Origin of the sequence: Agromyces kandeliae (genome assembly GCF_009674665.1) — a bacterium.
Lineage (GTDB): Bacteria > Actinomycetota > Actinomycetes > Actinomycetales > Microbacteriaceae > Agromyces > Agromyces kandeliae.
Genome location: NZ_WKJD01000015.1, coordinates 1 through 55,599, shown reverse-complemented (window position 1 = coordinate 55,599; position 55,599 = coordinate 1). Strand labels below are relative to the sequence as shown.

At 72.7% G+C, this 55,599-nt stretch carries 54 protein-coding genes and 2 pseudogenes (1 of these 56 only partly in view); 28 read left to right on the top strand and 28 right to left on the bottom strand.

Annotated elements, in window-relative coordinates; all coding sequences use genetic code 11:
- From GJR97_RS10130 to GJR97_RS10110, 5 genes are all read left to right on the top strand, one after another.
- A protein-coding gene (locus GJR97_RS10130) for a Gfo/Idh/MocA family protein (protein WP_324613377.1) crosses the window boundary here: on the top strand, positions 1–1,010 show its 3' portion. The gene continues 145 nt to the left of window position 1, outside the view; the window shows 1,010 of its 1,155 coding nt (coding positions 146–1,155); its start codon lies beyond the left edge, outside the window; its stop codon occupies positions 1,008–1,010.
- A gap of 65 nt (positions 1,011–1,075) precedes the next feature.
- The gene (locus GJR97_RS10125) at positions 1,076–2,074 is read left to right on the top strand and encodes a LacI family DNA-binding transcriptional regulator (protein ID WP_154346377.1); all 999 of its coding nucleotides are present in this window, start codon (positions 1,076–1,078) and stop codon (positions 2,072–2,074) included.
- Positions 2,075–2,099: 25 nt separating this feature from the next.
- Positions 2,100–2,852, top strand: coding sequence for a DeoR/GlpR family DNA-binding transcription regulator (locus tag GJR97_RS10120; protein ID WP_154346376.1), 753 nt, complete (start codon positions 2,100–2,102; stop codon positions 2,850–2,852).
- A gap of 51 nt (positions 2,853–2,903) precedes the next feature.
- Positions 2,904–4,943 carry a bifunctional aldolase/short-chain dehydrogenase gene (locus tag GJR97_RS10115; protein ID WP_154346375.1) on the top strand — a complete coding sequence of 680 codons (2,040 nt, stop codon included), beginning with the start codon at positions 2,904–2,906 and terminating at the stop codon, positions 4,941–4,943.
- A complete protein-coding gene (locus GJR97_RS10110; RefSeq protein WP_154346374.1) occupies positions 4,940–6,376 on the top strand; it encodes a rhamnulokinase in 1,437 nt (478 codons plus the stop codon). Before GJR97_RS10115 ends, GJR97_RS10110 begins: the two co-directional genes overlap by 4 nt.
- Before the next feature lie 15 nt (positions 6,377–6,391).
- On the opposite strand, the gene GJR97_RS10105 is transcribed toward GJR97_RS10110, so the two are convergent.
- Positions 6,392–6,964: a hypothetical protein gene (locus GJR97_RS10105; RefSeq protein WP_154346373.1), complete on the bottom strand. Its 573-nt coding sequence runs from the start codon at positions 6,962–6,964 to the stop codon at positions 6,392–6,394.
- A 131-nt stretch (positions 6,965–7,095) separates the two neighbouring features.
- On the opposite strand from GJR97_RS10105, the gene GJR97_RS10100 reads away from it, so the two are divergent.
- The 3 genes from GJR97_RS10100 to GJR97_RS10090 all read left to right on the top strand — a co-directional run bounded on the left by GJR97_RS10100 (position 7,096) and on the right by GJR97_RS10090 (position 10,234).
- The gene (locus GJR97_RS10100; RefSeq protein WP_154346372.1) at positions 7,096–8,049 is read left to right on the top strand and encodes a 2-hydroxyacid dehydrogenase; all 954 of its coding nucleotides are present in this window, start codon (positions 7,096–7,098) and stop codon (positions 8,047–8,049) included.
- 45 nt (positions 8,050–8,094) lie between these two features.
- Positions 8,095–9,066 (top strand): serine hydrolase domain-containing protein, encoded by a 972-nt coding sequence (locus GJR97_RS10095; protein ID WP_154346371.1) that lies wholly within the window; start codon positions 8,095–8,097, stop codon positions 9,064–9,066.
- 76 nt (positions 9,067–9,142) lie between these two features.
- Positions 9,143–10,234 carry an NYN domain-containing protein gene (locus GJR97_RS10090; RefSeq protein ID WP_154346370.1) on the top strand — a complete coding sequence of 364 codons (1,092 nt, stop codon included), beginning with the start codon at positions 9,143–9,145 and terminating at the stop codon, positions 10,232–10,234.
- Positions 10,235–10,282: 48 nt separating this feature from the next.
- Here GJR97_RS10090 and GJR97_RS10085 read toward each other — a convergent pair whose 3' ends face one another.
- Positions 10,283–10,759: a DUF1707 SHOCT-like domain-containing protein gene (locus GJR97_RS10085; protein WP_195760664.1), complete on the bottom strand. Its 477-nt coding sequence runs from the start codon at positions 10,757–10,759 to the stop codon at positions 10,283–10,285.
- A 142-nt stretch (positions 10,760–10,901) separates the two neighbouring features.
- Between GJR97_RS10085 and GJR97_RS10080 the strand changes: the two genes are divergently transcribed.
- The 4 genes from GJR97_RS10080 to GJR97_RS10065 all read left to right on the top strand — a co-directional run bounded on the left by GJR97_RS10080 (position 10,902) and on the right by GJR97_RS10065 (position 14,835).
- A complete protein-coding gene (locus tag GJR97_RS10080; protein WP_154346368.1) occupies positions 10,902–11,633 on the top strand; it encodes a FadR/GntR family transcriptional regulator in 732 nt (243 codons plus the stop codon).
- Between the two features lie 15 nt (positions 11,634–11,648).
- Positions 11,649–12,935: an alpha-hydroxy acid oxidase gene (locus GJR97_RS10075; protein ID WP_154346367.1), complete on the top strand. Its 1,287-nt coding sequence runs from the start codon at positions 11,649–11,651 to the stop codon at positions 12,933–12,935.
- A 3-nt stretch (positions 12,936–12,938) separates the two neighbouring features.
- On the top strand, positions 12,939–13,973 hold the full coding sequence (locus GJR97_RS10070; protein ID WP_154346366.1) for a lactonase family protein: 1,035 nt from the start codon (positions 12,939–12,941) through the stop codon (positions 13,971–13,973).
- A gap of 76 nt (positions 13,974–14,049) precedes the next feature.
- Entirely contained in the window at positions 14,050–14,835 is a 786-nt protein-coding gene (locus GJR97_RS10065; protein WP_154346365.1) for an SDR family NAD(P)-dependent oxidoreductase, read from the top strand.
- Positions 14,836–14,853: 18 nt separating this feature from the next.
- Here the strand turns inward: GJR97_RS10065 and GJR97_RS10060 are convergent, their stop codons facing one another.
- Positions 14,854–16,272: a hypothetical protein gene (locus tag GJR97_RS10060; protein WP_229276213.1), complete on the bottom strand. Its 1,419-nt coding sequence runs from the start codon at positions 16,270–16,272 to the stop codon at positions 14,854–14,856.
- A gap of 170 nt (positions 16,273–16,442) precedes the next feature.
- Between GJR97_RS10060 and GJR97_RS10055 the strand changes: the two genes are divergently transcribed.
- Positions 16,443–17,633 carry a molybdopterin-dependent oxidoreductase gene (locus GJR97_RS10055; RefSeq protein WP_229276212.1) on the top strand — a complete coding sequence of 397 codons (1,191 nt, stop codon included), beginning with the start codon at positions 16,443–16,445 and terminating at the stop codon, positions 17,631–17,633.
- The gene (locus GJR97_RS10050) at positions 17,630–18,073 is read left to right on the top strand and encodes a hypothetical protein (protein WP_154346364.1); all 444 of its coding nucleotides are present in this window, start codon (positions 17,630–17,632) and stop codon (positions 18,071–18,073) included. The genes GJR97_RS10055 and GJR97_RS10050 overlap by 4 nt, the downstream gene beginning before the upstream one ends.
- On the opposite strand, the gene GJR97_RS17875 is transcribed toward GJR97_RS10050, so the two are convergent.
- The 6 genes from GJR97_RS17875 to GJR97_RS10020 form a co-directional block, all read right to left on the bottom strand.
- Entirely contained in the window at positions 17,959–18,804 is an 846-nt protein-coding gene (locus tag GJR97_RS17875; protein WP_195760663.1) for a class I SAM-dependent methyltransferase, read from the bottom strand. The genes GJR97_RS10050 and GJR97_RS17875 overlap by 115 nt on opposite strands.
- Positions 18,801–19,436, bottom strand: coding sequence for a TIGR04282 family arsenosugar biosynthesis glycosyltransferase (locus GJR97_RS10040; RefSeq protein ID WP_195760668.1), 636 nt, complete (start codon positions 19,434–19,436; stop codon positions 18,801–18,803). The genes GJR97_RS17875 and GJR97_RS10040 overlap by 4 nt, the downstream gene beginning before the upstream one ends.
- The gene (locus tag GJR97_RS10035; protein ID WP_154346362.1) at positions 19,433–20,116 is read right to left on the bottom strand and encodes a glycosyltransferase family 2 protein; all 684 of its coding nucleotides are present in this window, start codon (positions 20,114–20,116) and stop codon (positions 19,433–19,435) included. The genes GJR97_RS10040 and GJR97_RS10035 overlap by 4 nt, the downstream gene beginning before the upstream one ends.
- The gene (locus GJR97_RS10030; protein WP_154346361.1) at positions 20,113–21,162 is read right to left on the bottom strand and encodes an NAD-dependent epimerase/dehydratase family protein; all 1,050 of its coding nucleotides are present in this window, start codon (positions 21,160–21,162) and stop codon (positions 20,113–20,115) included. Before GJR97_RS10030 ends, GJR97_RS10035 begins: the two co-directional genes overlap by 4 nt.
- A complete protein-coding gene (locus GJR97_RS10025; RefSeq protein WP_154346360.1) occupies positions 21,159–21,950 on the bottom strand; it encodes an MTAP family purine nucleoside phosphorylase in 792 nt (263 codons plus the stop codon). Before GJR97_RS10025 ends, GJR97_RS10030 begins: the two co-directional genes overlap by 4 nt.
- Positions 21,951–22,045: 95 nt before the next feature.
- Entirely contained in the window at positions 22,046–22,522 is a 477-nt protein-coding gene (locus GJR97_RS10020) for a hypothetical protein (RefSeq protein ID WP_154346359.1), read from the bottom strand.
- A 125-nt stretch (positions 22,523–22,647) separates the two neighbouring features.
- On the opposite strand from GJR97_RS10020, the gene GJR97_RS10015 reads away from it, so the two are divergent.
- The 3 genes from GJR97_RS10015 (at position 22,648) to GJR97_RS10005 (ending at position 26,152) form a co-directional block, all read left to right on the top strand.
- Positions 22,648–23,247, top strand: a complete 600-nt coding sequence (locus GJR97_RS10015; RefSeq protein ID WP_154346358.1) for a TetR/AcrR family transcriptional regulator — start codon at positions 22,648–22,650, stop codon at positions 23,245–23,247.
- A gap of 14 nt (positions 23,248–23,261) precedes the next feature.
- Complete coding sequence (locus GJR97_RS10010; protein ID WP_324613375.1) at positions 23,262–24,818, top strand: carboxylesterase family protein; 1,557 nt, start codon at positions 23,262–23,264, stop codon at positions 24,816–24,818.
- A gap of 74 nt (positions 24,819–24,892) precedes the next feature.
- The gene (locus tag GJR97_RS10005; RefSeq protein WP_154346357.1) at positions 24,893–26,152 is read left to right on the top strand and encodes an ROK family transcriptional regulator; all 1,260 of its coding nucleotides are present in this window, start codon (positions 24,893–24,895) and stop codon (positions 26,150–26,152) included.
- Here GJR97_RS10005 and GJR97_RS10000 read toward each other — a convergent pair.
- Positions 26,104–26,889, bottom strand: a complete 786-nt coding sequence (locus GJR97_RS10000; protein ID WP_324613374.1) for a polyprenol monophosphomannose synthase — start codon at positions 26,887–26,889, stop codon at positions 26,104–26,106. The genes GJR97_RS10005 and GJR97_RS10000 overlap by 49 nt on opposite strands.
- Before the next feature lie 69 nt (positions 26,890–26,958).
- Positions 26,959–28,503, bottom strand: coding sequence for a peptide MFS transporter (locus GJR97_RS09995; protein ID WP_154346355.1), 1,545 nt, complete (start codon positions 28,501–28,503; stop codon positions 26,959–26,961).
- Between the two features lie 127 nt (positions 28,504–28,630).
- Here GJR97_RS09995 and GJR97_RS09990 point away from each other — a divergent pair, with 127 nt between their 5' ends.
- Positions 28,631–29,461 carry an alpha/beta fold hydrolase gene (locus tag GJR97_RS09990; RefSeq protein ID WP_154346354.1) on the top strand — a complete coding sequence of 277 codons (831 nt, stop codon included), beginning with the start codon at positions 28,631–28,633 and terminating at the stop codon, positions 29,459–29,461.
- Positions 29,462–29,503: 42 nt separating this feature from the next.
- On the opposite strand, the gene GJR97_RS09985 is transcribed toward GJR97_RS09990, so the two are convergent.
- Entirely contained in the window at positions 29,504–29,983 is a 480-nt protein-coding gene (locus tag GJR97_RS09985) for a Rho termination factor N-terminal domain-containing protein (protein WP_154346353.1), read from the bottom strand.
- 52 nt (positions 29,984–30,035) lie between these two features.
- Positions 30,036–30,899, bottom strand: a complete 864-nt coding sequence (gene ddaH, locus GJR97_RS09980; RefSeq protein WP_154346352.1) for a dimethylargininase — start codon at positions 30,897–30,899, stop codon at positions 30,036–30,038.
- Between the two features lie 732 nt (positions 30,900–31,631).
- Between ddaH and GJR97_RS09975 the strand changes: the two genes are divergently transcribed.
- On the top strand, positions 31,632–31,880 hold the full coding sequence (locus GJR97_RS09975; RefSeq protein WP_154346351.1) for a hypothetical protein: 249 nt from the start codon (positions 31,632–31,634) through the stop codon (positions 31,878–31,880).
- Positions 31,881–31,909: 29 nt separating this feature from the next.
- On the opposite strand, the gene GJR97_RS09970 is transcribed toward GJR97_RS09975, so the two are convergent.
- A complete protein-coding gene (locus GJR97_RS09970) occupies positions 31,910–32,737 on the bottom strand; it encodes an LLM class F420-dependent oxidoreductase (protein WP_154346350.1) in 828 nt (275 codons plus the stop codon).
- A 167-nt stretch (positions 32,738–32,904) separates the two neighbouring features.
- On the opposite strand from GJR97_RS09970, the gene GJR97_RS09965 reads away from it, so the two are divergent.
- Both GJR97_RS09965 and GJR97_RS09960 read left to right on the top strand, forming a co-directional pair.
- Positions 32,905–33,342, top strand: a complete 438-nt coding sequence (locus GJR97_RS09965) for an Lrp/AsnC family transcriptional regulator (protein ID WP_129235538.1) — start codon at positions 32,905–32,907, stop codon at positions 33,340–33,342.
- A gap of 33 nt (positions 33,343–33,375) precedes the next feature.
- A complete protein-coding gene (locus GJR97_RS09960) occupies positions 33,376–33,738 on the top strand; it encodes a GntR family transcriptional regulator (protein WP_154346349.1) in 363 nt (120 codons plus the stop codon).
- Between the two features lie 46 nt (positions 33,739–33,784).
- On the opposite strand, the gene rimK is transcribed toward GJR97_RS09960, so the two are convergent.
- A complete protein-coding gene (rimK, locus tag GJR97_RS09955) occupies positions 33,785–34,993 on the bottom strand; it encodes a 30S ribosomal protein S6--L-glutamate ligase (protein ID WP_154346348.1) in 1,209 nt (402 codons plus the stop codon).
- A 26-nt stretch (positions 34,994–35,019) separates the two neighbouring features.
- Between rimK and GJR97_RS09950 the strand changes: the two genes are divergently transcribed.
- A complete protein-coding gene (locus tag GJR97_RS09950) occupies positions 35,020–35,502 on the top strand; it encodes an ATP-dependent zinc protease family protein (RefSeq protein ID WP_324613372.1) in 483 nt (160 codons plus the stop codon).
- 231 nt (positions 35,503–35,733) lie between these two features.
- Here the strand turns inward: GJR97_RS09950 and GJR97_RS09945 are convergent, their stop codons facing one another.
- The 5 genes from GJR97_RS09945 to GJR97_RS09925 all read right to left on the bottom strand — a co-directional run bounded on the left by GJR97_RS09945 (position 35,734) and on the right by GJR97_RS09925 (position 44,573).
- The gene (locus tag GJR97_RS09945; RefSeq protein WP_154346346.1) at positions 35,734–36,678 is read right to left on the bottom strand and encodes a 1-phosphofructokinase family hexose kinase; all 945 of its coding nucleotides are present in this window, start codon (positions 36,676–36,678) and stop codon (positions 35,734–35,736) included.
- A gap of 55 nt (positions 36,679–36,733) precedes the next feature.
- Positions 36,734–37,963 carry a metal-dependent hydrolase family protein gene (locus GJR97_RS09940; RefSeq protein ID WP_324613371.1) on the bottom strand — a complete coding sequence of 410 codons (1,230 nt, stop codon included), beginning with the start codon at positions 37,961–37,963 and terminating at the stop codon, positions 36,734–36,736.
- Between the two features lie 14 nt (positions 37,964–37,977).
- Positions 37,978–39,216 (bottom strand): arginine deiminase, encoded by a 1,239-nt coding sequence (locus tag GJR97_RS09935; protein WP_154346344.1) that lies wholly within the window; start codon positions 39,214–39,216, stop codon positions 37,978–37,980.
- Between the two features lie 35 nt (positions 39,217–39,251).
- The gene (locus GJR97_RS09930) at positions 39,252–40,712 is read right to left on the bottom strand and encodes a basic amino acid/polyamine antiporter (RefSeq protein WP_154346343.1); all 1,461 of its coding nucleotides are present in this window, start codon (positions 40,710–40,712) and stop codon (positions 39,252–39,254) included.
- A 228-nt stretch (positions 40,713–40,940) separates the two neighbouring features.
- Entirely contained in the window at positions 40,941–44,573 is a 3,633-nt protein-coding gene (locus GJR97_RS09925) for a bifunctional proline dehydrogenase/L-glutamate gamma-semialdehyde dehydrogenase (protein WP_324613370.1), read from the bottom strand.
- A gap of 203 nt (positions 44,574–44,776) precedes the next feature.
- Here GJR97_RS09925 and GJR97_RS09920 point away from each other — a divergent pair, with 203 nt between their 5' ends.
- On the top strand, positions 44,777–45,769 hold the full coding sequence (locus GJR97_RS09920; RefSeq protein WP_154346342.1) for a LysR family transcriptional regulator: 993 nt from the start codon (positions 44,777–44,779) through the stop codon (positions 45,767–45,769).
- 117 nt (positions 45,770–45,886) lie between these two features.
- Positions 45,887–46,279, top strand: coding sequence for an META domain-containing protein (locus GJR97_RS09915; protein WP_195760662.1), 393 nt, complete (start codon positions 45,887–45,889; stop codon positions 46,277–46,279).
- A 63-nt stretch (positions 46,280–46,342) separates the two neighbouring features.
- On the opposite strand, the gene GJR97_RS09910 is transcribed toward GJR97_RS09915, so the two are convergent.
- From GJR97_RS09910 to GJR97_RS18895, 3 genes and pseudogenes are all read right to left on the bottom strand, one after another.
- The gene (locus tag GJR97_RS09910; protein WP_154346340.1) at positions 46,343–46,798 is read right to left on the bottom strand and encodes a VOC family protein; all 456 of its coding nucleotides are present in this window, start codon (positions 46,796–46,798) and stop codon (positions 46,343–46,345) included.
- 55 nt (positions 46,799–46,853) lie between these two features.
- Positions 46,854–47,345, bottom strand: a complete 492-nt coding sequence (locus GJR97_RS18250) for a helix-turn-helix transcriptional regulator (RefSeq protein ID WP_229276211.1) — start codon at positions 47,343–47,345, stop codon at positions 46,854–46,856.
- 373 nt (positions 47,346–47,718) lie between these two features.
- Positions 47,719–47,844, bottom strand: a pseudogene (locus GJR97_RS18895) (HTH domain-containing protein); the annotation flags it as partial.
- Positions 47,845–47,953: 109 nt separating this feature from the next.
- Here GJR97_RS18895 and GJR97_RS09900 point away from each other — a divergent pair.
- Positions 47,954–49,687, top strand: a complete 1,734-nt coding sequence (locus GJR97_RS09900) for a phytoene desaturase family protein (protein WP_154346339.1) — start codon at positions 47,954–47,956, stop codon at positions 49,685–49,687.
- Here GJR97_RS09900 and GJR97_RS09895 read toward each other — a convergent pair whose 3' ends face one another.
- Positions 49,688–50,059: a hypothetical protein gene (locus tag GJR97_RS09895; RefSeq protein WP_154346338.1), complete on the bottom strand. Its 372-nt coding sequence runs from the start codon at positions 50,057–50,059 to the stop codon at positions 49,688–49,690.
- Between the two features lie 70 nt (positions 50,060–50,129).
- Here GJR97_RS09895 and GJR97_RS09890 point away from each other — a divergent pair, with 70 nt between their 5' ends.
- Positions 50,130–50,660, top strand: coding sequence for an SRPBCC domain-containing protein (locus tag GJR97_RS09890; protein ID WP_195760661.1), 531 nt, complete (start codon positions 50,130–50,132; stop codon positions 50,658–50,660).
- 57 nt (positions 50,661–50,717) lie between these two features.
- Positions 50,718–51,833: an AI-2E family transporter gene (locus GJR97_RS09885; protein ID WP_324613369.1), complete on the top strand. Its 1,116-nt coding sequence runs from the start codon at positions 50,718–50,720 to the stop codon at positions 51,831–51,833.
- A gap of 34 nt (positions 51,834–51,867) precedes the next feature.
- Here GJR97_RS09885 and GJR97_RS09880 read toward each other — a convergent pair whose 3' ends face one another.
- From GJR97_RS09880 to GJR97_RS09870, 3 genes are all read right to left on the bottom strand, one after another.
- Entirely contained in the window at positions 51,868–52,443 is a 576-nt protein-coding gene (locus GJR97_RS09880; protein WP_154346336.1) for an acyl-CoA thioesterase, read from the bottom strand.
- Between the two features lie 78 nt (positions 52,444–52,521).
- Entirely contained in the window at positions 52,522–53,088 is a 567-nt protein-coding gene (locus GJR97_RS09875) for an acyl-CoA thioesterase (protein WP_154346335.1), read from the bottom strand.
- A gap of 110 nt (positions 53,089–53,198) precedes the next feature.
- Positions 53,199–54,368 (bottom strand): bifunctional 2-methylcitrate synthase/citrate synthase, encoded by a 1,170-nt coding sequence (locus GJR97_RS09870; RefSeq protein WP_154346334.1) that lies wholly within the window; start codon positions 54,366–54,368, stop codon positions 53,199–53,201.
- Between the two features lie 199 nt (positions 54,369–54,567).
- Here GJR97_RS09870 and GJR97_RS09865 point away from each other — a divergent pair, with 199 nt between their 5' ends.
- Positions 54,568–55,185, top strand: a complete 618-nt coding sequence (locus tag GJR97_RS09865; protein ID WP_154346333.1) for a hypothetical protein — start codon at positions 54,568–54,570, stop codon at positions 55,183–55,185.
- A 65-nt stretch (positions 55,186–55,250) separates the two neighbouring features.
- On the opposite strand, the pseudogene GJR97_RS09860 reads toward GJR97_RS09865, so the two are convergent.
- Positions 55,251–55,599: pseudogene (locus tag GJR97_RS09860) on the bottom strand (MmgE/PrpD family protein); the annotation flags it as partial.

Here is a 55,599-nt window from a genome sequence, read left to right as displayed (position 1 = left end):
CGCTCGAGTGGTTCGCGAACATCGACACGGTGCGCCTCACGACGACCGATCACCGGGAACTGCTCGCCGACCCCGACATCGACGTGGTCTACATCGCCGTTCGGCACGACCTCCACGAGGAGCTGTACGTGGACACGATCCGTGCGGGCAAGGCGCTCCTCGCGGAGAAGCCCTTCGGCATCGACCGTGCGGCCGCGGACGCCATCCTCACCGCCATCGAGGAGACCCCGGGGTCGTTCGTGAGGGTCTCCAGCGAGATGCCGTTCTTCCCCGGCGCGCAGTGGGCGATCGACTACGTCCGCTCCGGGGCACTGGGGCGACTCATCGAGGCGAAGTGCACGTTCCTCCACGCGAGCGACCTCGACACCGCGAAGCCCGTGAACTGGAAGCGGCAGAAGCAGTTCTGCGGCGATGCCGGGGTGATGAACGACCTCGGCATGCACACGTGGCACGTGCCGCTCCGCCTGGGCTGGCGTCCGGAGCGCGTCTTCGGCGTACTCCAGGACATCGTGACCGAACGACCGGGCCCCGACGGCGTGCTCCAGCCCTGCGACACCTGGGACAACGCGGTCATCCACAGCCGCGCCGAGCACGAGGGAGTTCCGTTCGCCCTGACGACCGCGACCAAGCGGATCGCGCCCGGCGAGAAGAACACGTGGGAGTTCGAGGCGATCGGGATGTCCGGTGGCGTCCGCTTCAGCACCAAGAACCCCAAGGAGGTCCAGGTGTTCGCCGTCGTCGACGTACCGGGCGTCGGACGCGAGCAGAGCTGGCAGCGCATCGACTCCGGTAGCCAGTCCGTGTGGCCCACCGTGACCGGGCCCAACTTCGAAGGGGGCTTCTCGGACGCGATCCTCCAGATGTGGGCCGCGTTCCTCGCCGAGCACGCGGGCGTGCTGGGCGATCGGTTCGGCACCGTCCGCCCCGACGAGGCGGCGCTCACGCATCGGATCTTCGCCGCGGCAATCGCTTCGCACGAGAACGGAGCCCTCGTCGCGCCGGAGGCGTGACGAGCGCGGTCGGCGGAGTCGGGTCCACTCCGTACGATTGAGGCGAACCCGGTCGAAAGGATGCCATGCGCAGCAGCGGCCGCCCGACCATGGTCGATGTCGCAGCAGCTGCGGGCGTGAGCCTGAAGACGGTGTCGCGGGTGATCAACGATCACCCCAACGTCGACCGGGCGATGACGGATCGCGTGAACGACGCCGTGGCGAGGCTCGGCTACCACCGCAACGCAGTGGCGGCGAGCCTCCGCTCCGGCTCGCGCGACACGATCGGGTTCGTCTCGGCCGACCTCGCCAACACCGTCTACATGCAGATCGCCGCCGCGATGTCGTCGGTGGCCGTGGGGCGCGGACATCAGGTCGTCATCGCCTCCAGCGAAGAGGATCCGGCCGCGGAACGGCGGCTGGCGCTCGACTTCTGCCAGCGCAGGGTCGGCGGCCTGGTCCTCGTGCCGACCTCGTCCGACCATTCGTACCTGGCTCCTGAGGTCGCCCACGGCACCCCTGTCGTGTTCCTCGATCGGCCCGGTCACGGGATCCCGGCCGATTCGGTGCTGATCGACAACCGCGGCGGGGCGCGCGCTGCGGTCGGCGAGCTGCTCGGCGAAGGGCACCGGAGGATCGCGATGCTCCTCGATTCGGCGGACATCTTCACGATGGCGGAGCGGCGGGACGGGGCGCTCGAGGCATTCGCACTGGCCGGACGTCGCCCCGATCCCGACCTGGCCGTCATGGGGCTGCACACGCCGACCGCCGCACGCGAAGCGATGGACCGTCTCCTCGACTCGTCCGACCCGCCGACGGCGGTGTTCTGCGGCAACAACCGCGCGACGATCGGCGCCCTGCAGGCGATCCTGCCGCGCGACGCGGAGGTGGCGGTGACCGGCTTCGACGACTTCGAGATGTCGGAGCTCCTGCCGCGCCGCGTTCGGATCGTCGCCTACGACGTGACCGAACTGGGCGCCCTGGCCGCCACGATCCTGCTCGACCGCATCGCCGAAGGAGCACCCGCCGACGGCGGGACCCGATACGTGCCGACGCGGCTCGTCGACCGCGGCGGACGCGCCTGACCGCACGACTGGCTAGCCTGTTCGCATGCCACCGCTCCTCAGCACCGAACGGCGAGCGCGGCTGCTCGAGATCCTCGCGTCCGAAGGCAGCATCCGACTGGACGGCGCCGCGGAGGTGCTCGGCGTCTCCGCGATGACCGTGCGTCGCGACCTCGACGACCTGGAGCGCGAGGGCCTCGTGCGGCGCGTCCGAGGGGGCGCGGTGGCCGCGATCGTGCCCCAGGGGTTCGGCGCGCGAATGGCCGCGCGGGGTCCGGCGAAGGCGGAGATCGCGCGCAAGGCCCTCGACCTGATCCCCCACGGCGGTGCGATCGCCGTCGATGCCTCGTCGACCGCGGGCGCCCTCGTGCGGCAGCTCGACACCAGTCACGAACTCCTGCTCGTGACCAATTCCTACGACAACCTGCGTGCGGCGCAGGGCCGGCCCGGAGTCGATGCGGTGCTCATCGGCGGTCGCCTCGAACTGCGCACCGACAGCTTCGTCGGCGCCATCGCGTGCCAGACGGCGGCGTCCCTGCACTTCGACCGCTTCTTCACGAGTGCTGCGGCGCTCGACCCGGAATTCGGCACGAGCGAATCCACCCTCGAGGAGACCCAGGTCAAGCGAGTCCTCGCCGAACACGCGGACGAGACGATCGTGCTGGCCGACGCTGCGAAGCTCGGGCGCCATGCGACGGCGCGGGCGCTCCCCTGGGAGGAGGTGTCCCTCCTCGTGACCGAACTCGACCCGACCGACGAGCGACTCGCCCCGTTCCGGGACGTGGTCGACATTCGCTGAGCGACCTGTTACATTTTGTGTAAATTTGCAGAATCGTTCAATGGAGACCTCATGCCTGCTCCCACCACAGCTGCCGACCTCATCGCGCGGTCGAACCGCCTCGGCGCCGACCCCAAGAACACGAACTACGCCGGCGGCAACACGTCCGCCAAGGGCACCGAGACCGACCCGGTCACGGGCGAGCCCGTCGAGCTGCTCTGGGTGAAGGGCTCGGGCGGCGACCTCGGCACGCTGAAGGAGGCCGGGCTCGCGGTGCTGCGCCTCGACCGGATGCGTGCGCTCGTGGACACCTACCCGGGCGTCGACCGCGAGGACGAGATGGTCGCCGCGTTCGACTACTGCCTGCACGGCAAGGGCGGCGCCGCGCCGTCGATCGACACCGCCATGCACGGCCTCGTCGACGCCGCGCACGTCGACCACCTGCACCCCGACTCGGGCATCGCGATCGCGACCGCGGCCGACGGCGAGGCGCTCACGGCGAAGATCTTCGGCGACAAGGTCGTCTGGGTGCCGTGGCGTCGCCCCGGCTTCCAGCTGGGCCTCGACATCGCCGAGATCAAGGCGCAGAACCCGCAGGCGGTCGGCTGCATCCTCGGCGGCCACGGCATCACCGCGTGGGGCGACACGTCGGAGGAGTCCGAGCGGAACTCGCTGTGGATCATCGACACCGCCGCGGCCTACATCTCCGAGCACGGTGCGGAAGCGCCGTTCGGCGGCGTGCGGGCCGGATTCGAGGCGCTGCCCGAGGCCGAGCGGCACGCCCGCGCTGCGGCGCTCGCGCCCACCATCCGCGGCCTCGCCTCGACGGACAAGCCGATGGTCGGCCACTACACCGACTCCGACGTCGTGCTCGACTTCCTCGCGTCCGAGCGGGCGCCCGAGCTCGCCGCCCTCGGCACGAGCTGCCCCGACCACTTCCTGCGCACCAAGGTCAAGCCGATGATCCTCGACCTGCCTGCCACGGCGAGCGTCGAGGAGCAGCTCGCCCGCCTGCAGGAGCTGCACGCCGAGTACCGCGACGACTACCAGGCGTACTACGACGCGCACGCGACCGAGGACTCGCCCGCCATCCGCGGCGCCGACCCGCTCATCGTGCTCGTTCCCGGCGTCGGCATGTTCAGCTACGGCGCGAACAAGCAGACCGCTCGCGTTGCCGGCGAGTTCTACGTCAACGCGATCAACGTCATGCGCGGCGCCGAGGCGCTCTCGACCTACACGCCGATCTCCGACGCCGAGAAGTTCCGCATCGAGTACTGGGCGCTGGAGGAGGCGAAGCTCCAGCGGATGCCGAAGCCCAAGACCCACCAGGGCCGCATCGCCTTCGTGACCGGCGCCGCCTCGGGCATCGGCAAGGCCATCGCGACCCGCCTCGCGGCAGAGGGCGCGTGCGTCGTCGTCGCCGACCTCGACCTCGAGAAGGCGCAGGCCGCCGCGGCCGAGCTCGGCGGCACCGACGTCGCGATCGGCGTCGCCGCGAACGTCGCCGACGCCGAGGGCGTGCAGGCCGCGATCGATGCGACCGTGCTCGCGTTCGGCGGCATCGACCTCGTCGTCAACAACGCCGGTCTCTCGCTCTCCAAGCCGCTGCTCGAGACGACCGAGAAGGACTGGGACCTCCAGCACGACGTCATGGCGAAGGGGTCGTTCCTCGTCGCCAAGGCCGCCGCCGCGGCCTTGGTCGCCCAGCGGATGGGCGGCGACGTCATCTACATCTCCTCGAAGAACTCGGTGTTCGCCGGCCCGAACAACATCGCGTACTCGGCGACCAAGGCCGACCAGGCCCACCAGGTGCGCCTGCTCGCGGTCGAGCTCGGCGAGCACGGCGTGCGCGTCAACGGCATCAACCCCGACGGCGTCGTGCGCGGCTCCGGCATCTTCTCGTCGGGCTGGGGCGCGAACCGCGCCGCGACCTACGGCGTGGAGGAGAAGGACCTCGGGAAGTTCTACGCGCAGCGCACGATCCTCAAGCGCGAGGTCGTCCCCGAGAACGTCGCGGACGCCGTCTACGTCCTGACCGGCCCGGAGCTCAGCCGCACGACGGGCCTGCACATCCCGGTCGACTCCGGCGTGGCCGCGGCCTTCCTCCGATGACCTGGCGCGCGGGCGCGGTCGCCGCGGTCGACCTCGGCGCGACGAGCGGCAGGGTCATCGTCGGGCACGTCGACCAGGCCGCCGGGCGGCTCGAACTCGACCACGTCGCCCGGTTCCCGAACGGCCCGGTGCGCATGGCGTCGGGCCTGCACTGGGACCTGACGGGGCTCTATCGCGACCTGGCACGGGGACTCGCCGACGCCTTCCGTCGCGAGCCGGGCGTCGCGTCCATCGGCGTCGACTCCTGGGCCGTCGACTACGGCCTGCTCCGCGGCGAGCGCCTCCTCGGCGAGCCGTTCCACTACCGCGACGCCCGGAACGAGGCGGCGGTCGAGTCCGTCCACGCGACCGTGCCGTTCGCCGAGCTCTACCGGCGGAACGGCCTGCAGTTCCTGCCGTTCAACACCGTCTACCAGCTCGCCGCCGAGCGGGCGGGCGGATGGCTCGACCTCGCCGATTCGCTCCTGCTCGTGCCCGACCTCATCGGGTTCCAGCTCACGGGCACCCGCGTCGCCGAGCGCACGAACGCCTCCACGACCGGGCTGGTCGAGGTCGCGACGGGCGAGTGGGACGACGAGCTCATCGCGCGACTCGGGCTCCCGGCATCCGTCTTCGCACCCCTCGTCGACCCGGGGACCTCGCTCGGCGCGCTCCGCACCGACGTCGCGACGGACCTGGGCGCGCCCGCGGGGATCGACGTCGTCGCCGTGGGCTCGCACGACACCGCGTCGGCGGTCGTCGCGGTACCGATGCGGGCCGAGTCGGCGGCCTACATCTCGTGCGGCACGTGGGGGCTCGTCGGCGTCGAACTCGAGCAGCCCGTGACGACGGATGCCGCGCGCGAGGCGAACTTCACGAACGAGGGCGGCGTCGACGGGCGCGTCCGGTTCCTGCACAACGTGATGGGACTCTGGCTGCTGTCGGAGTCGGTGCGATGGTGGGAGCGCGACGGCGAACGGGTCGAGCTTCCGGGGCTGCTCGCGGCCGCGGCATCCGTCACCGGCGAGGTCGCGGTGTTCGACGCGAACGATCCGCGATTCCTGGCCCCGGGCGACCTGCCAGGACGCATCGCCGAATGGTGCGTCGAGCACGACGTGCCGGTGCCGCAGAGCCGCGCGGAGTTCGCACGCTCCATCGTCGAGAGCCTCGCGGAGGCCTTCGCCGGCGCCGTGCGGACCGCGTCGGTCCTGTCGGGCGTCGACGTCGAGACCATCCACGTCGTCGGCGGCGGCGCGCTCAACGAACTGCTCTGCCAGCGCACGGCCGACCGCGCCGGCATCCCGGTGCTGGCGGGTCCGGTCGAGGCCACGGCGATCGGCAACGTGCTGGTACAGGCGCGAGCGCAGGGCTTCGTCGACGGCGACCTCGAGGCGATGCGCGCACTCGTCGCGTCGGCGTTCGCGCCGCGACGGTACGCACCGACGACGCGCTGAGCGGGTCGGGATCGGTCAGTGCCCGTGCGCGAGCTGCTGCAGGCCGACGACGGCCAGGCCCAGCAGGACGAGCATGCCGAGCCCGACGACCTGCTCCCACCAGGCGAGTCGGCTTCGACGCACGGCGACGTAGCCGATCAGCGCGAGGGTGACGATGTAGACGATCGACGCCGCCGTGAGGGCCGCCTGGAGCTCGAACACGCCGAGCACGGCGAGGACCAGCAGGATGAGCGGGATGCTCGCCGACCCCAGCGCGGACCCGGCGACGCGGACCATCCGCCCGAGTTCATGTCCGCGCGGGAAGTCGCCGTGCGCGACGAGGTGCGAGATGACGTCGGCGACGAAGCCCGCCGCGGTGATCGCGACGATGCCGACCAACAGCGTGAGGGTCGCGCGCCCGGCGGAGATGTGGTCGGCGTTCTCGTGCTGCACGAGCACGATCGCGAGGCCGGTGAACGTCGCGTACACCCGCTCCTTGAGTGCCTCGGCCATCTCCTCGATCGGCATGTCGTCCGGTCCGCGGCGGCGGCGCGGCCGACCCCGCGGCGCGGCGCGGTCGGTGCTCCCCACGGGGTCGGATTCGTCCATGCGGGCCATCGTAGCGACCGCGCGGCGCCGACCTCGGGCCGGGGCCGGCGCAGCGGCGGCGGCGCGGCCATCCGTGGGCCCGCTGCCGCGCATGCCGAGCGCCCGGACGCCGACGCTGGGAGGATCGACGCATGACCGACCACGCGAACCTCCTCGTCACCGTGCCCGGCGCGACCCTTCGCCGGGCGTTCGAGCGGACCCCGGGCGGCGTACCCGACGGCGTCGACGTCGTCGAGTGGGACATGGCCGGTCCGCCGCCGCCGGAGGCCTCGGGCCGACGGATCGGCATCGCGGTCCCTCCATACATGGGCGCCTCGGCACGACTCGGCGTGCTCGACGGGCTCGACGTCGGGCTCGTGCAGTCCCAGTCGATCGGATACGACGACGTGCCCGACGCGCTGCCGCCCGGGCACGTGTTCGCGAACGCGGCATCCGTGCACGAGACCTCGACGGCCGAGCTCGCGGTCGGGCTCGCGATCGCGGCGCAGCGCGGCATCCCCGACTTCGTGCGCGCGGCCGACGAGAGCCGCTGGGCGCCCGCCCGGCACGCGAGCCTCGCCGACCGGCGCGTGCTGCTCGTCGGGTACGGCGGGGTCGGCCGGGCGATCGAGGACCGCCTCGCGGGCTTCGAGGTCGAGCTCACACGCGTCGCGAGCCGGGCGCGCGACGACGAGCGCGGGCGGATCCACGGGGTCGACGAACTGCCCGTGCTGCTGCCGGACGCGGAGGTCGTGGTCGTCGTCGTGCCGCTCTCCGACGAGACGACCCGTCTCGTCGACGCCGCCTTCCTCGCCGCACTGCCCGACGGCGCGCTCGTCGTGAACGTCGCGCGCGGCGCGGTCGCCGACACCGACGCGATCCTCGCCGAGGCGACGTCCGGCCGCCTGCGCTTCGCGCTCGACGTCACCGACCCCGAGCCGCTGCCCGAGGGCCACCCGCTCTTCGCCCTGCCGAACGTGCTGATCTCGCCGCACGTCGGCGGCGCGACGACCGCGATGATGCCCCGCATGGCGCGGCTCCTCCGAGACCAGGTCGAGCGGATGCTGCGCGGCGACGATCCGCGGAACGTCGTGCTCCGCACCTGACCCGCCCACGCTCCCCCGCGCATCGCCACGAGAGGAACCGCCCACATGCCGCAGTTCGACCACGCCTTCGACTGGGTCCGCCGCAACGTCGCCGACGGTCCGCTGCCGAGCGCCGTGCTCGGCGTCGCGAACGTCGACGGCGTCGTCGCGCTCGACGCCTTCGGCGAGGCATCCGTCGACGACCACTACCCGCTGTTCTCGATCACGAAGCCGATCGTCGGGCTCGCGGCGCTGCGTCTCGTCGAGCAGGGCCGACTCACGCCCGACACGCCGCTCGAGCGCGCGCTGCCCGGCTTCGGCGCGGGTCGCGACGACATCGTGCGCCTCCGCCACCTGGCGAGTCACACGTCGGGCATCGTCGAGCCGCCGCTCGACACCCCCGACGGGCTGCGCCCGTCGCTCCTCGCGCCCGGGCGCGACTTCGCCGCCGGCACGGTGTCGCGCTACTCGACCATCGCGTTCGAGGGCATCGCGACGCTCATCGAGCACGCCTCGGGGGCGCCATGGGAGCGCGCCGTCTCCGAGGTCGCCGAGCGAGCGGATGCCTCCGGCCTCACCTTCGACGCCGCCGCCTCGCCGCACGCGCCCGTCGACGCCGCCGCCCAGGGGCTCGACTACGAGCGCTTCGCCGCGCTGCGGCATCCGGGCGCCGGGCTGCTGGGCCGGGCATCCGACCTGCTGGCGCTCGGCACCACCCTGCTCCGGAACGACGGCGCCGTCGTCGCGCCGGTCACCGCCGCGGCCATGCTGCGGCCGCTCACGGCGGGCCTGCCGAGGCTCGAGCCCTATCCCGCCTCGCGTGGACAGGACTGGGGCTTCACGTGGAACCTCAGGCACTCCGCACCGGGCCTCCTCACGACCGACACGTTCGGGCACGGCGGCTGGGCGGGCACCGAGTTCTGGGTGACGCCGTCGCTCGGCGTGTGCTTCGTGCTCATGACGAACCTCGGCGGCGGGTTCGGCCGGTTCGGCGTGGACGCCGACGAACTGCACAACGCGGTGGCCGCGGCCGGCTGAGCCGCGCGCCGCGCGCTCCCCGTCGACCATCAGGCGCCGGGCATACGATCGAGGGACATCCCGACGGAAGGTCCCCATGCCCGCTTCGGCAGAACCCCGCGTCGCCCTCTACTTCGACTTCGACAACATCGTCATCTCGCGGTACGACCAGTTGCACGGTGACATGCAGTACCGCAAGGACACCTCGCGGACCAAGTCGGTCTCGCCCGGCACGAAGGCCGCCGAGCGGTTGAAGGAGGCGACGGTCGACGTCGACGCCGTCCTCGACTTCGCGGCCACGTTCGGCACGATCGCGATCGCGCGCGCCTACGCCGACTGGTCGACGCCGGTGAACGCGAGCTATCGTGGCCAGCTCATCGACCGCGCGGTCGACCTCGTGCAGCTCTTCCCGCTGTCGGCGACGAAGAACGGCGCCGACATCCGACTCGCGGTCGACGCGGTCGAGGACATGTTCCGCATCGACGACCTCTCGCACATCGTGATCGTGGCGGGCGACTCCGATTACGTCGCGCTCGCCCAGAAGGCCAAGCGCCTCGGCCGGTACGTGGTCGGCATCGGCGTCGCGGGCGGCACGAGCCGCGCCCTCACGGCGGCGTGCGACGAGTACGCCGACTACGACGCGCTGCTCGCGACGGATGCCGCGGTGGCCGACGACGAGGCCGGCGCGTCGTCGCCCCAGTCCGGCTCGGGCCGCGGCGGCAGGCAGGCGCCGGCGAAGAAGGCGGATTCGGCCGGAACGCCTCCCGAGGAGGAGGCCGCCCCCTCGCGCCGCCGGCGCGCCTCGACGAAGAAGGCGTCGGCTGGCGCATCCGCCGACACCCCGGCCGACGCGGACGCGGACGCGCCCGCCGACGAGCCGCCCGCTCCGACGACCGCGGTCCGATTCGTCGCGCCCGGGCAGGCGGTCGACGAGGGCCCCTCCGGCACCACGCGCAACCCGGGTCGGCTGCTGCTCAAGGCGCTCGAGCTGCTGCGCTCGAAGTCCGACGAGGAATGGCAGCCGAGCGGCGCGGTGAAGAACCAGATGCTCCGCATGGACCCGTCCTTCCAGGAGCGGAAACTCGGCTTCGCCTCGTTCACCGACTTCCTGAAGTCGCGCGGCGGCGTCGTCGAACTCGACGAGACGTCGGGCCAGAACCGCGTGCGGATCCGCCCCAAGAAGGGCTGACCGGAACCGCGCGTTCGCGCCTGTCCCTGGTTCCGGTCAGCACTCCGTTCAGCGGTCGCGTTCCTTCGCCGATCCACCGCCGTAGACGATGATGCCCGCGATCGGGATGAGGAAGAAGAACAGCCACGACCAGGTGAACCCGCCCGGCACCCAGAAGCCGAACCCGAAGAACAGCAGCAGTGCGATGAAGGGCGAGAGCGCCATGATCGTGTCGCCGACCCGACCGCCGAGGGCTCGGGAGCGTCGTCCCATCGGCGCCGTCGGCTCGGGGACGGGCGCCCAGGTCAGGGGTGGCTCCGACACGGTCGGGGCGGCGGGTCGTGGTGCGGCCGCGGGCAGGTCCGCGAACAGCGGCGCGAGGTCGCCGCGGGTCACGGCGGCGCGCGCCGAGGCGGATCGGTCCGAGAGCTCGGCCATCGTCAGGCGGCCCTCGGACTGCGCCGTCATGAGATGACCGACGGCCTCCTCGCGCTCGGCGTCGCTCAGGCGCTCCTGCGGTCGTTCCGGGTCGGCGTATCCGCTCATGCCCCAAGCGTCGCGCACTCGGCCCGGCTCGGCCAGTGACCAAAGGCCCCACGTCCGGCTGTGGTCTGACCACATCTGCTACTCTATGGTCAGACCACACATCCGGGCGGCGCCGCCGCCCGGACGCGCGCGAGGAGATGGCATGGGCGACGGGGCATCGGCTCGATCCATCGAGCCCCGCGCCTGGCAGGCCGTGCTCGAGCACGTCGAGCGCAAGCTGCTCGACGGCGACCTCGCCCCGGGCGACCGCCTGCCGGGTGAGCGCCAGCTCGCGACCGACCTCGGCGTCGGCCGGTCGAGCGTGCGCGAGGCGCTGCGCGTGCTCGAGGTGCTCGGCCTCGTCCGCACGCACGCGGGCTCGGGGCCGAACGCGGGCGCGATCATCATCGCCACGCCCGGCGGCGGCATGAGCGCCCTCATGCGGCTGCAGGTCGCCGCGAGCGGCTTCCCGGTCGACGACATCGTCGCGACGCGGCTGCTCCTCGAGACGCACGTCGCCGGCGACCTGGCCACGGCATCCGCCCCCGACCTCTCGTCCGCCGAGCGGCTGCTCGACGCCATGGACGACCCCGCCCTCGACCCGGCCGAGTTCCTCGCGCTCGACGCCGCCTTCCACCTCGCCCTGGCCGAGGCATCCGGCAACCAGGTCGTCACCGCGACCATGGCGGGCCTGCGCAGCGGCATCGAGGGCTACGCGCTGGCCGGGCACGGACGCATCGCCGACTGGGCCGTCACGTCGGCGCGACTGCGCTCCGAGCACCGCGGCGTGCTCGACGCGATCCGGGCAGCGGATGCCACGGCCGCGCGCACCCGCATCAACGACCACATCTCGGGCTACTACGCCGAGATCTCACCCGACCCCGACCTCCCGTAGGAAGAGAGCACCAGCATGGTCCAGCGCCAGTTGCCGAAGCCCCGCGAGCTCGCCGAGCTCATGAAGTTCAAGACGCCGACCCTGAACCCGACCGACCGCCGACTCGAGAAGGCGCTCACGATCGGCGACCTGCGCGCGATCGCCAAGCGCCGCACGCCGAAGGCGCCGTTCGACTACACCGAGGGCTCTGCCGAGGCCGAGATCTCACTCGCCCGGGCACGCCAGGCGTTCCTCGACATCGAGTTCCACCCGTCGATCCTGCGGAACGTGCCCGAGGTCGACACGAGCCGCGAGGTGCTCGGCGGACCCAGCGCCCTGCCGTTCGGCATCGCGCCGACGGGCTTCACGCGCATGATGCAGACCGAGGGAGAGGAAGCGGGCGCCGGTGCGGCGGGCGCCGCGGGCATCCCCTTCACGCTGTCGACGCTCGGCACGACCTCGATCGAGGGCGTGAAGGCCGCCAACCCGAACGGCCGCAACTGGTTCCAGCTCTACGTCATGAAGCAACGCGAGATCTCCTACGGCCTCGCAGAGCGCGCGGCCGCGGCCGGCTTCGACACGCTGTTCTTCACGGTCGACACGCCGGTCGCCGGCGCCCGCCTGCGCGACAAGCGCAACGGCTTCTCGATCCCGCCGCAGCTGACGCTCGGCACCGTGGTCAACGCCATCCCCCGTCCGGCGTGGTGGATCAACTTCCTCACCACGCCGAAGCTCGAGTTCGCCTCGCTGTCCTCGACCGGCGGCACGGTCGGCGAGCTCCTCGACTCGGCGATGGACCCGACGATCTCGTTCGACGACCTCGACGTCATCCGCGGCATCTGGCCGGGGAAGATCGTCGTCAAGGGCGTGCAGACCGTTGAAGACGCGAAGCTCCTCGCCGACCGCGGGGTCGACGGCGTCGTACTCTCCAACCACGGCGGACGCCAGCTCGACCGCGCCCCCGTGCCGTTCCTCCTGCTGCCCGACGTCGTGCGCGAGGTCGGCAGCGACATGGAGGTGCATGTCGACACGGGCATCATGTCGGGCGCCGACATCGTCGCCTCGATCGCGCTCGGCGCGCGCTTCACCCTGGTCGGCCGCGCGTACCTGTACGGCCTGATGGCCGGCGGCCGCCGCGGCGTCGACAAGACGATCGAGATCCTGCGGAACGAGATCGTCCGCACGATGAAGCTCCTCGAGGTCGCGACGCTCGACGAGCTGACGCCGAAGCACGTCACCCAGCTCACGCGCCTGGTGCCGGTCGCGCGACCGGTCGCCGCGGCGGCCGAACAGGCGGCGGATCGGATGCCGACTAGGGTCTGATCCATGCCCGAGCGCCTCGATGCCCACCATCGCCGATTCCTCCTCGGGTCGTACACGCCCGACGGACCGGCGCCCTCGGTGCACCTCGCGGAGCGCTCGGCCGACGGGGACTGGCGGATCGTGACCTCGGCGACGGCCTCCAATCCGTCGTTCGTCGCACGATCCGGCGACCTGGCGTTCGCCGTGTTCGAGGACGCCTCCGGTTCCGTGGCGAGCTTCCGGCTGGACGGCGACGCGATCACGCCGATCGACGTCGTCGAGCACGGCGAGGCCGACCCGTGCCACGTCGTGGCGGCGATGCACCTGGGCGTGGTCCTCGTGGCCAACTACACGTCGGGGTCGATCACGGCCGTGCCGGTCGACGACGCCGGGGCGCTCGGCGCGCCGGTCACGCTGCCGCTGCCGGCCGGAGGCGGACCCGTCCCGGACCGCCAGGCGGGCCCGCACGCGCACGAGGTCGTCGCGACGCCCTGGGGCACCCACGTGGTGAGCAACCTCGGCGGCGACGCGATCCACGAGTTCGCCGTCGACCGCGGCGATGGCGGCCGGCCGGTCCTCCGGATCACGCGGACCCTCGACGTCCCGGCCGGGTCCGGGCCCCGGCACATGGTCGTCCGCGGCGGCCTGCTGCACGTGGTCGGCGAACTCGACGGCGACCTGCACACGTTCGAGGTCGACGCGACGTCGTTCCGGCCGGCGAGCTCGACGCCGACCGTGGGTCGCACCGCGACCCGTGCCGACGACGTCGTGCAGCCCTCGCACCTCGACCACGCGCCGTCGGGCCGGCTGCTGACGGCGCTCGTACGCGGTCGCGACACCGTCAGCGTCTTCGACGCGACGGATGCCGCTCGCCCGCGCCTCGCATCCGAGCACGCCGTCGGCGCCGCCTGGCCCCGCCACCACGCCCACCTCGACGACCGCACGGTCGCGGTCGCGGCGCAGCTCGGCGACGCGCTCGTCGAGGTCGACCTCGTCACGGGCGCGACCCGACGCGTCCTCGAGCTCACCGCGCCGTCCTGCGTGGTCCCGATCGACTGAGCCGGTCGCGCCACGCGACGCGCGAACGGCCCGCGCCCACTGCCGGAGGTCGCGCACCCGTGCCTAGGATGACGCCATGACCCTTCCCGCGGCCTGGAACCTCGACGGACGCGTCGCGATCGTGAGCGGCGCCGGCAGCCCCGAGGGCATCGGCTTCGCGACCGCGAAGGCGCTCGGCGAGCTCGGCGCGGGCATCGTGCTGACGGCGACGAGCGAACGCGTGCACGAGCGGGCCGAGGAGCTCCGCCGGCTCGGTGTCACCGCCGTCGGGCTGACCGCGCGCCTCGACCTCGAGGAGCACGTGGACGACCTCGCCGCGGAGCTCGCGGCAGGGGGCATCCGCCCCACCATCGTCGTGAACAACGCCGGGATGATCGCGACCGGCGATCCCGAGATGCTGCACGGCGACGCGACCATGACGCTCGGCGACTGGAACGCGAGCCTCTCGATGAACCTCACCACGGCGTTCCTGCTGACGCGGGCGATGCTGCCCGGCATGCGCGAGGCCGGCTGGGGGCGGGTGGTCTGCGTCTCGAGCGTGTCGGGCCCGCTCATGGCCTCGCGCGGCGACGTCGGCTACGCGACCGCGAAGGCGGGCATGCTCGGGTACGTCCGTGCGCTCGCCGTCGACGAGGCGCTCTCGGGCATCACCGCGAACGCCGTGGCGCCGGGCTGGATCGCGACCGCGAGCCAGCTCCCGAGCGAGGCCGAGGAGGGCCTGCTCGTGCCGGTCGGGCGCAGCGGCCGGCCCGACGAGGTCGCATCGACGATCGCGTGGCTGGCCAGCCCCGGCGCGTCGTACGTCACCGGTCAGCTGATCGCGGTCGACGGCGGCAACGCGGTCGCAGAGGAGCGTCGCTGACGGGATGCGCGGCGGGCCTCACCAGCTCGTCACGAGCAGGTGCTGCACGAGGAGCGCGAAGGCGAGCTGCCCGGCGAAGCCGACGCGCCGCCACCGCTCGGTGAGCAGCGCCGTGCCGACGAGCAGCCACGGGACGAACGGCAGCCAGATGCGCTCGACCTCGGCCTTGCTCATCTGCGAGAGGTCGGCGGCGAGGATCGTCGCCGCGGCGGCGAGCGCGAGCACGATCACGACGCGCTCGGGGCGCGCCTCGGAGCGCCACCCGACCGCGCGCGCGCCGGCGGTCGCGATGGCGGCGCCGACCAGCGGCCCCGCGCTGATCGCCAGCGCGGCGAGGTTGCCCCACACCCAGTAGGTGAACTGGCGGCGGCTCGCGACGCCGTCCCAGTAGCGCTCGACGAGCACGGGGAACGCCTCCCACCAGAGGAACCCGAACGCCGCGAACGCGAGCACGACCGCAAGCGCCGCCGCGGCCGCGATGGGGAGCGGCCGCCAGTCGCGTCCGAGCGCGAGCACGGCGAGCGCGAGGATGCCGAGGATCGGCAGGCCGTACGACATCATCACGCAGTACCCGAGCAGTAGGCCGGCGAGCACGCTCCAGGCTGCCATCGCGGCCGGACGGCGCGCGGTCGCGGCGAAGCCGAGCGTGCAGAGCCCCCACGCCGCGACCGCGGCGAACATGCCGTCGGCCGAGACCGCGAACCAGATCGCCGCGGGGCCCATGGCCAGGAACGGCGCGGCGCGGCGCGCGGCGCCCTCTGCCCCGAGGCGGCGGAGCAGGGCCAGCACCGCGAGCGACGCGGTCGCACCGACGAGGAGCACGACGAATCCGGCGGCGAGCCCGCCGCCGAGGCCGAGCCGGACCAGCACCACGAAGAACAGCAGGGCGCCCGGCGGGTGGCCGGCGATGTGCACCGGCCAGTTGTCGACCGAGTCGAGGGGGATGTGGGCAACGTAGTCGCGCAGGGTCGCGCCGAAGTCGGTGACCTCGCGCGCCGTGCCGAGGTACTCGTACCGGTGCTCGAGGACCTGCCCGATCCCGTCCCAGCTGTCGACGGTGGCGAGGGCGACCATCCACGCGACGGCGACCGCGTAGACGACGCCGAGCAGCGCGCCCCACCGGAGCCGCCGCGCGAGCGGCACTCCCCAGACGGCCGCGGCGACCGCGAGCAGCACGGCGGGCAGCGTGCCCGGACCGAGCCGGGGCATCCACTCGGCGTGCAGTGGGGGGAACGACCTGATGTGCACGCTCTGCCCCAGCAGCGGCGGCACGATCATCGCCAGGGCGATCAGGGCGAGCGCGATCCCGAGCCCGATCCACGGTGCGGCAGCGACCAGCACGCCGCGACGGTCCGACGGCGACGGCGACGGCGACGGCGACGGCGCAGCCGATGCCGTGTCCGCTCCGATGCCCGGGCCTGCTGCTTCGTCCTGCACCCTCCGAGACTACGGAGCCACCGCCCACCCGGGCAGGGGTGGACTTCTTACGAAGCCCGGAACCCGAACGTGGCCGAACCCGGGCCCGTGGCCCCGTCGACCGGGCGGGCGTCCGCGAACCGTAAGGTCCACCCCTCGCATCCGGCGCGCCACGGTGGTCGACTGGGAGCATGGCCGGCTTCACCGAACGCGCCTCTGCCCGGATCGCGGAACGACTCGAGCCGCTCATGGGCGCCGCGCACGACGCGGCATCCGACCCGCCCGTGAAGTCGGCGCGCACGACGGTCGTGGTGGGCCGACTGCTCGGCGCCGCGTTCCTCATCTGCTTCGGCACGGGCGTCTACAGCCACCTGCTGCAGGACCCGCTCCCGTGGCTGCCGATGCCGACGCGTCCCGTGGAGCTCTTCCGGTTCACCCAGGGCCTGCACGTCATCTCGGGCACCGCTGCGGTGCCGCTCCTGCTCGCCAAGCTGTGGACGGTCTACCCGCGGCTGTTCACGTGGCCGCCCGTGAGGTCGGTGGGCCACTTCCTGGAGCGCGCGTCGATCGCGGTGCTCGTCGGCGTCTCGCTCGTCGAGGTGACCATCGGGCTCATGAACCTGGTGCAGTGGTACGCGTTCCCGTTCCCGTTCCGCGCGACGCACTTCGCGCTGGCATGGGTGCTCATCGGCGCGCTGGCGATCCACCTCGGCGTGAAGCTCCCGGTGATCGCCCGCGTCTGGCGGCGGCCGCGGGGCGATCGGGCGGATGCCACGGGCCGGTTCGTGTCGCGTCGCGGATTCCTCGCCGCGGTCGGCGCGGCAGGAGCATCCGCCGTCGCGCTGACCGCGGGACAGTCGGTGCCGGCCCTGGCACCGCTCAACGTGCTCGCTCCGCGGCGGATGGGCGTCGGCCCGCAGGGGCTGCCGATCAACCGCACTGCCGCGCAGGCCGGCGTGACCGAGACGGCGGTCGCGCCGGACTGGGTGCTCACGGTCGCGAGCCCCGCCGGGTCGCGCGACTTCACGCTCGACGACCTGCGTGCCCTGCCGCAGGCCGAGGAGGTGCTGCCGATCGCGTGCGTCGAGGGGTGGAGCCAGTCGGCCACGTGGCGCGGCGTGCGCCTCGTCGACCTGCTCGACGCGGCGGAGGCCCCCGAGCCGTCGGCCCCGCTGCGGATCGAGAGCCTGCAGGAGCGCGGCGCGTTCGCGCGCACCGAGATGCCGCCGCAGTACGCCCGCGACCCGCTGACGCTCGTCGCGCTGGAGCTCGACGGCGGCACGCTCGACATCGACCACGGCTACCCGGCTCGGGTCATCGCTCCGGGGCGCCCGGGCGTCATGCAGACGAAGTGGCTCCGACGGATCGAGGTGACGGCATGAGGGCGGCGCGCACGGCACTGGTCGGAGTGGGGCTCGGACTCGCCGCCTTCGGCGCGTTCCTGGTGCTGACCGAGATCGCCCCGTCGCGCTGGCTCGGCATCGCCGTCTGGGTCGGCGCCGCGATCCTGCTGCACGACGGCGTCGTGGCCCCCGTCGTCGTCGCGGTCGGCCTCGGGGCGGCGCGCGTGCGCACCCGGGTCGGGGATCGGGGTGTCGCGGTCGCGCAGGCCGCACTCGTCGTCGGCGCGATCCTGACCGCGATCACCGTGCCGGCGCTCGTCGCCTCGATGATCGGCAACCCGAATCCGACGATCCTCGTCGGGTCCTACGGCGTCGCGCTCGCCGTCATCTGGGCCGTGCTGCTCGCGGTCGCGGGGATCGCGCTCGGCGTCTCGCGCACGACGGTCCTCCGCGCCGAACGCGACGCGCGCACGAAGTGACGCCCTGCGGCATCCCAGTGCTCGGCGACCACGAGACCGGCGTCGGTCGCGAGGGCGGCCGCGGCCGACCAGCCGACTCGGGCCCAGGGGAAGGGGTCGCTCTCGAGGCCGTGTCCGTCGACCAGGGTGCAGTGGCCGACGACGGCGAGGTCGGCGTCGGCGTCGACCTCGACGAGCACCTCGCCGCCGCCGGTCACGAGCTCCGCGCAGCGGCGCAGCAGCACGGCCGGGTCGCCGCCGATGCCGATGTTGCCGTCCATGAGCAGCACGCTCTGCCATCGTCCCTCGAGCGGAAGCCGGTCGAACACCGAGCGCCGGAGCGCGAGCCCGCCCGTCCGCCGCGCACGGTCGACGGCGTGCGGCACGACGTCGATGCCGAGCGCGGGCATCGAGCGCGCAGCGGCCGCGTGCAGCATCCGCCCGGGTCCGCAGCCCACGTCGAGGAGCGGGCCGGTCGCCCGATCGAGCACCGTCAGGTCCGCGTCGCCCGCTGGGCGGACCCAGCTGCCGGCGTCGAGTCGGTGCGAGATGCCGTCCGCGCCGCGAAGCGACAGCGACGAGGCGTCCTGACCGGCGAGGAGCCGGACATAGGGTTCTCCGCGGCCGGCGCCGAAGGCGACGAGCTCGGGCGGCAGGCCGCGCCGCCGCGGGTCCGCGTCGCCCTGTGCGCCGCGCCCCGGTGCGGCGGGCGCGGTCGTCGCGGGCGCCGGTCGGAGCGGCGGGGCGCTCATCGCCGGCCTTCCGCGAGCGTGCGATGCAGGCGCGCGAACCGCGTGTGCGGCGCGGCCAGGGCGACGGATGCCGCCGAGTCCGCCGTGTCGACGTCGGTGAGCTCGTCGAGCAGGCCGACGACGAGTCCGGCCGACTCGAGTCGTTCAAGCTGACGGCGTCCGGTGTCGTCGCGCGACATCGGCACGCCCCGGATCACCCCGCCGTCGGGCTCGCGCATGGCGAGCGCCCAGAAGCCGCCGTCGGCGGCCGGGCCCAGCCAGGCGTCTGCCGGTGCCTCGCGTTCGTCGCCGACCGCGAGTGCCGCGGCGACGTGCTCGGCCGTCAACTGCGGCGTGTCCATTCCGACGAGGAGCATCGGTTCGTCGAGCGTGTCGAAGAGGTGCGCGAGCCGCTCGTCGAGATCGCCCGTCGACTGCGCGAGCACGTCGAAGCCGGATGCCGCGTCGGGCACGACGTCGCCGTCGAAGTAGAGCACGCGTCGGTCGACCGGGAGCGCGGCGACGACATCGAGCGTGTCGTCGAGGGCGGCCGCGGCGAGCGCTGCTGCCTCCTCGGGCGTGAACGGCGGGGTGAGCCTGGTCTTCACGCGACCCGGCCGGCACTCCTTGGCGATGACGGCGACGACGGTCACGGGTGCACCTCGTGGAAGATGCGCGACATGTCGCCGATCGCCGTGAGCGTGCCGCGGACGGTCCCGGTCACCTTGGAGCGGCCCTCGCGGGGCCGGTACGGGACGTCGAGTTCGCGGATGCGCCATCCGTCGGCCGCGGCCCGCAGCACCATCTCGAGCGGGAAGCCGCTGCGGCGGTCGCGGATGCCGAGTGCCTGCAGGCGTGCGGTGCGGGCGACGCGCATCGGTCCGAGGTCGTGGAGCGGCGTGCCGGTGCGGCGCGTCATCCGCGCGGCGAGCACGCGGTTCGCGAACCGCGCGTGGATCGGCCACGCCGAGCCGCTCGTCGGTCGCCGGCGACCGAGCACGAGGTCGGCCTCGCCCGCCTCGACGAGCCGGACGAGCCCCGGCAGGTCGGCGGGATCGAGCGACGCATCGGCGTCGCAGAAGGCGACGAGCGGCGCCGTCGCCGCCTCGAGTCCCGCGTTGGCGGCGGCGCCGAACCCGCGCCGGGGCTCGGTCACGACGGTCGCCCCGTGCTCGCGCGCGACCTCGGCCGAGCGGTCGGTCGACCCGTTGTCGACGACGATCGCGCGCACGCCCTCGGGGAGGCGACCGAGCACCCACGGCAGCGCCCGCTCCTCGTCGAGGCACGGGAGCACGAGGTCGATGCGCGGGTCCGCGCTGCGCCCGCCGGTCATCGCGCCACCCCTGCCGCCGCGAACTCCGCCAGCCCATCGGCGAGGGCGACGCGCGGCGCCCAGTCGAGCTCGGCACGGGCGCGGGCGGATGACGCGGTGATGTGCCGCACGTCGCCGAGCCGGTACTCGCCGGTGACGATCGGGGCGGGGCCGCCCATCGCCCGGGCGAGCCCGGCCGCGAGCTCGCCCACCGTCGTGACGATGCCCGAGCCGACGTTGAACGCTCGCGCGGTTCCGGCCCGCAGCCGGGGCAGCGCGTCGGCGGCGGCGAGGTTGGCGGCGGCGACATCCGTCACGTGCACGAAGTCGCGGCGCTGGGCGCCGTCCTCGAAGACGCGGGGCGATTCGCCGCGCGCGAGCGACGATCGGAAGATCGCAGCGACACCGGCATAGGGGGTGTCGCGCGGCATCCACGGCCCGTAGACGTTGTGGTACCGCAGGAGCGCGGAACGACCGCCGGTCGAGCGCGCCCAGGCCGCGACCAGGTGCTCCTGCGCGAGCTTCGTCAGCGCGTACACGTTGCGCGGGTCGAGGACGTCGTCCTCATGGACGAGATCGGGGGCCAGCGGATGCCCCGTCCCCGGGTCGCGCGGCTCGAAGCGACCGGCATCCAGGTCTGCGGTGGTGCGCGCCGCGGGCCGGCGCCGCCGGCCATCGGCATCGAGGTACGCACCCTCGCCGTAGACCACCATCGACGAGGCGAGCACGAGTCGATCGACGCCCGCACGCGCGATCGCCGCCACGAGCTCGGCGGTGCCGAGCACGTTCGTCGCGGCGTAGTCCGGCGCATCCTGCAGGTCGACGCCGAGACCCACCTTCGCCGCCTCGTGGAAGACCACGTCGACCCCGTCGAGCGCCCGATCGAGCACGAGCGGATCGCGCACGTCGCCGCGCACGAGCTCGACGCCGTCCGGCAGCCGAGCGGGCGACGCGTGCACGTCGGAACGCAACGAATCGAGCACCCGCACCGTGTCGCCCCGCCCGATCGCGAGCCGCACGACCTCGCCGCCGATGAACCCGGCCCCGCCGGTGACGAGGACGGTCATCGCACCACCGGCAGGCCGAGCACGTGCCCGATCGCGTCAGCGTCCATGAGCTCGCGCGGAACGTAGTGGGGCGGGATCGCGGCGACGATCCGCTCGACCGACGCGAGCACCCGCGGCCGGGCCTCGGCGAGACGCCGGAAGACGAGCTCGGCGGTCACGGCGTCGGGATCGTCCTCGACGTGGCCCGTGTCGGTGTCGGTCACGAGGCACAGGGTCACGGTGCCCATGCCGAGCTCGGCGGCGAGCGCCACCTCGGGGCACAGCGTCATGTTCACGAGGTCGACGCCCGCGTCCCGCAGGACGGAGGACTCGGCCCGGGTGGAGAACCTCGGCCCCTGGATCACCGCGACGGTCGCCCGGGGCGCGGCATCCGGCACCGCCTCGACCGCCACGCGACGCAGTTCGGGACAGAACGGCTCGGCGAACGGCAGGTGCCGCACCAGCGAGCCGTCGTAGAACGTGTCGGCGCGGCCCCACGTCCGGTCGACGAGCTGGTCGGGGATCGCCCACGACTCGGGAGGGAGCTCGGCCCGGAGCGACCCCACCGCCGCGGTCGAGACGACGGCGCGCACCCCGAGGTCGGCGAGCGCCCACGCGTTGGCGCGAGCGTTGATGCGGTGCGGCGGGATCGTGTGGCCGTCGCCGTGACGAGCGAGGAACGCGACCGGTCGGCCGCCGAGCTCGCCCTCGGTGACGATCGCCGGGCCGAACGGCGTGGCGCGCTCGCGCGTCGCCCCGTCGATCAGCGCGGCGAGTCCCGTGCCCCCGATGACCCCCACCGTGTCCATGGCTCAACCCTGCCCGTCCCCCACTCCGCCGGATCGAGGAGGTTCCTTACGATCCGGTGACGCGGAGATGTCGCGCCGGCCGTGCGATCGCCATGTCAGCTCCCCCGTTCCATCCTGCGCAGGCGCTCCTTCGCGGTCTTGCGGGCGCGCTCCTGGTCGGTCGGCGTCGAGATCGTGGCGAAGAGCGTCCGGAAGCCGCTCACGATCGCCATGTTCGAGGGGCGCTTCACCTGCTTGCGCTGCCGTTCGATCGACTTCGCGGCGCCGCCCTTCCGAGACGCGTCCGCCGACGAGGCGCGGCCGCCCGCGCTGCCGTACCGGACCGCGACCCGCTCGAGTCGCGCCGACGAGCGCTTCGCCGCGCGCCGTGTCGCATACGGCACGCGATCGGCCTCGCGCTTGACGATGACGATGCGGCGCTTCTCGGCGGAGGCCGCCGCCTTCACCCTCGACTTCGCCGGCTCGGGCAGCGACGAGGCGAGCTTGCGCGCCTGCTTCTCGGCGCGCTCGGCGTCCTTCACCGCGCGTCTCGCGGCGCGTCGCGCGTCGCGGTCGGTTGCGGTCTTCGGCATGCGTCCCCCTCGCGTGTCGGTCGGGCGGCCCTGATCGGCCCGCCTGCACGGGAGCGTACGCCGCGAGGCATCCGGCCCCAACCCCTTGACGGTTCGATCGGGCCGCGCAACCTAGGATCGATGGCATGGCACGGCGGGGGGCGTACGCGAAGGGCGTCGCGAAGCGCGAGGAGATCCTCACGGCCGCGCTCGAGGTCATCGCGCGCGAGGGATACGGGCGCGCCTCGGTTCGCGAGCTCGCGGACTCGGTCGGGCTCAGCCAGGCGGGACTCCTGCACTACTTCGGCACCAAGGAGGAGCTCTTCGCCGCGGTGCTCCGCAAGCGCGACGAGACCGACCTGGCGCGGGTCGAGGCGGGGACGGCCGACGTCTCCGCGTTCGAGGGCTTCCGTCAGACCATCGGTCGGAACGCCGACGTGCCGGGACTGATCCAGCTCTACGTCCGCCTCTCGGCCGAGGCGACCGACCCGGCGCATCCCGCGCACGCGTTCTTCACCGAGCGCACGCGCACGTTCCGCGAGTTCGTCGCCGGCGACATCCGACGCATGCAGGCGGATGGCACGGCCCGCACCGACATCGACGCCGACCAGGCCGCCATGCTCATCCTGGCCTCCGCCGACGGCCTGCAGGTCCAGTGGCTCATGGACCCGACCATCGACATGGCGGAACACGTCGCGGTGCTCCTGCGACTGCTCGAGCCGCCGACGACGCCGGCCGACGCCTGACCGAAGGAGACACCGTGCCCGATCCCGCACCCACCGTCGAGGTCCGGACGAGGGCGGGCGCGGTGCGCGGGCGGTGGCGTGGCGAGCCGGGCGCGCGCGGGGCCTCGGCGGCGTTCCTCGGCATCCCGTTCGCCGAGCCGCCGGTCGGCGGACTGCGCTTCGCGGCGCCCGAGCCCGCTCGACCGTGGGACGGCGTGCGTGACACGCTCGAGCACGGGCCCACGCCGCAGCGCGGCGACCCCGGGGTCACGATCATCCCGGAGCCGTCGGTGCCCGGTGAGGCGACGCTCAACGTCGACGTGTTCACGCCGTCGCCGTCGGCGGCCGCTCCAGCCGACCGACCGCCGGGCACGGGCGCCCCCGCGGGCCTGCCCGTGCTCGTGTGGTTCCACGGCGGCGGCTACGTCGCCGGCTCACCCGCGAGCCCCTGGTACGACGGCCGCACCTTCAACCGCGACGGCGTGGTCACGGTCAACGTGTCGTATCGGCTCGGCTTCGACGGGTTCGGATGGATCGACGGGGCGCCCGCGAACCGCGCCGTGCTCGACTGGCTGCTCGCCCTCGAATGGGTTCGCGACAACGTCGCGGCGTTCGGCGGCGATCCGGCGCGGGTGACGATCGCCGGGCAGTCCGCCGGTGGCGGCGCGGCGCTCACGCTACTCGGCATGCCGCGGGCGCAGGGACTCTTCCACCGCGTATGGGCGGTCTCCCCGGCACTCGCCGACGTGTCGCCCGAGCGCGCACGCGCGTTCGCGCGCCGGATCGGCGAGCTCGGCGGCATCCGCCCCGACCTCGACGGCCTGCGATCGCTCTCCGAGGAGCGCGTGCGCCAACTCCAGCGCGAGGCGCTGCGGCCGCCGCGCGGAGCCCGTGGCGGCGGCGCCGCACTCGTGGCGGAGGGACTTCCGCTGGGGCCCGTGGTGGACGGCAGCCTCGTACCGGCGAAGACGCTCTCGTCGATCGCCTCGGGCGTCGGTGCGGCGGTGCCGCTCGTCGTGGGCACCACCGACGACGAGTTCTCGTCGGCATTCCGCGACTCCGAGCGGAGCCTGCGCCTGATGTCGCGGAAGGCCGCGCTGAAGCGCCTCGGCCTCGTCGAACCGCGTCGCTCGGAATGGCTCGAGGCGAACCGCCGCGAGGGCCTGCACGGCACGGCCGCCGTGCTCGGCCGGTACGTGAGCGACCACGTCTTCCGCGCACCGCTCGTGCGTACGGTCGCGGCCCGCGAGCTCGGCGCGACCGTGGCCGCGACGGAGGGCGCCGCCCCCGCCGCCACGTGGGCGTACCGGTTCTCGTGGCGGTCGCCCGTCTCGGGGTCTGCGGTGCACTGCCTCGACGTGCCCTTCGTGTTCGACGTGCTCGCGGAGGGTCACGTGCCCGCGGTCGCGGGCGTGCGCCCGCCGCAGGGGCTCGCCGACCGCCTGCACGCCGACGTCGTCGCGTTCGTCCGCGGTGCCGACCCGGCGTGGCCCACCGCGGCGGGCGAGGCGTTCCCGGCGCGGCGGTACGACGCGACGATCGCGACGATGCCCGACGCGTACGCCTCGGCGAGGCCGATCGCGGGAGTCTGAGCTCCGGTCACCCGGTGCCCACCCCCCGAACGGGGCACTTCTCGCGCGCGGTCCCGACCCGTCATGCTGGCGCAATGACGCAGCCCGGCGCCACCGCAGCCCGCATTCCGTCAGAGAGCACCGCGGTCGGCCAGGGAGGGCGCGCCGACCACGCCGCGCAGGTCATCGACCACCTCTTCGTCAACGACAGCGCCACGCGCGCCGAACTCGCGGGCGCAACCGGCCTCGGTCGCACCGCCGTCGCCGGACTGGTCACCCGCATGGTCGAGGCCGGCGTGCTCGTGGACCCCGAGTCCGGAGGCGACGGTCGCCACGGCCGACTGCGACTGGCGATCGCCGACGGGCTGCTGCTGACGGCGGGAGTCGCCGCGGACGACGCCATCGCGACGCTCGCCCAGCTCGACGGCACCGAGATCGCGCGCTACGAGGAGCCCGTCGCGATCGTCGAGGACGATCCGCGGCCGGCCGAGGCCGCACCGCTCGACGCGCTCGGGGTGGTCGTCGACCGGGCGATCGCGCAGGCCGAGCGCGACGGCCGGCGCATCGCCGAGGTCACGCTCATCGTGCAGGGCGCCGTCGTCGGGGAGCCCGCGCTCGCGCTCGGCGACGCGACCCTCGGACTCGATCCGCTCGACGTGGCGTCCGCGCTGCGCGCGAGATCCGAACGCCTCGCCGGCATCGAGCGCGACCTCGTGGCGCCGCCGGCGCTGCGCACGGCCGCATCCGCTCGCGCCGCCGGCGACGTGGCCGCCGCCGAGCGACGCGACGACATCGTCCTGCACGTCTCGGGCGACGCCCAGGTCTCCGCGGCGATCGTCGTGCGCGGCGCGCCCTACCCGGGTGCGCACGGGCTCGCAGCGACCTTCGGGCACCTCCCCATCGTCCCCAACGGCATCAAGTGCGAGTGCGGCCAGCGCGGATGCCTCGCCACCGTCGCCGCACCGGGCGTCGTGCTCGCGAAAGCCGAACTGCAGGACTTCGAGCTCACGTACGGGCGCCGGGCGGCGATCGCCGAACTGGCCGTGCGGATCGCCGATTCCGAGGACCGCGCTCGATGGGCGTGGCTCGACGCGGCGCTGTGGATCGGGCGGGCCCTGCAGGTCGTGGTGCCGACGATCGATCCCGACGTGGTCGTCGTGGGCGGTTGGTGGGCACCCCTGGTCGCCGACATCGACGCATCCTTCCGCGACAACCGGCCGAAGCTCGGCGGCGGTGCGCTCGACGCGATCCCACGCCTGACGGCCGGGACGTCCGGCGATGATCTCGGGCTGGTCGGCGCGCGCGCTCAGGCGCGCGACGGCCTCCGGGCCTCGCTGGCCTCCGACGTCGCCTGACGGGCGGGGCGGAACCGGCGGGCGATCCCCCAGGCGGTCACGCGCCCCATCGCCTCGAACACGATCGCCGCACTCATCTTCGAGCGGCCCCGCTCGCGCTCGACGAACGTGACGGGCGCCTCGGCGACCCGGAGTCCCGCCATGACGGCGTGCCAGGTCATGTCGACCTGGAAGCCGTAGCCCTTCGTGTGCACGTCCTCGAGGTGCAGTGCGCGGAGCGCGTCGGCACGGTACACGCGGTATCCCGCGGTCGCGTCCTTCACGGGCAGTCCGAGCATCCACCGCGAGTACGTGCTGCCGGTCTTCGACAGCCAGATCCGCCGACGCGGCCAGTTCACGGCCGACCCGCCGGGCACCCAGCGCGACCCGATCACGACGTCGGGTGCGCGCCCCGCGTCATCCGTCGCCTCGAACGCGTCGAGGAGCGCGGGCAACTGCTCCGGGAGGTGCGAGCCGTCGGCGTCGAGCTGGACGATCGGGTCGAAGCCGCGGTCGAGCGCCCAGTCGAAGGCGGCGAGGTACGCGGCCCCCAGGCCCTCCTTGCCACGTCGGTGCAGCACCTCGACCGCGGGATCCGCTGCGGCCATCTCGTCGGCGAGCTCGCCCGTGCCGTCGGGCGACCCGTCGTCGACGACGAGGACCGACGCCGTCGGCACCGCCGCGCGCACACGCGCGATGATGCCCGGCAGGTTCTCGCGCTCGTCGTACGTGGGGATCACCACCAGAGGTCCACTCACCGGCTCCTCCTCAGCACGCGACGACATGTCAGGGAATCGTACCGGGCCGCGGTTGCGGGGGGCGAACCGTCAGCGCACCCCCTGCATGAGCCGCAGCACGGGACGGGTCGCCAGCGCGAGTGCCCCGCCCAGGACGATCGCGATCGCGCCGAGCACCCCGAAGTACACCGCCTCCGGCACCGCCGTGTAGAACTCCGCCAGCTGCCCGGCGACCGCGGTGCCGAGGGCGACCGACAGGAAGAACAGCGCCACCATCTGCGTGTGGAACTTCTCGGGCGCGAGCTTGGTCGCCACGGACAGGCCGACGGGCGAGAGCAGCAGCTCGGCGACCGTGAACACGAACAGGATGCCGACGATCGCGAGCAACGGCGTCGAGTTCGCTCCGCCCCCGGCGAACGGGATGAAGAGCAGGAACGCCACGCCCATGACCGTCGTCCCGAGCGCGAACTTCACGGGCGTCGACGGCTGCCGTTCGCCGAGCTTCGTCCAGATCGCCGCGAAGACCCCGGACAGCAGGATGATGAAGACCGGGTTGATCGACTGCACCCACGAGATCGGCATCTCCCAGCCGAACAGGTTCCGGTCGAGCTGCTCGTCCGAGTAGATCGTGAGCACCGTGAACTGCTGCTGGTACAGCGACCAGAAGGCCACGCTCGCGACGAACAGCGGGATGAAGCCGAACACCCTGCTGCGTTCGACGGCGCTCACCGCGCGGCTCGTGAGTATGACGATGAAGTACGCCACCGCCGCGACCACCGTGCCGCCGATCACCCAGGTGACGAGATTCGTCGCGGTGACCAGACCGGTGAGCACGAGCGCTGCGACGAGGATCACCGCCGCGATCGCGATGCCGACGACCAGACCCCTGCGCTCGCGCGGCAGCGGGTTGGGCACGACGGATGCCTCGGGCGGCAACCCCCTTCGGCCGAACGAGTACTGGATCAGCCCGATGGCCATCCCGACCGCCGCCGCACCGAAGCCCCAGTGGAACCCGACCGTCGACTGGAGCAGACCGGTGATGAGCGGCCCGAGGAACGCGCCCAGGTTGATGCCGAGGTAGAAGAGGGCGAAGCCGGCATCCCGCCGGGGGTCGTCGCGCGAGTACAGCGTTCCGACCACGCTCGTGGCATTCGCCTTCAGGCCGCCCGACCCGAATGCGACGAGCACGAGGCCGACGCCGACGCCGATGAATCCCGGGAGGAGCGCGAGGGCGATGTGCCCCGCCATGATCACGATCGCCGAGGTGAAGAGCACCCGCTCGCTGCCGAGCAACCGATCCGCGATCCAGGCGCCGAGGATCGTCGACAGGTACACGGCACCGCCGTACGCGCCGACGATCCCGGCGGCGGCGCTCTGCTCCATGCCGAGGCCACCCTCGGACACCGAGAAGTAGAGGTAGAGCAGCAGGATCGACTGCATGCCGTAGAAGCTGAACCGCTCCCACATCTCCACGCCGAAGATGTGCGCCAGCGCGCGCGGCTGGCCGAAGAAGCCTCGGTCAGCGCGCTCGTCGCGGTGGCCGGCCTCGGTCGGCGGCGCCGTCACCCCTGCGCTCGCCCCCGCCCCGGCCGCCGACCCGTCGCTCTCCCCCGTCGGACGATCGTCGTCTCGCATGGCCCCGCACCCTACACCCGATCGCAGCGCGCGGTCAGTGGCCGCCGCATCCGTCGCGGGGCCTTGTCGCACCGGTCATCCGGTGCTGGACTTGCGGCGGCACCACGACCACAGGGGGACACCGCACATGCCGTACATCACCGTCGGGACCGAGAACTCCGCTCCCATCGAGCTCTACTACGAGGACCACGGCGAGGGCCGACCCGTCGTCCTCATCCACGGCTACCCGCTGGACGGGGCGTCATGGGAGAAGCAGGCCCGCGCGCTGCTCGGCGCGGGATACCGCGTCGTCACCTACGACCGACGTGGCTTCGGACGATCGTCGAAGCCCGCGATCGGCTACGACTACGACACGTTCGCCGCCGACCTGAAGACGCTGCTCGATTCGCTCGAGCTCACGGAGGTCACGCTCGTCGGCTTCTCGATGGGCACGGGCGAGGTCGGCCGGTACCTCGGCGCGCACGGCAGCGACCGCATCGCGAAGGCCGCGTTCCTCGGCTCGCTCGAACCGTACCTGCGGCAGACCGACGACAACCCCGACGGCGCCGCTCCCGACTTCGACGGGCTGAAGTCCCAGGCCGAGGGCGACCGGTTCGCGTGGTTCGACGGCTTCTTCGAGAACTTCTACAACCTCGACGAGAACCTCGGCTCCCGCATCTCCGAGGCCGCCGTCCGCGCGAGCTGGACCACGGCGGCGGGCGCGGGATGGTACGCCGCGTCGGCCGCGGTCGACACCTGGCTGACCGACTTCCGCGCCGACATCGAGCGCATCGACGTGCCGGTCCTCATCGTGCACGGCACCGCCGACCGCATCCTGCCGATCGACGCCACCGCGCGACGGTTCGGCCCGCTGTTGCCGTCGGCCGAGTACATCGAGATCGAGGGCGCACCGCACGGCATGCTGTGGACGCACGCCGAGGAGATCAATGCGGCGCTGCTGACGTTCGTGGCGTCGTAGGGGCAGCCGGCACCGAGCGGCGCCGGGCGGCGCCCGGCGCCGTCAGCCCGCGAGCGCCTCGAGCAGCTGCGGCTTGGTCATGCGCGAGTAGCCCGTGACCCCGCGCTCCTTCGCGAGCGCGCGCAGCTCGGGGACCGTGCGCGACGCGAGTTCGGCGGTCGCGGGCTTGGCGCCCGGCTTCAGCGCGGGCTTCGCTCCCGGCTTGGTCGCCGGCTTCCTCGTCGTCGCCGGCTTCGCGGCGGGCGTCGCCGCAACCGGCTTCGCGGCGGGCGACTCCGGCGCGGGCGCGGCGGACGCGGGAGCGTCGACCGGCGCGTCGGCGGACGCGGCGGCCGGCGCGCTCGTCGCGGCGGGCGACACGGGCTCCTCCGGTGCCGCGGGAGCCGCGGCATCCGTCGTCGCATCCTTCCGGCTGAGCTTGCGCAGCCGGTCGCGCGTCGCCTGCCCGGCTCGGGCGGCGAGCTGCTTCGCGGCGCCGAGCGCCTTCGCGGCGGGGTTCTGGTCGGTGTTCGCAGGTGCCATCATCGATCCCTCGGGGTGGGGGCGGGTGGGGTCCTGCGGAATCGTAGCCGGATCAGCGTCGCAGTTCGAGCGTGCAGCACTTCACGCCGCCGCCGCCGAGCAGCAGCTCGGAGAGGTCGACGCCGATCGGGTGGTAGCCGGCCTCGCGGAGCTGGCGCTCGAATCCCGTCGCGCGCGCGGCGATCACGACGTTGCGCCCGTCGCTGTACGAGTTGAGGCCGAGCACCGCGGCGTCCTCCTCGGAGACGAGGATCGCGTCGGGATAGCGCTCGCGGAGGACCTCGAGCGAAGGCCCGTCGAACGCGCTCGGCAGGTAGGCGATGTGCTCCTGCCCCGGCCGGGAGTCCAGCACCGCGATCGCAGTGTCGAGGTGGTAGAAGCTCGGGTTCACGAGCGTCAGCGTGACGACCTCGCGGCCGGTGACGCGCGCGAGCTCGTCGTGGCTGGACCCGTCGCTGCGGAAGCCGGTGCCGGCCAGGATCGCGTCGCCGACGAGGAGGAAGTCGCCCTCGCCCTCGTTGGTCTCGGCGGGCTCGCGCACGTCGAAGCCCGCCCGACGGAACCACTCCATGTAGGCCGGGCCCTCGGCCGCCCGCTGCTCGTGCGTGAACTTCGCGCCGTACGCGATGCCGTCGATCACGGTGCCGCCGTTCGCCGCGTAGACCATGTCGGGCAGGCCCTCGACCGGGTCGATGAGCTGCACGTCGAAGCCGAGCCCGACGTACGTGTCGTGCAACGTCTGCCACTGCGCCACGGCGAGCGCCGTGTCGGTGGGCTTGGCCGGGTCCATCCACGGGTTGATCTGGTACACGACGGTGAAGTGCTCGGGGCGGCACATCAGCACGGACTTCTTCGTCGCGGTGCGCTCCGGCGCGGTGGGGGTCGGGGTCGTCTGGGTCTCGATCACGGTCGACATCTCACTCCTCGAGGTGGGTTCGTCGGCCGGGCACGGCGGCGCGCCGCCGGCTCGGCCGGTGGGGTGTCGGCGGACCAGGTCGCTCTCTCGAGCCCCGGCGGCGGTGTTCGGATGGCACCGCCGTCGGGACGCCACCTCCAGTGTGGGCCTCGCGGCCCGCGAGTTCTCGGCTTCCGGCACACGATTCCTGCGCGTTCGTCGAGCTCGCGCAACGATTCGGGCGTGACGGATGCCGCGTCCGCGCGCTTCGCGCGTCGTGGCGGGCCGGGCGGGCGCACGAATCCGGCGCGGGCTCCGCACGCTCGCACAGCCGCGTCACCTGTCGCATCCGGCGATCGAGAGGATGCCGGATGCACCGCTTGCGGCCTCACGCGGTGCATTCGGCATCCCCTCGAGCGAACCAGCCGGGTGCGCGGGCGGATGCTTGCCGTCGGCAGACGCGGTACGCCGTCCTGAGCCCCGCCCGGTCGCCCTACCCCGGCCGGGGCGAGGAGACCCGGACGCCGGAGGGCGCGCGCATCGCCGACTGCAACGGCGGCCTACGGGGCCGGATCCGACGACGCCGAGCGCGCCCGGGCGGCGGCCGAGCTCAGCGAGCTCCGTCGCGACGCGACCCGACCCGGCGGGGTCGCCCGACGCGATGCCCCTCGACGAGGCGCCGGCGATGGTCGTGTTCGAACGCGCGCAGGTGCCGGACGACGTGTGCCGAGCGTCGCCGATCCGGAGTTCGACGTGTCGACGTACCGACGCGTGGGGACCATGCCCGACGGCGCATCCATCCACGTCGCGCGCAACGCGGACGCCACGCAGGTCTGCCTGCATGCTGACGTGCCCGAGGTCGGAGGCACGTCGACCTGCACCGACGGTGCCGCCTTCCCCGCGGACGGCATGTACGTCGAAGGAGGATTCGAGTCCGGTTCCTCCCACGTCGAGTGGTCCGCGTCGGGCGAGGTGAGCTTCCCCACCACGCCTGCCGACTGATCCGGCGGCGTGCCTCCGCCCACCCGAGCTCAGGCCGCGCGCACCCCGGCCTCCTCGTTGCGGCGGTCGCGCCACGCGAGCCAGTGCCTCACGGCCGCGTCGTCGTAGTGCGGGCCCGAGATCCCGAGCGTGAACAGGCGCACGCCGGCATCGTAGAGCGCGTCGGCGTACGCGTCGTCGAGGCTGCGGCGCGAGAGCTCGTTCGAGATCGTGATGCCCGAGACGTCGCGCCCGACCTTCTCGCCCCAGCGCTTCAGCACGTCGACCTTGTGACCCAGCTCGTCGGGTCGCACGAACGAGTGCCAGATGTCGGCGTGCTCGGCGACGAGTCGGAGCGTCTTCTGCTCACCCTTGCCGCCGATCATGATCGGGATGTCGCGGGTCGGCGCCGGGTTCAGCTGCGCCCAGCGCGCCTTCACCCGGGGCAGCGCCTCGGCGAGGTCGTCGAGGCGCGAGCCGACGGTGCCGAACTCGTAGCCGTACTCGTCGTAGTCGCGCTCGAACCAGCCCGAACCGGTGCCGAAGATGAAGCGACCCGTGTCGCCGCCCTTCGCGCTGATGTGGTCGAGGGTGCGGGCCATGTCGGCCTGCAGGTCGGCGTTGCGGTAGGAGTTGCAGTTCACCAGGGTGCCGAACTCGACGTGCTCGGTCTGCTCGGCCCACGCGCCGAGCATCGTCCACGCCTCGAAGTGGAGGCCGTCGGGGTCGCCGGACAACGGGAAGAAGTGATCCCAGTTCATGACCACGTCGACACCGAGGTCCTCCATGCGGAGCACGGCGTCGCGGATCTGCGTGTAGGTCGCGTGCTGCGGCTGCAGCTGCACGGCGAGGCGCGCGGGAACGGTGTTCGGGGTCATGCGGTCACGATACGTCGGTCGGCGAGCGGTTTCCGCGGTGTGCGCCGATGGCGAACGGATGCCGCATCCGCGCGTCGCGCGCCACTGCGATCACGAAACCGCAACACCACGCACGAAACCGGCGTCGGCCCGTATCGCCACGCAACGGACCGTCCTACAGTGGGCCCATGGACAACCTCGACCGGGCCATCCTCGACCTGCTCCGCCAGAACTCGCGGGCCGGGTACGGCGACATCGGGTCCGCCGTCGGGCTGTCGGCATCGGCCGTCAAGCGTCGGGTCGACAAGCTGGTCGCCGACGGCGTCATCAAGGCGTTCACGATCCAGGTCGACCCCGCCGTCGACGGCATGAGCACCGAGGCCTACGTCGAGCTGTTCTGCCGGGGCACGGTCGCGCCCGACGAGCTGCAGCGGATCCTGCAGGGCGTGCCCGAGGTCGTCTACGCGGGCACCGTGACGGGCAGCGCCGACGCGATCGTGCACATGCGCGCCCGCGACATCACCTCGCTCGAGGAGGCGCTCGAACGCGTGCGGATCGCCCCCAACGTGGACCACACGCGGAGCGCGATCGTGCTCTCGCGCCTCGTCAACCGGAACCGAGACTGACGCCGGCTCCCGAGCACCGACCCCGGAGACCCCATGCGATTCACCGTCGACGACGACGCGCGCACTCCCCCGTACGAACAGCTGCGCATGCAGGTCGTCGACGCCGTGCGCGACGGGCGCCTCGCGGCCGGCTCGAAGCTGCCGACGGTCCGAGCCCTCGCCGAGGAGCTCGGGCTCGCCGCGAACACGGTCGCGCGCGCCTACAAGGAGCTCGAGGGCGACGGCGTCGTCGAGGGGCGCGGCCGAGCGGGCACGTTCGTCAGCGCGGCGGGCGATCCGGTCGAGCGGGCGCTGCAGGCCGCGGCATCCGACTTCGCCGACACGGCCCAGCGCCTGGGCGTGACGACGGAGGCCGCCGAGGCCGCCGTCGCACGCGCGCTGCGCGCCCGCCGCTGACCTGCGCGCGCGATCGCGCCTCGGTCCGCTCGCGGCGCGCCGGGCGTCAGCTCGCCGCGGCCTCCTGCGGCGCCGGGATCGGCTCCTTCGGCAGCCGCCGGACCTTCTGCCGGCGGCGCCGGCGCTCGGGGATCATCGATCGCATCTCCTCGAGCTTGCCGAAGCAGAGCAGTCGGTCCTCGGCCTCGAGCACGACGCCCTTGCGCGGGTTCGGGATCACCGTGGCCCCGCGGTGCAGGGTCAGGACCGTGATGTCCCGCTCCCACAGCCCGGACTCGCCGAGCGACTTGCCGACGAGGTCGGCCGCGCCGTGCACGAGGAGCTCGGCCACGCCGTAGCCGGTCGACACCGTGAGCCGCTGGCGCACGTCGATCTCGGGGAACGCGACCTGGTTGCCGATGTAGTCGATGATGGCGCCCGCGACGTCCAGCTTCGTCGCCGTCTCGATGCCCTGCAGGCCGGGCGAGGAGTTCACCTCCATGACGAGCGGGCCCTCGTTGCCCTCGAGCATGTCGACGCCCGCGACCTTCAGGCCCATGATCTGCGCCGACCGCACCGCGGCCTGCTCGTACTCGGGCGTGAGCTCGACGGGTTCGACGCTGCCGCCTCGGTGCACGTTCGAGCGGAACTCGTCGCCGCTCGCGACCCGCCGCATGGCCGCGACGACCCGGTCGCCGACGACGAGGGCGCGGATGTCGCGTCCGCGGCTCTCGGCGATGAACTTCTGGATCAGCACGTTCTGTTTGGTCGAGTGCAGCGTCTCGATGATCGCCTCGGCGACCTTGACCGTCGGCGCGAGGATGACGCCGATGCCCTGGGTGCCCTCGAGCAGCTTGATGACGACCGGCGCGCCGCCGACCGACTCGATCGCGGGGCGCAGGTCGGCGCGGTTGCGCACGAACGTCGTCGCCGGCAGCGCGATGTTGTGGCGCGAGAGGATCTGGTTCGCGCGGAGCTTGTCGCGCGCGTTCGTGATGCCGTTCGCCGTGTTCGGCGTGTAGACGTCCATCTGCTCGAACTGGCGGACGACGGCCGTGCCGAAGTAGGTGATCGAGTTGCCGATGCGCGGCAGGATCGCGTCGTAGTCCGACAGCGGACGACCGCGGTACTGCAGGTCGGGCTCGGCGCCGGAGAGGTCGATGCCGAAGCGGAGGGTGTTGAGGACCTTGACCTCGTGACCGCGCTGCTGCGCTGCAGCACGGAGACGCTGGGTCGAGTACGCCTGCGGCGCGCGCGACAGGATCGCGAGTTTCATTCGGGAGTCCCTGCGAAGATGATCGGGTGACGGATGTGCCGAACCATTCAAACACCATCGCCGGATGGCGCGAATGGGTGCGCCTCCCGCAGGCCGACGTCGCGTGGCTGAAGGCCAAGCTCGACACGGGCGCGCGCTCGTCGGCGCTCCACGCCTTCGACGTCGAGGAGTTCGAGCGCGACGGGGCGGACTGGGTGCGCTTCGGCATCCACCCCTGGCAGGACACCGACGCGGATGCCGCGACGGTCGAGCTCCCCGTCCACGATCGCCGGGTCGTCCGCAGTTCGACGGGCCACACGCAGGAGCGGCTCGTGGTGCTCATGGAGGTCGTCCTGCACGACCGGCCGGTCACGGCCGAGGTCACGCTCACGAACCGCGACGAGATGGGCTTCCGCATGCTCATCGGACGCGAGGCGCTGCGCAACGGGTTCCTCGTCGACGCCGGCCGCTCGTTCGTCGGCGGGCGCGCGCCGCGCGACATCCGCCGTCGCAACCGCGGCCGCGCCTGACGCCGCCGGTCGTTCTCCGCCTGGGGCGTCGCGAGTTCGCAGGACCGACCGGGTCACGCCGTCCAGGGGCGTGCCATCGTGCGCATCATCCTGCGAATCCGCACCGCGACCGCGCGCGACCGGCGCGAGCTCGCAGGACCCGCCGCGCCATGGTGCCGCGAGGCGGGGCATGGCGCCCCTCATCCTGCGAACTCAACGGGGCGGCGGGCCGGGCTCGACGGATGCCGCGGCTCACGCCGCCGCGAGGTCGGCCTCCAACCGGGCGACGTCCTCGGCGCGGCACAGCTCGGTCGCCGGCTGCATCGCCGTCGCGCTCCCGGCGGCGACCGCGGTGCGGAACGCCTCGCCGAGGGTCCGCCCCTGGGCGAGCCGGAGCACGAGCGCACCGAGGAAGGCGTCCCCCGCGCCGACGGCGCTCGCCACGCGGACGCGCGGCGTGGGCAGCCGCAGGACCTCGTCACGCGTCACGAGCACGGCGCCGCGCCCGCCGAGCGTGAGCGCGACGACCTCCGCACGACCCGATGCGACGAGCACTCGGGCCGCCTCGACCAGCTCGGGCTCGTCGAGTTCGCCGTCGGCGCCGACGAGTTCGGCGAGCTCGTCCCGGCTCGGCTTGATGAGGAACACGCCCGCATCGAGCGCGCGGCGCAGGGCCGGCCCCGAGGCATCCACCACCAACCGCACGTCGTGGGCCGCCGAGATCTCGGCGAGCCTCGCGTAGTAGTCGTCGGGCACGCCCGGCGGCAGGCTGCCGCTGGCGACGAGGAACCCGCCGACGGGCAGCTCGTCGGCGACGACCGACAGGCACGCGCGCCACTCGGGCTCGCGCATCGTGGGACCCTGCAGCACGAACCGGAACTGCTCCCCGGTCGACAGCTCGTCGACCGTGAAGCTCTCGCGGGTGTTGCCGGCGATCGTGATCACCCGGGCCACGAGGCCGGCCTCCTCGATGAACCCGCGGTACGCCTGGCCGGTCGGGCCGCCGAGCGGGTAGACCGCGATCGAGCTGCCGCCGAGGTTCCGGATGGCGCGGCTCACGTTGACCCCGCCGCCGCCCGGATCGAACCGGCTGGGCCCGCACCGCAGCTTGTGCTCGGGGACGACCCGGTCGGCCGTGCTCGACACGTCGAGCGCGGGATTCATGGTCAACGTCACGATGGGTGCGTGCACGGCCATGTCCAGAGCCTAGGCGGCGCGTACGGCCGCGACGGGACCAACGACCGCTCGGCGGTCATGCGGGCGTCTTGACCGCGGTGCCCGCCTTCCACACGTGCGTGACGTGCGCCGGCCCGGCGAGCGCCGAGACGTCCGCGAGCGGATCGACGTCGAGCGCGATGACGTCGGCGTCGTAGCCGGCCTCGAGCCGCCCGGATCGCGGCGCCTGCGGCCCGAGCGTGCGCGGGGCCGACGCGGTGGCCGCCCGGATCGCCTCGAGCGGGCTGTAGCCGACCGAGACGAGATGCCCCAGCTCCTCGGCGTTGGTGCCGTGCGGCACGAGCGAGTCGGCGCCGACGGTCGCGAAGTCCGTGCCGGCGGCCACCGTCACGCCCGCGTCGCGGGCCACGTGCATCGACTCGAGGTGCCGGTCGGCGACGACGCGGGTCTTCTCCGCGGCCCACGGCGGGAGTGCGTCGAGTCGCCGGAGCAGTCGAGCGGCGATCGACCGCGTCGAGACCAGGATCGTGCCGGTCTCCACCATCGCCGCCGCAGCCTCCTCATCGAGGTAGGTGCCGTGCTCGATCGACCCGACACCGGCCTCGAGCGCAGCCATGATGCCCGGCTTGCCGTGGCAGTGCGCGGCGACCACCCGGCCGGCGCGTCCGGCCTCCTCGACGATCGCGCGCAGCTCCTCGTTCGAGAACTGCTGGTGGATCGGGTCGTCGAGCTCGCTCAGCACCCCGCCGGAGGCGTGCACCTTGATCACCTTCGCGTTCCGGCGCAGTTGCAGTCGCACGGCCTTCAGGCATTCGTCGACGCCGTCGCAGAGCTGCAGGGGCAGGCCCTGGTGCGCCCCGTCGACGATGACGTCGACCGGCATCTCGTGGAGGTCGCCGTGCCCCCCGGTCGTGCTCAGCATCGCCCCGGCGCCGTAGACGGTCGGACCGGGGATCGTGCCCTCGTCGATGACGCGCGCGAGCGAGACGCCGTAGCCGCCGACCTCGCGGATGCTCGTGACGCCGGCGTCGAGGAGGTCGGCCGCCGAGCGCGTGGCACGCGCGACGTGCACGGCCTGCGGCTCCCGCACGAGCATCGTGAGGTCGCCACCGGTCACCCCGATCAGGTGGGCGTGGCAGTCCCACAGCCCCGGCATCACCGTCGGCACGTGGATGGCCGCGTCATCCGTGTCGGGGGCACCGGCGCGCGGGCCGGCGTAGTCGATCGTCGTGCCGGAGAGCACCACGGTCGCGTCGCGGACGGGGTCGCCCTCGCCCGGGATCATCAGGTCGGCATCGATGCGCACCGCCATCGCCTCCGTCAGTACTCGACGGCGTCGCGTGAGATCGGACAGGTCATGCAGTGCCCGCCGCCGCGCCCGCGCCCGAGCTCCGCCCCGACGATCTCGATGACCTCGACGCCCGCGTTGCGGAGCAGCTCGTTCGTGTACGTGTTCCGGTCGTACGTGAAGACGACGCCGGGCTCGACCGCGACGGCGTTGTTGCCGCTGTCCCACTGCTGCCGCTCGCCGGCGTACCATCCGCCGCCGGGCTCGACCGCCCGCAGCTTCGCGAGGCCGAGCGACTCGGCGACCACGTCGATGAACGACGCGCGCTCCTCGGCGACCTCGATGCCCCCGCCGTCGGCGGGCCGCAGCGAGAACGTGTGGATGCCGTCGACGATGTCGGGGTAGTACGTCACGAGGTCGCGGTCGGCGAACGTGAAGACGGTGTCGAGGTGCATGGCGGCGCGCAGCTTCGGCATGCCCGCGACGACGACCCGGTTCGCGGCGCCCTGTTCGAACAGCCGGGAGGCGACGGCCGTGATCGCCTGCCGGGAGGTGCGCTCGCTCATGCCGATGAGCACGACGCCGTTGCCGACCGGCATGACGTCGCCGCCCTCGAGCGTGGCCTGGCCCCAGTCCTGCTCGGGGTCGCCCCACCACACGGTGCTGCTGGTGTAGTCGGGGTGGAAGTCGTAGATGGCCTTCATCAGCATGGTCTCCGCGTGGCGCGCCGGCCAGAACAGCGGGTTCAGCGTCAGGCCGCCGTAGATCCAGCACGTCGTGTCGCGCGTGTAGATCGTGTTGGGAAGCGGCGGCATGAGGTACTCGGTCATGCCCGCCGATTCGCGCACCAGCGCGACCTCCGGGGACCGGAACTCCGCCGGCAGGTCGCGCGTCGACAGCCCGCCGATGAGGTACTCGGTGAGCGCCGAATGGTCGAGCGAGTCGAGGAAGGCGCGCGTGTCGGCGACGAGGCCGCCGCCGACCTCGTTCGCGACGATCTTGCGATCGAGCAGCCAGTCGCGTGCGCCCGGCACCGCCAGGGTCTCGGCGAGCAGGTCGTGGAGCTCGACCACCTCGACGCCGCGGTCCCGCAGGTGCTGCACGAAGTCGGCGTGGTCGCGCTGGGCGTTCTGGACCCAGAGCACGTCGTCGAACAGGAGCGCGTCGCTGTTGCTCGGCGTCAGCCGTTCATGGCTCAGCCCGGGCCTGCAGACGAGGACCCTGTTCAGGCGGCCGACCTCGGAATGGACGCCGTACGACTGGTGCGACATGGTGTGCTCCCTTCTGCGCCGCAGCGCGAGGACGGTCAGAGCTGGACGACACCGGTTGCGAGCAGGACGACGCCGATCACGGCGAACGCCACGATGGCGATGAAGACCACGAGGCCGGCGGGCGTGAACACCCTGGCCTGCTGCTGGCGGCGGGCGACGACGTAGAGCGCGGTCGCGGGGGCGAGCAGGATGCATGCCAGGAACAGGAACACGTACCCGGCGGCCCAGATCAGGAACAGCGTGTACGCGGTCGAGATCGCGGCGATCACGAGTTCGCGCGTCCGACGCGCCGGCGCGGCATCCGCGTACCCGTCCCGCCGCACGGCGATCTTCACGGCGTATGCGCTCGCGAGCGCGTAGGGCGCGAGCGACAGCGCCGCCGTGAGGTCGAGCGTGAAGTCGAGCGCGTCGCTCACGAACTGCACGGCGAAGAGGATGACGGTGACGAGGATCGACGTCCACAGCACGGCGTGCTCGGGCACGTCCCGCGAGTTCAGCCGCGCGAAGTAGCCGGGCAGGTCCCGGTCCGTCGCGGCCGCGAACACCACGTCGGCGGCGAGCAGCTGCCACGCCAGGTAGGCGCCGAGCACCGAGATGATGAGCCCGACCCGGATGAACGCGCCGCCCCACGGGCCGACGGCCGCCTCGAGGACGCCGCCGGCGGACGGCTGCTGCAGCGCCGCGATCTCGGCCTGCGGCAGGATCCCGTACGACAGGATCGAGACGGACGCGAAGAGGGCGAGCACCGAGAGGAAGCCGAGCACGGTCGCCCGCCCGACGTCGGAGCGCTTCTTCGCGTAGCGCGAGTAGACGCTCGCGCCCTCGATGCCGAGGAACACGAAGACCGTGATGAGCATGGTGCCCTGCACCTGCGTGAACAACGCCTCGTCCCCAGCGGGCCCGGCGTCGCCGGAGAGGTTGCCGACGAAGACGTCCCAGTCGAAGAAGAAGACGACGAGGACGAGGAAGAGCGCGAGCGGCACGAGCTTCGCGATCGTGACGATGAAGTTCACGGCGGCCGCCTCGCGGACGCCCCGCCGGATCAGCAGGTACACGCCCCACACCGCGGCAACCGAGATGAAGAACGACGGCCACGTGTCGCCCTCGCCGAGCACCGGGCGCAGCTCGGGGAAGAGCTGCGAGAGCGTCGTCATGATGAGGACCCAGTAGAAGGCGTTCCCCGCGCAGGCCGACGCCCAGTAGCCCACCGCGGAGAGGAAGCCGGGGTAGACGCCGAAGCCGGCCCGCGCGTAGACGTAGACCCCGTTGTCGAGCTTCGGCTTCCGCATCGCGAGCGTCTGGAACACGAGCGCCAGCGTGAGCATGCCGAGCCCGGCGATCGTCCACGCGATCAGCGCGCCGTACACGCCGGTCTGGCTCGCGAAGCGCGCCGGCAGCTGGAACACGCCCGCGCCGACCATCGAGCCGACCACCATCGCGGTCAGTGCCGGGAGGCTCAGCTTCGACGGCGCCCGCGTCCCGGCCGTCGATGCCATCGGAGCCCCTCCCCGGTTCGATCCGCCCCCGCGCGGAGGGTTCAGGACGCGGCGTCGCAACCTGCTCCGTGTCTAGCGCAGCGTCCGGGGGCGCACAAGGGCGAGGGCGGATGCCACGGGCCCGGGCGGGCTCGGAGCGGTCGGCGTGCCCGCGGGCCGGCCGGCCGACCACGGCGAAGGGGCGGCCGCGCCTGCGACCGCCCCCTCGTGGCATCCGTCTCGGTGTGCCTAGATGACGCCGTCGGAGATCGTCGTCGGGTTGCCGAACCGGTGGTTCGTGATCGAGATCGCCTGCTCGTGCAGGAACGGCAGCAGCTCGACGCGGCCCGACGGAGTCACCGGGTGCGACCAGACCGCGAGGTCGGGCGTGCCGCCCGTCGCCTCGGCGAGCGCCGTGGCCGACCCGCCGACGAGGCGGACGCGGCCCGTGACCTCGCCCTTCCCCGCGCGCGCGATCCAGCCGGCGTCGCCCTCGCGGACCACGCGGGTGTCGCGTGCCGCGAGGAGGGCGCGGACGCCCTTGGGCAGCTCGTGCGCGGTGGAGACGGACAGCGGCGCCTTGGCGAGGAGGCCGGCCGCGATGACGCGGAGGCCGTCGGCGAGCGTCGCGTCCTCGCCCACGCGGATCGTGACCGGCAGCGGCAGGTAGCGGAAGAGGTTCCGCTCCACGCCGAGGCCCGAGACGTCCTTCACCGTGGCGTACTCGTCGGCCCAGGCGACCGCGTCGGAGAGCGCCGACCGGCGGAGCATCTCGAACGCGTCGTAGTCGAGCGAGGACTGCGACGCCTCGATGAGCTCGGTCACACGGCGCTCGAGGCCGCGCAGGTGGAGCGAGCGGCTCGGCTCGGAGTGGTCCGGCTGCCAGTCGCCGAGGCCGAACAGGTAGTTCGGGCCGCCGGCCTTCGCACCCGCCCCCACCGAGGAGCGCTTCCAGCCGCCGAACGGCTGCCGCTGCACGATCGCGCCCGTGATGCCGCGGTTGACGTACAGGTTGCCGGCCTCGACGTTCGCGAGCCAGGTGGCGAGCTCGTCGGCGTCGAGCGAGTGCAGGCCGGCCGTGAGGCCGAAGTCGACGGCGTTCTGGAAGCGGATGGCCTCGTCGAGGTCCTTGGCGTGCATGATGCCGAGCACGGGGCCGAAGAACTCGGTGAGGTGGAAGTACGAGCCCGGCTTCACGTTCGCGCGGATGCCGGGCGACCAGAGGCGGCCCGTGCCGTCGAGCTGGCGCGGCTCGACGAGCCAGTCCTCGTCGGCGCCGAGCGTCGTGAGCGCGTGCAGCAGCTTGCCGCCGGCGGGCTCGACGATGGGGCCCATCTGGCTGGACGGGTGCTCGGGCCAGCCGACCCGGAGGCTCGTCGCGGCGTCCACCAGCTGGCGGCGGAACCGCTCCGACTTCGCGACCGAGCCGACCAGGATCACGAGCGACGCGGCCGAGCACTTCTGGCCCGCGTGGCCGAACGCGCTCTTCACGACATCGGATGCCGCGAGGTCGAGGTCGGCCGACGGCGTCACGATGATCGCGTTCTTGCCGCTCGTCTCGGCGAGCAGGGGCAGGTCCGTGCGGAACGAGCGGAACAGCTCCGCCGTCTCGTACGCACCCGTGAGGATGACCCGGTCGACCTTCTCGTCGGAGACGAGCTTCGTGCCGAGGTCGCGCGAGCCGAGGTCCACGAGGGCCAGGAGGTCCTTCGGGATGCCGGCCTCCCAGAGCGCCTCGACCATGATCGCGCCCGAGCGCTGCGAGAGCTTCGCGGGCTTGATGATCACGCCCGAGCCGGCGGCGAGCGCGGCGAGCACGCCGCCCGCGGGGATCGCGACCGGGAAGTTCCACGGCGGGGTGACGACGGTGAGCTTCGACGGCACGAACCGCGCGCCCTGCACGTGGTCGAGTTCGCGCGCCCGCTCGGCGTAGTAGTGCGCGAAGTCGATGGCCTCGCTGATCTCCGGGTCCGACTCGGCGATGGTCTTGCCGGTCTCGGACGCCATCACCTCGATGAGCCGGTCGCGGTTCGCGGCGAGCGCGAGGCCCGCGCGGTGGAGCAGCGCGGCGCGCTCGTCGGCCGGCTGGGCCGCCCACGCCGCGGCACGCTCGGTGACCGCGGTCATGAGCTGCTCGAGCTCATCGGCCGTCTCGATGCGGTTCGCCTTCAGGGTGTCGATGCCGAGCGTCGACGTCGGGACTCGCTCCAGGATGCGGCGGCCCCAGTCGCGGTTCGCGGCGAGCGCCGGGTCGGTGTCGGGCTCGTTGCGGAACCCGGGCGTGACGCCGGGGCCGGTGAGCTCGGCTGCGGCGGCGGCCGCGGCATCCGTCAGCTCGCCGTCGAGCGAGGAGCCGCGGGTGATGCCGAGGACGACGCTCGTGAGCGAGCCCTCGTGCTCCTCGCCCGGAGCGGGCGCGCCGACGACGGTGCCGGCGAGGTCGGCCACGTCCTTCTCGTCCCACTCGGTCCGGCGGTTCTGCGTGCGGTTCGGCGACGGCGCAGCGCCCTCCGGGTCCTCGCCCTCGAGCGCGGCGAGCGAGCGCAGGTACCGGTCGCGCTCGCGCTCGAACAGGGCGCGGTTCTCGTTCAGCTCGAAGACGGCCGACATGAAGTTGTCCTGGCTCGCGTTCTCCTCGAGGCGGCGGATCAGGTACGCGATCGCGACGTCGAACTCGCTCGGGTTCACGACGGGCGTGTAGAGCAGCAGGCGGCCGACGTCGCCGCGCACGGCCTCGGCCTGGCCGGTCGCCATGCCGAGCAGCATCTCGAACTCGACGCCGTCGGCGACGCCGCGGTCCTTCGCGGTGAGGAATGCGTGCGCGACGTCGAAGAGGTTGTGGCCGGCGATGCCGAGCTTCACGGCGTCGATCCGGTCGGGCGTCATCGACCAGTGCAGCACGCGCTTGTAGTTGGTGTCGGAGTCCTGCTTGGTCGAGTACGTCGCGAGCGGCCAGTCGTGCACGCGGGCGTCGACGGTCTCCATCGCGAGGTTCGCGCCCTTGACGACGCGCACCTTGATCGGCGCGCCTCCGGCGGTCCGTCGCGCCTGCGCCCACTCGGTGAGCCCCTGCATCGCGCCGAGCGCGTCGGGCAGGTAGGTCTGCAGCACGATGCCGGCTTCCAGGCCCTGCAGCTGCGGCTGGTCGAGGAGGCGCGTGAAGACCGCGATCGTGAGGTCGAGGTCGCGGTACTCCTCCATGTCGAGGTTGATGAACTTGGCCTTGCCCTGCGCGGTGCCGCGGGCGGCCAGCTCGTAGAGCGGCGTGAGCTTCGCGACGACCTTCTCGACGGCCTCGTCGAACGACCACATCGACAGCTGGCTGACGACGCTCGAGACCTTGATCGAGACGTAGTCGACGTCGTCGCGCGCGAGGAAGTCGTAGGTGCCCTTCAACCGCCGGTCGGCCTCGTGCTCGCCGAGCACGGCCTCGCCGAGCAGGTTGAGGTTCAGGCGGTTGCCCGACTCGCGGAGCTTCGCGATCGCGGGGCCGAGCTTGGCGGGCGTCGCGTCGAGCACGAGGTGGCCGACCATCGCGCGCAGGACGCGTCGCGCGATCGGGATGACGAGCCAGGGGAAGGTCGGCGCCATCGCGCCGCCGAGCCGGATCGCGGCCTTGAGGTAGCCGGGCAGGAACTTCGGCGTGAGCTTCGCGACCTCGGCGAGGTTGCGGGCGGCGACGCCCAGGTCTTCGGGGCGCATGACGCCGTCGACGAAGCCGACGGTGAACGCGAGACCGTGCTCGTCCTTCAGCACGCCGGCGAGGCGCTGCGCTGCGGGGTCGACGGGGTGGTTCGCGCTCTCGGCGAGCCAGCGCTCGACGAGAGCGATGACGTGATCGGTGTCGGGAACGACGTCCACGAGGAGCTTCGAAGTGGTCACGACTGCGGTGTCCTTAGGTCTCGGAGGGCGTACGGGGATGATGCACGCCCGGCACCTCCAGTGTGCGCCTCGGATTCCGTTCGGTACAGCGAATGAATCCGATGCATACTGTTCATGTTTCCCGAATGGTCGGGGTCGCGACCTGCGCCGCGCCGACCGCGGGCCCGATACCGATGCGGATGCCGCGCGAGGAGGTCGCACGCATGCTCGACGTCCGACGCCTGCGCCTCCTGGTCGAGCTCAGCCAGCGCGGCACGCTCACCGCGGTCGCCGAGGCGCTCTCGTACAGCCCCTCGTCGGTCTCGCAGCAGCTCAGCCAGCTCGAGAAGGAGGCGGGCGTGCCGCTGCTCGTCCAGGTCGGCCGGCGCGTGCAGTTGACGCCCCAGGCCGAATTGCTCGTCGGCCACGCGCAGGCCGTGCTCGAGCGGCTCGAGGAGGCCGAGGCGGACGTCGCGCGCTCTCTCACCACGGTGAGCGGCACCGTGCGCATCGCCGTCTTCCAGTCCGCCGCACACGCCGTCGTCCCGCAGGCGCTCACCCTCCTCGCCGCCGAGCACCCCTCGCTTCGCGTCGAGGTCACCGAGCGCGAACCCGAACTCGCCCTCTTCGACGTCGCGGCGCGCGACTTCGACCTCGTCGTCGCCGAGCAGTACCCCGGCTACACGCGCCCCCTGCACCCCGAGCTCGACCGGGTCCCGCTCGCGCGCGATGCGATCCGCCTCGCGCTCCCGCCGCATCCGGCCGCACGCCGGCGGGGGCTGCGGCGTCCCGATCCCGTCGCGGCGGCACTCCCCAAGGACGGCCCCACCGAGCTGCTGCGGCTCGTCGCCGGCGACGGCCTCCGAGCCGCCGCGGACATGCCGTGGGTCATGGAACCGCGCGGAACGGCCTCGCGCGAGTGGGCCGAGCAACTCTGCCGCCGCGCGGGGTTCGAACCCGACGTGCGCTTCGAGACCGCCGACCTGATGGCGCACATCCGCCTCATCCGCTCGGGCAACGCCGTCGGCCTGCTCCCCGACCTCGTGTGGGCCGGCGAGGCTCCGAGCGTGCAGCTCGCGTCCCTGCCCGACGACCCGACCCGCGAGGTGTTCTCGTCGACCCGGAGTGCCGCCTCGAGGCGCCCGGCCGTGGTGGCCGCCCGCGACGCCCTCGCCCGCGCAGCGGCCCGGAGCGAGCCGCCCGCGACGCACGACTGATCCTGCGCTCCCATGCCGCTGCCCGCAGGGTCCTGCCGGGGATTCCCACGCGAGCCGGACGGCGGCACTTCGAGACCGCGGCGTGACGCGGCGGGTGCGCCCCGCTACGCTGCGAACATGACCAGCAGGCACAGGCTCGTCATCGGTATGGGGGTACTGGCGGCCGCGCTCGCGTTCACGGGGTGCAGCGGGGCCGAGGGCGAGGACACCGGGGGCACCGTGGATCCCGTCGGCACGTGGGGCGACGCGACCGGAGAGGGCTCGCCGTACCTCGAGCTCGACGAGGGCGGCGACCTCTCGGGCAGCGACGGCTGCAACCAGCTGACCGGGACGTGGTCGGTGAACGAGGCCGATCAGGTGGAGTTCGAGAACGTCGCGAGTACGCAGATGGCGTGCGAGGGGGTCGACGACTGGCTCTCGGGCATGAGCGTCGCAGACGTCGCGAACGACACCATGACGGTGCTCGGCTCCGATGGCTCGCCGATCGGCACCCTCGAGCGAAGCGGCTGACCGAGCCGACGACCGGTGCGGTCCGCAGGCGGCCCGCACCGACCTTCGCGCGCCCGCGCCAGGTCAGCCCGCGGCCTCGCGCCCGCCGGACTCGTCGCCTGCGCCGTCGCCGTGCATCCACGGGGTGTAGCTGACACCCACGAGCAACCCCTCGGGGCTCATCAGGCGCGAGGTCGTCTGCCCCCACGGCTCCTCGTGCGCATCGACGAGGATCTCGAGGCCCCTCGCACGCAGCTCCTCGACCGCGGGGCCGACCGCCTCGGGCGACGCGACGTCGAACTCGACCCACGCCTGCGGCACCGGCCGATCGGCCGGCCACTCCGTCGTGCCGAACGTGGCCTCCGCCGCCTGGTCGAGCGGCCAGATCGCGAACGCCTTCGCACCCTCGACCTCCTCGGTGTGGAAGTAGCGCGGCGCGTTCTCGTGGAACGGGATGCCGAGCGCACCCGCCCAGAAGTCGTGCGACGCGCCGTCGACGGTGCCGATCGGCCCGAACCCGGCGATGAAGGCGATGTCCATGCGCTCATTCGACCGCGGACCCCCGACATCGGGGTCCGCACCCTCGTGCGTCGCCTCAGCCCGCCGCCGACGCGGCCGCCGCCGCGAACCGCGCGGCCTGCGCGCCCAGGAACGCCAGCAGCTCCGGCGGCCCGTCGACGCGGCATCCGACCCCCTCGGGCACCCAGAGCAGCGCCGCCGCGACGCCCGCGACCGACTCCCCCTCGACCGGCCACACCGTGCCCTCGCCGTGGGGAGCGGCGACCGCGTCGCGCGCCCACCAGCCGAGCCGTTCGCGGAACTCCTCGACCGGCATCGCCACGTGCACCGCGGCGCGCACCGCATGGTCGCGCCACCGCACCGCGCGCTGCACGCGCTCGAGCGCGTCGTCGTCGGTGAGCGGATGCGGCGCGAAGCGGACCCGCGTCTGGAACACGTCGTCGATCCGGTCGAGCCGGAACGTGCGCCAGTCGTCGCGGTCGCGATCCCACGCGAGGAGGTACCAGCGCCGCCCGAGGGGCACGAGCCGGTGCGGCTCGAGACCGGGTCGTGGCGGCCCCCGCGGCATCCGTGTACGTCATCCTGACCCGCTCGGCGTCGCGGCAGCAGAGCGCGAGCAGGCCGAGCAGGTCGCTGTCGACGGATGCCGCGGCCTGCGGCCCCGCGCCCGGCCCACCGGCGGGCGCCGCGACCGCCTGCAGCGCCTCGATCCGTTGACGCAGCGCGGGCGGCATCACCTGCTCGATCTTCGCCAGCGCACTGAAGGTGGTGTGCTCGGCACCGCGCAGGCCCGCCGCCGCCTGCGAGCGCAGGCCGACCGCGATCGCGACGCCCTCGTCATCGGTGAGCAGCAGCGGCGGCAGCCCGGTGCCCGCCGCGAGGCGGTAGCCCCCCGCGACCCCTCTCGTCGACTCGATCGCGTAGCCGAGCTCCCGCAGCCGCTCGACATCGCGACGAAGCGTGCGCTCGCTGACGCCGAGTCGGTCGACGAGCTCGCGAGCGGTCCAGTGCCGATGGCTCTGCAGCAGTGAGAGGAGGTCGAGCGTGCGGGACGTCGTCGCGGCCATGCGTCGATTGTCACCCCGATTGCGGCCGGAACCCGGCCGGATCTCCCCGATGGAGGCGAAGCCGTCGGACGACGTCGGGACGGGGCATCCGCTCGTCTACGCTCATGGGATGCCCACCGATGCGCACCCTGCCGCGCCCCGTCCCGCAGTCGACCACGACGTCCTCATCGTCGGCGGCGGCCACAACGGCCTGACCGCCGCCGCATACCTCGCACGCACCGGCAAGCGCGTGCTGCTCCTCGAGCGCGACGACCACCTCGGCGGCGCCGCGGTCTCGGCCGAGGCCTTCGAGGGCGTCGACGCACGGCTCAGCCGCTACTCCTACCTCGTGAGCCTGCTCCCGCAGCGGATCGTCGACGACCTCGGCCTCGACGTCCGGCTCGTGCGCCGTCGGTTCTCGTCGTACACGCCCGACCCGCGCGACCCGTCGCGCGGCCTGCTCGTCGACGGCGAGGCGGATGCCGCGTCCGCGCGCGACGCGTTCGCCCGGGTCGGCGCGGAGGGCGACGCCGAAGCGTGGCAGGCGTTCTACGCCGAGACCGCCCGCGTCGCCGAGCGCCTCTTCCCCACGCTCACCGAGCCGCTCCCGACCCGCGCCGAGGCGCGCAGCCTCATCGCGGACGAGCACGCCTGGGATGCCTTCGTCGAGCGACCGCTCGGGGAGACGATCGATGCGCGCTTCGCCGACGACCTCGTGCGCGGCGTCGTCGCGACCGACGGCCTCATCGGAACGTTCACCGACCTCGACGACCCGTCGCTCGACGCGAACCGCTGCTTCCTGTACCACGTGATCGGCGGCGGCACGGGCGACTGGGACGTGCCCGTCGGCGGCATGGGCGCCGTGTCCGGCGAACTCGCCCGGGTCGCCCGCGAGGCGGGCGCCGTGCTCCGCACCGACGCCGAGGTCGTCGCGATCGACGGCGACTCGGGCGAGGTCCGCTGGCGCGAGGGCGGCGTCGACCGCACGGCGCGTGCCCACGTCGTGCTCGCCGGCGTCGCGCCGGTCGTCCTCGACCGCCTGGTCGCAGCGGCCGCCGGAACCGCGAGCGGTGCGACCGAACCGAGCGCCGGCGCCGCGGCATCCGTCGCACCCCGCGACGAGCCCGCGGCGGGCGCACACTCGGACGAGGTCCCGCTGGACGCGGGCGCACGGCACCGGCTGGCCCGCGCCGGCATGCCCGAGGGCGCACAGGTCAAGGTCAACCTGCTGCTCACGCGGCTCCCGCGCCTCGCCGACGCGTCGGTCGCGCCCGAGCAGGCGTTCGCCGGCACGTTCCACATCAACGAGCTCGAGACCCAGCTCGACGCCGCCTACCGCCGCGCCGCGGCCGGCGACCTGCCCGACCCGCTGCCGTGCGAGATCTACTGCCACACCCTGAGCGACCGCACGATCCTCGGAACCGGGCTCGCCGAGTCGGAGGCGCAGACCCTCACCGTGTTCGGGCTGCACGTGCCCGACCGACTGGTCGACGCGCACGGCAACGACGAGCTGCGCGAGCGACTCCGCGACGCGGTGCTCGCCTCGCTCGACTCCGTGCTGGCCGAGCCCATCGCCGACGTCATCGCCATGGATGCCGCCGGCCGCCCCTGCATCGAGGTGAAGACGACCCGCGACCTCGAGCACGCGCTGAACATGCCCGGCGGCAACATCTTCCACGGCACGCTGTCCTGGCCGTGGCTGGAGCCCGGCGCCGAGGCCGCGACGCCCGCCGACCGCTGGGGCGTCGCGACCGCGCACCCGCGCGTGCTCATGTGCGGCTCGGGCGCGGTGCGCGGCGGCGCGGTGAGCGGCATCGGCGGTCACAACGCCGCGATGGCGGTGCTCGAGGAGGAACTCCCCTGATCAGAAGACGAACAGCTGCCCGAGGATCATGATCGCGACCACGAACAGCGCGACGACGGCGCCGACGATGATGAGCGCGCGCGCCGACATCTTCGCGACGCCGTAGCCGACGAGGATCGGCAGCGCGACGAGCAGGAGCGTGACGACCCACCAGAACGCCTGGTAGCCGCCCTGCGTCGCCTCCGAGAGCCGTCCGCCGAACAGCTGCTGCGTCCCCGGGTTCGTCGCGAACGCGAACGCCGCACTGAGCGGCACGGCGATCAGCGCGAGCACGATGATGCCGCTGAACCACCCCCACATGCCGCTGTGCCGTCCGGCGATGTGGAGCGACTGCTCGTCGTGCGTCCGCTGCGAGGTTCCCCGACTGCTCATGCGCGCCACTCTAGCCCTCCCGGGGCGGCCGGATTAGCCTGAAGTCAGGACGACACGCATGGGGGCGACGATGACCATCACTCGAGCGACCGGCCACTACGTTCACAAGGGCGACGGCCTCTACCTCCAGTTCGATCGGCTGTTCCATTCGCCGATCGAGGACGTCTGGTACTCGCTGACGAATCCGACGGCGATGCTGGCGTGGATCGGCACCTACACGGGCAACCCGTCGACGGGCGCCGTCCGGTTCAGGATGTCGAGCGAGGACGCCGAGTGGCAGAACACCTCGATCCTCGAGTGCGACGCGCCCCACGGCTTCCACGCCGACATCGGCGAGGGAGAGGACGCCGTCCGCGTGTTCTGCCACCTCCGGGAGGCCGGCGGGATGACGACGCTGACGCTCGGCCAGCGGCTGCGGACGCCCGCCGACGCGACCTCCATCGGCCCCGGCTGGGACTACTTCCTCGATCGGCTGGCCGCCGCGCGCTCAGGTTCGGAGATGCCCGAGTGGAGCGCGTACGACCCCGGCCTGGTCGACACCTACCGGGCCCTGCACGTCCCGACCTCCGCCCAGGCGCCCGACGCCGCGCGCGGTCGCTGACGCGCCCGCGGCTCGGCGCACCCCACGGCGGCGCCCCGCACCCCTAGACTGACGCGCGTGAAGCCCATCGGACGGCGTGCGCGCGACCTCGAGACGGCCCGGACCCGGGAGGCCACACCCGCGCCCGGCGGGATGCTGAGCGACCGACCATTCGTGTGGGGACTGCTCGCCACGGCCGGCGTGCTCGTCACGCTGGCGCTGGCCGCCGCCCTGCTGAACCTCTCCAGCGTGGTCTTCTCGGTGTTCGCAGCGATCTTCATCACGCTCGGACTCGACCCGCTGGTGCGCTGGTTCCAGCGGCGCGGCATGAAGCGCGGCTGGGCCATCCTCACCGTCATCATCCTGTTCGTACTCGTCATCGGCGGCATGCTCGGGCTCGTGCTGCCGCTCGTCATCACGCAGGCCGCGGAGTTCATCAGGTCGATCCCCGACCTGTACGCCAACCTGCAGCAGCAGGACTGGTACCAGCAGCTCGCGTCCGACTCCGACGGCGTGCTCGCCAACCTCTACTCGACGGTCGTCGACATCCTGACCGACCCGGCGACGTGGGCCACGGTCGGCGGCGGCGCGCTCGACATCGGCTTCGCGATCATCGGCGGCATCTCGACGGCGTTCTTCATCTTCATCCTGACGATCTACTTCACCGCGACGCTCGACTCGTCGAAGGCGGCGATCTACACCCTGATCTCGGCCTCGCACCGGGCACGCATCGTCGGGATCTCCGAGCAGATCATGCAGAACGTCGGCCGGTACCTCAGCGGCATGGTCGTGCTCGCGTTCTTCAACGCGGTCTACAGCCTGATCCTGCTCACGATCGCGGGCGTCCCATTCGCCCTCGTCATCTCCGTGGCCGCGTTCTTCATCACGCTGATCCCGATGATCGGAACCGTGCTGACCACGGCCTTCATGACCGTGATCGCCCTCTTCACCTCGCCGACGGCCGCGATCATCGTGCTCATCGGCATGCTCATCTACATGCAGGTCGAGGCCTACATCCTCACGCCGCGCGTCATGAACCGCGCCGTGCAGGTTCCCGGGTCGATCGTCCTCATCGCCGCGCTCGCGGGCGGTACGCTCGCCGGGCTGCCGGGCGCGCTCGTCGCGATCCCGGTCGCCGCCGGCATCATCCTCATCATCAAGGAGGTCGTCGTGCCGTGGAAGGCACGGCACTAGCGGGCGCACCCGCGTGGGGCGATCCGCCCGGCCCTCACTCCCAGGTCGACGGCGCCTCGCTGCGCCTCGGCGGCAGTGCGACCTCCTCGCCCCATCGTTCGACCCACTCCGGCGGCCTGCGCTCGTCGGCCTCCGCGGGGTCGATGCCGAGGGCGTCGACGAGTTCGGCGAATCGCACCGCGCCGCCCGTCCTCCGCACCAGGAGCTTCCGGACGAAGGCCCTCGCGTAGATCTCCGGCCCCCCATCCCGGCTCGGGCGCACGAACCGCTGCTCGAAGACCATGACCTTCTCGTCGTGGCCGACGAGGCGCGTCTCGATCGTGAATCGCCGCCAGGCGCCGAGCGGCTTGCGGAACGCGATCGTCTCGCTCGCGACGACCGGCGACCATCCCCGCGACCGCATGAGGTCGAAGATCCCGGTCCGCACGAACTGATCCATGCGCGCGAGGTCCATGATCGACAGGAACACCCCGTTGTTCATGTGACGGTTGACGTCGAGGTCGGTCGGCAGCGTGACGAATCGTGCACGCGCCACGTCGTGCAGGCCGAGCCGACTCCCCCGGCGAGCGAAGAACAGCACGCGGAGCAGGGTGCGGAACAGCAGGTGCATGTTCCGCGATGCTACGACCGCGGCGGCGCTGCCGGCACGGCACTTGGTCCCCCGGTCCCGCGGGTGCGACGGCGCCGGTCAGGCCCAGACGGACGGCGCACCTGCGCGCGTCGGCGGCAGCGCGACATCCGCCCCCCAGCGCTCGATCCACTCGGGCAGCTCGTCGTCGGCCGGCGGAGTGCCGAACACCTCCATCAGCTCCGACACGGCGACCGTGCCGCCCTCCTTGCGGAGGAACCTGGCGCGGATGAACGCACGGGCGTAGATCTCGGGCTCCCCGTCCGCGCCGGGGCGGACCAGCCGATGCTCGACGTAGACCGCGCGCTCGTCGTACCCGATCAGGCGCGATTCGATCGTGAACCGCTGCCACAGCTGCAGCGACTTGCGGAACGTGATCGTCTCGCTCGCGACGACCGGGTACCAGCCCTTCTCGCGCATGAGGCCGAAGACGCCGTTGCGGACGAGCATGTCGAACCGCGCGACATCCATGATCGAGAAGTACACGCCGTTGTTCATGTGGCGGTTCACGTCGAGGTCGGTCGGCAGGGTGATGAACCGGGTCCGCGCGATGTCGTAGTGCCCGAGCGTCGGCTTGCGACGAGACAGGAACAGCATGTGGAGCAGGGTCCGGAACAGCATGTGCATAGTCCATGAGGATATGACCGATCCGTCGTGGACATCTCCACCTTGGTGGGCCTGCACAGCGCGACGACGGATGCCGCGGCGCGGCGTTGTGCAGAGGCGTGAACGCTCGGCTACTCGCCGGCCGCGTTGCCCTTCGGCGGCACGTGCCGCTCCTCCGGCCCCTCGTACACCGAGAGCGGCCGGATGAGCGCGTTCGACGCGAGCTGCTCCATGACGTGCGCGGTCCATCCGGTCACGCGGCTCGCGACGAACAGCGGGGTGAACGTCTCCGTGTCCCAGCCCATGAGGTGGTACGTCGGCCCTGCCGGGTAGTCGAGGTTCGGCTTGATGCCCTTGCGCTCGTCCATCCCCTCCTCGAGCGCCGTGTAGAGCTCGAGCAGGTCGGGGCGGTCGTAGTGCTCGACCATGCGCTCCAACGCGTCGCGCATCGTCGGCACGCGCGAGTCGCCGTGCTTGTACACGCGGTGGCCGAAGCCCATGATCTTGCGCTTGTCGGCGAGCGCGGCATCCAGCCACTGGGCGGCGCGCTGCGCGCCGCCCTCGCCGGGCCCGATCTCGTCGAACGCGTGCATGACCGCCTCGTTCGCGCCGCCGTGCAGCGGGCCCTTGAGCGCGCCGATCGCACCCGTGATGGCCGAGTAGAGGTCGGACAGCGTCGACGCGATGACGCGCGCGGTGAACGTCGACGCGTTGAACGAGTGCTCGGCGTACAGGATCATCGACGTGTCGAACGCGTTCACGACCTCGAGCTCGGGCGTCTCGCCGAAGGCCTGCCAGAGGAAGTTCGCGGAGTAGCCGAGGTCGTTGTTCGGTTCGACGAACTCGAGCTCATGGCGGCGGCGCTGGTCGTACGTGACGATCGACGGCAGCTTCGCGAACAGCCGGATCGACTTCTCGAGGTTCGCCGCGTGCGAGTCGTCGGGCGTCTTCGGGTCGCTCGCGCCGATCACGCTGACGGCCGTGCGGACGACGTCCATCGGGTGCGCCGTCAGCGGCAGCTCGTCGACGATGCGCTTGATCTCATGGTCGAGGCCCCGGTGGCTGCGCTCGAGGTCCTCGAACGCGGCGAGCTCCTCGTCGTTCGGCAGTTCGCCGTACCAGAGCAGGTACGCGACCTCCTCGAAGGTGACGGATGCCGCGAGCTCCTGCACCGGGTAGCCGCGGTAGAGCAGCGAGTTGCTGTCGGGGTTCACCTTCGAGATGGCGGTGACGTCGACGGGAACTCCGGCGAGGCCCTTGTAGATCTTCGGCGTCTCGGACTGCGGGGTCTGCTCGCTCATCGTGCTCCTCGTGGGGCTCCTCGGACGGGCGGGTCGCCTCGTCGCGACCGCTCCCCCAGCCTACGACCCGCCGCTCGTCCCAGTGTGGACAGTCTGTGTGGACGGTCTGCGCGGGTTCCGGGCGCACTGGACCCGCATCGTGTGTCCAGACCAGCCCGGGACGCTGGGGATCACCCGTCCTCGACAGGCGCGAGCCCACGTGGAGCACACCTTCGTCGAGCGCTGCCGCACGGTGCTGGCCGTGCTCGACGCGCGGGTGTTCGCCACAGGAACGACAGCGGCGATCCTCCATGGGCTTCCGGTACCGCCGACGTTCCGGGAGGCTCTGGAGTTCGGCATCCCGGCACCGCACCGAGCCGTGCGTCGCACGGGGGTGACTGCTCGGAGCCTCCGTATCGATGAGGTCGAGCTCACGGCGGTGTCCGGGATCCGAACCACGACGCTCCCTCGGACCTGGTGCGAGCTCGCCCGCACGCTCGACGTGCCCGAACTCGTCGCAGCCGGCGACGTCGCCCTGCGCCGGGTCGGCTTCGACGCACTCGCGCGCGCGAGCCTCCGGCATCCGGACCGCCGGATGTTCGAGGAGTTCGGCGAGGTACTGGAATACCAAGGAGACCACCACCGCACCGATCTCCGCCAGTGGCGGCGCGACCGGACACGCGAGTCCGACATCGAAGCGCTCGGCTACCACGTCACCGAGGTGACCCAAGCGGATCTCGACGAGCCCGAGGCCATGGTGCGACGTCTGCGGACGACCCTCCGACGCAGGGGTTGGACAGCGGATCCGATCCCTTCCCGCTGGTTCCCGGTGCGGTGAGGACGGTCCGTGCGGGTCCGGTCGCCGAGGTACCCGCAGGGACTGTCGTCACGCCCTCCCGGACGTCAGAAGAGGCCGGTGGGGATCTCCACGTGGTTCAGGGCGCCGGGGGCTGCCGTGATGGTGAGCCGGCCGAGCTCGTCGGGGCCGAGCTCGGGGAGCCGCTGCGCGACGTCGAGGAAGCGCTCGATCTCGGCGGGCTCGAGCACCCACTCGGCGAGCGTGCGGAACTTCTCGACGTACTGCTCGCGGCCGAACGGCCGGGCGCCCAGCGGGTGCGCGTCGGCCACGGCGATCTCGTCGACGATCTCGTTGCCGTCCGAGAGGCGGATCACCACGCGGCCGCCGAACGCCTTCTCGCCGATGTCGAGCGAGTGGTAGCGGCGCGTCCACTCCGGGTCCTCGACGGTCGAC

Coding starts and splice junctions, on each gene's coding strand:
- GJR97_RS10110 (WP_154346374.1), top strand. CDS start 4,940: ATGACCTGGCGCGCGGGCGCGGTCGCCGCGGTCGACCTCGGCGCGACG.
- GJR97_RS10080 (WP_154346368.1), top strand. CDS start 10,902: ATGGGCGACGGGGCATCGGCTCGATCCATCGAGCCCCGCGCCTGGCAG.
- GJR97_RS09870 (WP_154346334.1), bottom strand. CDS start 54,368: ATGAGCGAGCAGACCCCGCAGTCCGAGACGCCGAAGATCTACAAGGGC.
- GJR97_RS09960 (WP_154346349.1), top strand. CDS start 33,376: ATGCGATTCACCGTCGACGACGACGCGCGCACTCCCCCGTACGAACAG.
- GJR97_RS10125 (WP_154346377.1), top strand. CDS start 1,076: ATGCGCAGCAGCGGCCGCCCGACCATGGTCGATGTCGCAGCAGCTGCG.
- GJR97_RS09965 (WP_129235538.1), top strand. CDS start 32,905: ATGGACAACCTCGACCGGGCCATCCTCGACCTGCTCCGCCAGAACTCG.
- GJR97_RS10095 (WP_154346371.1), top strand. CDS start 8,095: ATGCCGCAGTTCGACCACGCCTTCGACTGGGTCCGCCGCAACGTCGCC.
- GJR97_RS09920 (WP_154346342.1), top strand. CDS start 44,777: ATGCTCGACGTCCGACGCCTGCGCCTCCTGGTCGAGCTCAGCCAGCGC.
- GJR97_RS17875 (WP_195760663.1), bottom strand. CDS start 18,804: ATGAGCGCCCCGCCGCTCCGACCGGCGCCCGCGACGACCGCGCCCGCC.
- ddaH (WP_154346352.1), bottom strand. CDS start 30,899: ATGTCGACCGTGATCGAGACCCAGACGACCCCGACCCCCACCGCGCCG.
- GJR97_RS09930 (WP_154346343.1), bottom strand. CDS start 40,712: ATGGCATCGACGGCCGGGACGCGGGCGCCGTCGAAGCTGAGCCTCCCG.
- GJR97_RS09910 (WP_154346340.1), bottom strand. CDS start 46,798: ATGGACATCGCCTTCATCGCCGGGTTCGGGCCGATCGGCACCGTCGAC.
- GJR97_RS09985 (WP_154346353.1), bottom strand. CDS start 29,983: ATGGCACCTGCGAACACCGACCAGAACCCCGCCGCGAAGGCGCTCGGC.
- GJR97_RS10070 (WP_154346366.1), top strand. CDS start 12,939: ATGCCCGAGCGCCTCGATGCCCACCATCGCCGATTCCTCCTCGGGTCG.
- GJR97_RS10115 (WP_154346375.1), top strand. CDS start 2,904: ATGCCTGCTCCCACCACAGCTGCCGACCTCATCGCGCGGTCGAACCGC.
- GJR97_RS10105 (WP_154346373.1), bottom strand. CDS start 6,964: ATGGACGAATCCGACCCCGTGGGGAGCACCGACCGCGCCGCGCCGCGG.
- GJR97_RS10055 (WP_229276212.1), top strand. CDS start 16,443: ATGGCCGGCTTCACCGAACGCGCCTCTGCCCGGATCGCGGAACGACTC.
- rimK (WP_154346348.1), bottom strand. CDS start 34,993: ATGAAACTCGCGATCCTGTCGCGCGCGCCGCAGGCGTACTCGACCCAG.
- GJR97_RS10100 (WP_154346372.1), top strand. CDS start 7,096: ATGACCGACCACGCGAACCTCCTCGTCACCGTGCCCGGCGCGACCCTT.
- GJR97_RS09900 (WP_154346339.1), top strand. CDS start 47,954: ATGCCCACCGATGCGCACCCTGCCGCGCCCCGTCCCGCAGTCGACCAC.
- GJR97_RS10005 (WP_154346357.1), top strand. CDS start 24,893: ATGACGCAGCCCGGCGCCACCGCAGCCCGCATTCCGTCAGAGAGCACC.
- GJR97_RS09990 (WP_154346354.1), top strand. CDS start 28,631: ATGCCGTACATCACCGTCGGGACCGAGAACTCCGCTCCCATCGAGCTC.
- GJR97_RS10035 (WP_154346362.1), bottom strand. CDS start 20,116: ATGACCGGCGGGCGCAGCGCGGACCCGCGCATCGACCTCGTGCTCCCG.
- GJR97_RS10050 (WP_154346364.1), top strand. CDS start 17,630: ATGAGGGCGGCGCGCACGGCACTGGTCGGAGTGGGGCTCGGACTCGCC.
- GJR97_RS09970 (WP_154346350.1), bottom strand. CDS start 32,737: ATGACCCCGAACACCGTTCCCGCGCGCCTCGCCGTGCAGCTGCAGCCG.
- GJR97_RS09875 (WP_154346335.1), bottom strand. CDS start 53,088: ATGCACATGCTGTTCCGGACCCTGCTCCACATGCTGTTCCTGTCTCGT.
- GJR97_RS09880 (WP_154346336.1), bottom strand. CDS start 52,443: ATGCACCTGCTGTTCCGCACCCTGCTCCGCGTGCTGTTCTTCGCTCGC.
- GJR97_RS10090 (WP_154346370.1), top strand. CDS start 9,143: ATGCCCGCTTCGGCAGAACCCCGCGTCGCCCTCTACTTCGACTTCGAC.
- GJR97_RS10075 (WP_154346367.1), top strand. CDS start 11,649: ATGGTCCAGCGCCAGTTGCCGAAGCCCCGCGAGCTCGCCGAGCTCATG.
- GJR97_RS10065 (WP_154346365.1), top strand. CDS start 14,050: ATGACCCTTCCCGCGGCCTGGAACCTCGACGGACGCGTCGCGATCGTG.
- GJR97_RS09935 (WP_154346344.1), bottom strand. CDS start 39,216: ATGTCGCACCAGTCGTACGGCGTCCATTCCGAGGTCGGCCGCCTGAAC.
- GJR97_RS09945 (WP_154346346.1), bottom strand. CDS start 36,678: ATGGCCGTGCACGCACCCATCGTGACGTTGACCATGAATCCCGCGCTC.
- GJR97_RS18250 (WP_229276211.1), bottom strand. CDS start 47,345: ATGCCGCGGGGGCCGCCACGACCCGGTCTCGAGCCGCACCGGCTCGTG.
- GJR97_RS10020 (WP_154346359.1), bottom strand. CDS start 22,522: ATGCCGAAGACCGCAACCGACCGCGACGCGCGACGCGCCGCGAGACGC.
- GJR97_RS10015 (WP_154346358.1), top strand. CDS start 22,648: ATGGCACGGCGGGGGGCGTACGCGAAGGGCGTCGCGAAGCGCGAGGAG.
- GJR97_RS09995 (WP_154346355.1), bottom strand. CDS start 28,503: ATGCGAGACGACGATCGTCCGACGGGGGAGAGCGACGGGTCGGCGGCC.
- GJR97_RS09915 (WP_195760662.1), top strand. CDS start 45,887: ATGACCAGCAGGCACAGGCTCGTCATCGGTATGGGGGTACTGGCGGCC.
- GJR97_RS09890 (WP_195760661.1), top strand. CDS start 50,130: ATGACCATCACTCGAGCGACCGGCCACTACGTTCACAAGGGCGACGGC.
- GJR97_RS10030 (WP_154346361.1), bottom strand. CDS start 21,162: ATGACCGTCCTCGTCACCGGCGGGGCCGGGTTCATCGGCGGCGAGGTC.
- GJR97_RS10025 (WP_154346360.1), bottom strand. CDS start 21,950: ATGGACACGGTGGGGGTCATCGGGGGCACGGGACTCGCCGCGCTGATC.
- GJR97_RS10120 (WP_154346376.1), top strand. CDS start 2,100: ATGCCACCGCTCCTCAGCACCGAACGGCGAGCGCGGCTGCTCGAGATC.
- GJR97_RS10085 (WP_195760664.1), bottom strand. CDS start 10,759: ATGAGCGGATACGCCGACCCGGAACGACCGCAGGAGCGCCTGAGCGAC.
- GJR97_RS09895 (WP_154346338.1), bottom strand. CDS start 50,059: ATGAGCAGTCGGGGAACCTCGCAGCGGACGCACGACGAGCAGTCGCTC.